The organism is Hominimerdicola aceti, assembly GCF_025567495.1.
Lineage (GTDB): Bacteria > Bacillota > Clostridia > Oscillospirales > Ruminococcaceae > Hominimerdicola > Hominimerdicola aceti.
Genome location: NZ_JAOQJZ010000014.1, coordinates 57,672 through 99,941 on the forward strand (window position 1 = coordinate 57,672; position 42,270 = coordinate 99,941).

At 45.6% G+C, this 42,270-nt stretch carries 49 protein-coding genes (1 of these 49 cut by a window edge); 46 read left to right on the plus strand and 3 right to left on the minus strand.

Going from position 1 to position 42,270, the window contains the following annotated elements; genetic code table 11:
* The 5 genes from OCV57_RS12080 to OCV57_RS12100 form a co-directional block, all read left to right on the plus strand.
* Window positions 1-597, plus strand: the end of a protein-coding gene (locus OCV57_RS12080; protein WP_138338225.1) for a transglutaminase-like domain-containing protein. It extends 600 nt beyond the left edge of the window; the window shows 597 of its 1,197 coding nt (coding positions 601-1,197); the start codon falls outside the window, past its left edge; the stop codon is at window positions 595-597.
* Between the two features lie 220 nt (window positions 598-817).
* Window positions 818-2,368 carry a L,D-transpeptidase family protein gene (locus OCV57_RS12085; RefSeq protein ID WP_267301741.1) on the plus strand — a complete coding sequence of 517 codons (1,551 nt, stop codon included), beginning with the start codon at window positions 818-820 and terminating at the stop codon, window positions 2,366-2,368.
* 53 nt (window positions 2,369-2,421) lie between these two features.
* Window positions 2,422-3,060 carry a M15 family metallopeptidase gene (locus tag OCV57_RS12090; protein ID WP_267301743.1) on the plus strand — a complete coding sequence of 213 codons (639 nt, stop codon included), beginning with the start codon at window positions 2,422-2,424 and terminating at the stop codon, window positions 3,058-3,060.
* A gap of 366 nt (window positions 3,061-3,426) precedes the next feature.
* A complete protein-coding gene (gene gltB, locus OCV57_RS12095; protein ID WP_353805454.1) occupies window positions 3,427-7,968 on the plus strand; it encodes a glutamate synthase large subunit in 4,542 nt (1,513 codons plus the stop codon).
* A gap of 77 nt (window positions 7,969-8,045) precedes the next feature.
* On the plus strand, window positions 8,046-9,530 hold the full coding sequence (locus tag OCV57_RS12100; protein ID WP_267301746.1) for a glutamate synthase subunit beta: 1,485 nt from the start codon (window positions 8,046-8,048) through the stop codon (window positions 9,528-9,530).
* Between the two features lie 369 nt (window positions 9,531-9,899).
* Here OCV57_RS12100 and OCV57_RS12105 read toward each other — a convergent pair whose 3' ends face one another.
* The 3 genes from OCV57_RS12105 to OCV57_RS12115 form a co-directional block, all read right to left on the minus strand.
* A complete protein-coding gene (locus OCV57_RS12105) occupies window positions 9,900-11,114 on the minus strand; it encodes a tyrosine-type recombinase/integrase (RefSeq protein WP_267301747.1) in 1,215 nt (404 codons plus the stop codon).
* A 161-nt stretch (window positions 11,115-11,275) separates the two neighbouring features.
* Window positions 11,276-12,148, minus strand: a complete 873-nt coding sequence (locus OCV57_RS12110; protein WP_267301748.1) for a restriction endonuclease — start codon at window positions 12,146-12,148, stop codon at window positions 11,276-11,278.
* Window positions 12,149-12,203: 55 nt separating this feature from the next.
* Complete coding sequence (locus OCV57_RS12115; protein ID WP_195247522.1) at window positions 12,204-13,181, minus strand: XRE family transcriptional regulator; 978 nt, start codon at window positions 13,179-13,181, stop codon at window positions 12,204-12,206.
* Between the two features lie 236 nt (window positions 13,182-13,417).
* On the opposite strand from OCV57_RS12115, the gene OCV57_RS12120 reads away from it, so the two are divergent.
* From OCV57_RS12120 to OCV57_RS12320, 41 genes are all read left to right on the plus strand, one after another.
* Window positions 13,418-13,654, plus strand: coding sequence for a helix-turn-helix domain-containing protein (locus tag OCV57_RS12120; RefSeq protein ID WP_267301750.1), 237 nt, complete (start codon window positions 13,418-13,420; stop codon window positions 13,652-13,654).
* Window positions 13,647-14,357, plus strand: coding sequence for a phage antirepressor KilAC domain-containing protein (locus OCV57_RS12125; protein ID WP_118059795.1), 711 nt, complete (start codon window positions 13,647-13,649; stop codon window positions 14,355-14,357). Before OCV57_RS12120 ends, OCV57_RS12125 begins: the two co-directional genes overlap by 8 nt.
* Before the next feature lie 116 nt (window positions 14,358-14,473).
* Complete coding sequence (locus OCV57_RS12130) at window positions 14,474-14,638, plus strand: carboxypeptidase (protein ID WP_256320701.1); 165 nt, start codon at window positions 14,474-14,476, stop codon at window positions 14,636-14,638.
* Window positions 14,639-14,664: 26 nt separating this feature from the next.
* Complete coding sequence (locus OCV57_RS12135; RefSeq protein WP_256320702.1) at window positions 14,665-14,811, plus strand: hypothetical protein; 147 nt, start codon at window positions 14,665-14,667, stop codon at window positions 14,809-14,811.
* Window positions 14,812-15,012 carry a hypothetical protein gene (locus tag OCV57_RS12140; RefSeq protein WP_186490161.1) on the plus strand — a complete coding sequence of 67 codons (201 nt, stop codon included), beginning with the start codon at window positions 14,812-14,814 and terminating at the stop codon, window positions 15,010-15,012.
* A gap of 4 nt (window positions 15,013-15,016) precedes the next feature.
* Window positions 15,017-15,217 (plus strand): hypothetical protein, encoded by a 201-nt coding sequence (locus OCV57_RS12145; protein WP_267301752.1) that lies wholly within the window; start codon window positions 15,017-15,019, stop codon window positions 15,215-15,217.
* Window positions 15,217-15,372 (plus strand): hypothetical protein, encoded by a 156-nt coding sequence (locus tag OCV57_RS12150; protein WP_267301753.1) that lies wholly within the window; start codon window positions 15,217-15,219, stop codon window positions 15,370-15,372. The genes OCV57_RS12145 and OCV57_RS12150 overlap by 1 nt, the downstream gene beginning before the upstream one ends.
* Window positions 15,347-15,667: a hypothetical protein gene (locus OCV57_RS12155; RefSeq protein WP_267301755.1), complete on the plus strand. Its 321-nt coding sequence runs from the start codon at window positions 15,347-15,349 to the stop codon at window positions 15,665-15,667. The genes OCV57_RS12150 and OCV57_RS12155 overlap by 26 nt, the downstream gene beginning before the upstream one ends.
* Window positions 15,645-16,031 carry a hypothetical protein gene (locus OCV57_RS12160; RefSeq protein ID WP_267301757.1) on the plus strand — a complete coding sequence of 129 codons (387 nt, stop codon included), beginning with the start codon at window positions 15,645-15,647 and terminating at the stop codon, window positions 16,029-16,031. Before OCV57_RS12155 ends, OCV57_RS12160 begins: the two co-directional genes overlap by 23 nt.
* 1 nt (window position 16,032) lies before the next feature.
* Window positions 16,033-17,313: an ATP-binding protein gene (locus tag OCV57_RS12165; protein ID WP_267301759.1), complete on the plus strand. Its 1,281-nt coding sequence runs from the start codon at window positions 16,033-16,035 to the stop codon at window positions 17,311-17,313.
* A complete protein-coding gene (locus OCV57_RS12170; protein ID WP_267301760.1) occupies window positions 17,313-18,383 on the plus strand; it encodes an ATP-binding protein in 1,071 nt (356 codons plus the stop codon). The genes OCV57_RS12165 and OCV57_RS12170 overlap by 1 nt, the downstream gene beginning before the upstream one ends.
* Before the next feature lie 15 nt (window positions 18,384-18,398).
* Window positions 18,399-18,905: a hypothetical protein gene (locus tag OCV57_RS12175; RefSeq protein ID WP_117863498.1), complete on the plus strand. Its 507-nt coding sequence runs from the start codon at window positions 18,399-18,401 to the stop codon at window positions 18,903-18,905.
* A 2-nt stretch (window positions 18,906-18,907) separates the two neighbouring features.
* Complete coding sequence (locus OCV57_RS12180; protein WP_267301797.1) at window positions 18,908-20,494, plus strand: DEAD/DEAH box helicase; 1,587 nt, start codon at window positions 18,908-18,910, stop codon at window positions 20,492-20,494.
* A gap of 10 nt (window positions 20,495-20,504) precedes the next feature.
* On the plus strand, window positions 20,505-22,709 hold the full coding sequence (locus tag OCV57_RS12185) for an AAA family ATPase (RefSeq protein WP_267301764.1): 2,205 nt from the start codon (window positions 20,505-20,507) through the stop codon (window positions 22,707-22,709).
* A 244-nt stretch (window positions 22,710-22,953) separates the two neighbouring features.
* Complete coding sequence (locus OCV57_RS12190) at window positions 22,954-23,346, plus strand: RusA family crossover junction endodeoxyribonuclease (protein ID WP_267301766.1); 393 nt, start codon at window positions 22,954-22,956, stop codon at window positions 23,344-23,346.
* Window positions 23,343-23,549: a hypothetical protein gene (locus OCV57_RS12195; RefSeq protein ID WP_267301768.1), complete on the plus strand. Its 207-nt coding sequence runs from the start codon at window positions 23,343-23,345 to the stop codon at window positions 23,547-23,549. The genes OCV57_RS12190 and OCV57_RS12195 overlap by 4 nt, the downstream gene beginning before the upstream one ends.
* Complete coding sequence (locus OCV57_RS12200) at window positions 23,536-23,754, plus strand: hypothetical protein (RefSeq protein ID WP_117865679.1); 219 nt, start codon at window positions 23,536-23,538, stop codon at window positions 23,752-23,754. Before OCV57_RS12195 ends, OCV57_RS12200 begins: the two co-directional genes overlap by 14 nt.
* A 2-nt stretch (window positions 23,755-23,756) precedes the next feature.
* Window positions 23,757-24,443: a hypothetical protein gene (locus OCV57_RS12205; protein WP_267301770.1), complete on the plus strand. Its 687-nt coding sequence runs from the start codon at window positions 23,757-23,759 to the stop codon at window positions 24,441-24,443.
* A 15-nt stretch (window positions 24,444-24,458) separates the two neighbouring features.
* Window positions 24,459-24,761, plus strand: a complete 303-nt coding sequence (locus tag OCV57_RS12210; RefSeq protein ID WP_267301772.1) for a hypothetical protein — start codon at window positions 24,459-24,461, stop codon at window positions 24,759-24,761.
* On the plus strand, window positions 24,754-25,137 hold the full coding sequence (locus tag OCV57_RS12215) for a sigma-70 RNA polymerase sigma factor region 4 domain-containing protein (RefSeq protein WP_267301774.1): 384 nt from the start codon (window positions 24,754-24,756) through the stop codon (window positions 25,135-25,137). The genes OCV57_RS12210 and OCV57_RS12215 overlap by 8 nt, the downstream gene beginning before the upstream one ends.
* 741 nt (window positions 25,138-25,878) lie before the next feature.
* Window positions 25,879-26,490 (plus strand): hypothetical protein, encoded by a 612-nt coding sequence (locus OCV57_RS12220; protein ID WP_195247542.1) that lies wholly within the window; start codon window positions 25,879-25,881, stop codon window positions 26,488-26,490.
* 77 nt (window positions 26,491-26,567) lie between these two features.
* Window positions 26,568-26,951 carry a terminase small subunit gene (locus OCV57_RS12225; RefSeq protein WP_267301775.1) on the plus strand — a complete coding sequence of 128 codons (384 nt, stop codon included), beginning with the start codon at window positions 26,568-26,570 and terminating at the stop codon, window positions 26,949-26,951.
* Window positions 26,944-28,284, plus strand: a complete 1,341-nt coding sequence (locus OCV57_RS12230; protein ID WP_267301776.1) for a terminase — start codon at window positions 26,944-26,946, stop codon at window positions 28,282-28,284. Before OCV57_RS12225 ends, OCV57_RS12230 begins: the two co-directional genes overlap by 8 nt.
* Entirely contained in the window at window positions 28,277-29,755 is a 1,479-nt protein-coding gene (locus OCV57_RS12235) for a phage portal protein (RefSeq protein WP_267301777.1), read from the plus strand. Before OCV57_RS12230 ends, OCV57_RS12235 begins: the two co-directional genes overlap by 8 nt.
* Window positions 29,748-31,343: a phage minor capsid protein gene (locus OCV57_RS12240; RefSeq protein WP_267301778.1), complete on the plus strand. Its 1,596-nt coding sequence runs from the start codon at window positions 29,748-29,750 to the stop codon at window positions 31,341-31,343. Before OCV57_RS12235 ends, OCV57_RS12240 begins: the two co-directional genes overlap by 8 nt.
* Window positions 31,327-31,509, plus strand: a complete 183-nt coding sequence (locus OCV57_RS12245) for a hypothetical protein (RefSeq protein ID WP_267301779.1) — start codon at window positions 31,327-31,329, stop codon at window positions 31,507-31,509. Before OCV57_RS12240 ends, OCV57_RS12245 begins: the two co-directional genes overlap by 17 nt.
* 67 nt (window positions 31,510-31,576) lie before the next feature.
* Window positions 31,577-31,831: a DUF2829 domain-containing protein gene (locus OCV57_RS12250; RefSeq protein ID WP_267301780.1), complete on the plus strand. Its 255-nt coding sequence runs from the start codon at window positions 31,577-31,579 to the stop codon at window positions 31,829-31,831.
* A gap of 71 nt (window positions 31,832-31,902) precedes the next feature.
* Window positions 31,903-32,469 (plus strand): hypothetical protein, encoded by a 567-nt coding sequence (locus OCV57_RS12255; protein WP_267301781.1) that lies wholly within the window; start codon window positions 31,903-31,905, stop codon window positions 32,467-32,469.
* Between the two features lie 18 nt (window positions 32,470-32,487).
* The gene (locus OCV57_RS12260) at window positions 32,488-33,561 is read left to right on the plus strand and encodes a phage capsid protein (RefSeq protein ID WP_267301783.1); all 1,074 of its coding nucleotides are present in this window, start codon (window positions 32,488-32,490) and stop codon (window positions 33,559-33,561) included.
* 12 nt (window positions 33,562-33,573) lie between these two features.
* Window positions 33,574-33,945: a head-tail connector protein gene (locus OCV57_RS12265; RefSeq protein WP_117865743.1), complete on the plus strand. Its 372-nt coding sequence runs from the start codon at window positions 33,574-33,576 to the stop codon at window positions 33,943-33,945.
* A complete protein-coding gene (locus OCV57_RS12270) occupies window positions 33,945-34,277 on the plus strand; it encodes a hypothetical protein (RefSeq protein ID WP_117865742.1) in 333 nt (110 codons plus the stop codon). The genes OCV57_RS12265 and OCV57_RS12270 overlap by 1 nt, the downstream gene beginning before the upstream one ends.
* Window positions 34,277-34,639, plus strand: coding sequence for a hypothetical protein (locus OCV57_RS12275; RefSeq protein WP_267301785.1), 363 nt, complete (start codon window positions 34,277-34,279; stop codon window positions 34,637-34,639). Before OCV57_RS12270 ends, OCV57_RS12275 begins: the two co-directional genes overlap by 1 nt.
* Window positions 34,636-35,028 carry a minor capsid protein gene (locus tag OCV57_RS12280; RefSeq protein WP_267301786.1) on the plus strand — a complete coding sequence of 131 codons (393 nt, stop codon included), beginning with the start codon at window positions 34,636-34,638 and terminating at the stop codon, window positions 35,026-35,028. The genes OCV57_RS12275 and OCV57_RS12280 overlap by 4 nt, the downstream gene beginning before the upstream one ends.
* Before the next feature lie 2 nt (window positions 35,029-35,030).
* Window positions 35,031-35,483: a phage tail tube protein gene (locus OCV57_RS12285; RefSeq protein WP_118157332.1), complete on the plus strand. Its 453-nt coding sequence runs from the start codon at window positions 35,031-35,033 to the stop codon at window positions 35,481-35,483.
* Window positions 35,484-35,857: 374 nt separating this feature from the next.
* Window positions 35,858-36,184, plus strand: a complete 327-nt coding sequence (locus OCV57_RS12290) for a hypothetical protein (RefSeq protein WP_267301788.1) — start codon at window positions 35,858-35,860, stop codon at window positions 36,182-36,184.
* Window positions 36,138-36,542, plus strand: coding sequence for a bacteriophage Gp15 family protein (locus tag OCV57_RS12295; RefSeq protein ID WP_267301790.1), 405 nt, complete (start codon window positions 36,138-36,140; stop codon window positions 36,540-36,542). The genes OCV57_RS12290 and OCV57_RS12295 overlap by 47 nt, the downstream gene beginning before the upstream one ends.
* Window positions 36,542-39,364: a hypothetical protein gene (locus tag OCV57_RS12300; protein ID WP_267301792.1), complete on the plus strand. Its 2,823-nt coding sequence runs from the start codon at window positions 36,542-36,544 to the stop codon at window positions 39,362-39,364. Before OCV57_RS12295 ends, OCV57_RS12300 begins: the two co-directional genes overlap by 1 nt.
* On the plus strand, window positions 39,361-39,732 hold the full coding sequence (locus OCV57_RS12305) for a hypothetical protein (RefSeq protein WP_267301794.1): 372 nt from the start codon (window positions 39,361-39,363) through the stop codon (window positions 39,730-39,732). The genes OCV57_RS12300 and OCV57_RS12305 overlap by 4 nt, the downstream gene beginning before the upstream one ends.
* An 8-nt stretch (window positions 39,733-39,740) precedes the next feature.
* On the plus strand, window positions 39,741-40,850 hold the full coding sequence (locus OCV57_RS12310; RefSeq protein WP_267301795.1) for a hypothetical protein: 1,110 nt from the start codon (window positions 39,741-39,743) through the stop codon (window positions 40,848-40,850).
* Between the two features lie 27 nt (window positions 40,851-40,877).
* Complete coding sequence (locus OCV57_RS12315) at window positions 40,878-41,228, plus strand: hypothetical protein (protein ID WP_267301796.1); 351 nt, start codon at window positions 40,878-40,880, stop codon at window positions 41,226-41,228.
* 14 nt (window positions 41,229-41,242) lie between these two features.
* Window positions 41,243-42,270 (plus strand): hypothetical protein (locus OCV57_RS12320; protein ID WP_449555728.1); only part of this gene is annotated, 1,028 nt, incomplete at its 3' end.

Below are 42,270 nucleotides of genomic sequence, written 5' to 3' on the forward strand. Positions count from 1 at the left end.
GTTACGACCACAACGCCTGGGGTGACTACTACCAAGAAAAAGACCACCACCGCTAAGGTGACAACAACTAAAAAGCCTGTTACAACTACAATCACTGCGCCTGTTGTCGACAACGGCAAGACCCCTGCACAGCGACTTAATTCTGCAGTGCTTGATCCAAAGGCGACGCTCAGCGCAAAGGAAGAAAAGATACTTCTGAAATATCTCAATAAGATAATATCAGATGATATGACAAACTACGAAAAGGCTGTGGCTTGCTACGATTATATTATAAAGAACACGGTCTACGATTACGGCGGCTGGGCAAATCCTGTCAAGGCTGTTCTTGAGGACGGTTACGGCACTTGCACAGAATATTCTTACGTTTACGCCGCAATGCTCAACTACATAGGCTTTGACGCAAAGACCGTTGACGGCAAGACCGCTATGGCGGCAGGCGGTTACGGCTATCATATGTGGGTAGAGGTAACGATAAACGGTCAGGTATATGTTATGGACCCTCAGGTGGACGATAACATGAGCTGGGGAGCGTATATCTCCCATGACCGCTTCTGCAAGACCTACAGCGAGGTCAAGAACAAGTATATAAAAGACTGATATTGTATCGGGTGGAGTTATCTGCCCGATATTTTTTTCTGTGTTTGCGTGCAGTTTGTTTGCAGTACGTTTATTTGTACATTAAATAAGAATATCCGGCACTCTTTTTGTGACAAATTTTTCAGCCTATCCTATAGACAAAAGGAAAAAAGCATGATATAATTATTCTTGATACATTGTCGGCAAATGCCGAACGTCATTTTGTACAGGAGGATAATTGATGACGGAAAATTCCACAAAGATAACGAAAAAGCCTGTGACATCAGTGAAGAAAAACAGCTCTGTCAAAGGTTCGTCAAAGAATAAGAAGAGAAAGAAAAAACGCAACAATATCGGCATTATCTGCGGCACTGCGGCAGCGGCTATCGTGATAGTTGTGGGCGGAGGTTATTTCATTGGAAGAGCTTACTATAGCAACAGATTTCTGAGCGGCACAACAGTGAATGGCATTGACGTGGGCGGAAAGACATTTGAACAGGCTTGCGATCTGCTCGGGGTGAATGATATGCCTTATGAGCTTACGGTCAAAACTATCGACGGTACGCCTGTTGTTTTCAAGACGGCTGATTTTGATTACAGGCTAAGCGGCAAGGACGAGCTTCAGAAGATCTATGACAGCGTGAACAGAAAAACATGGTTCTCTGGATTTATACAGAACTCCATCTATAGCTTTAATGAGGACATCACATTTGATGTTGAGAAGCTTCAGAAGCTTGTGGAGAAAGCAAACTGGGGCGATGTTGAAACTGCCGATGCAAAGCTTGGCCTTAACGAGGATAAGACGGCTTATGTTATCACCCCTGAGGTGCAGGGAAACAAGATAACCGATATGAAAAAGCTTGAAGCTTGTGTTACGCAAAGCGTGGCGGCAGGCGAGCTTAGCGTTGAGCTTGACAAGGACACAGGTTGTTATTCTCTTCCAGAGGTGAAGAGCGCAGACCTTGAGGACGATTGCAAGAAACGAAATGATGTTTTCCAGCTTTCTGTCACATACGATTTTGACTACACCACAGAAACTCTCACGGGCGAGGAGCTTATGAAGATGATAAAGCTCAAAGATGACGGAAGCTACACTGTGGATAGAAAGAAAGCCATGGAGTATGTGGAAAAGCTCGCAAAGAAGTATGATACATATAATACTAAGAGAAAATTCCACGCCACTTTGCAGGGCGACATAATCGTGCCGACAAGCTCTGATGCTAAATACGGCTGGTGGATAGATCAGGAAAAGACTTGTGACGATCTTGTGGATATGCTTGAAAAGGGCGAGAGCGTTGACAAGGTAGACCCTATCTATTACAGTACCGGTTATTTTGACTTTACAGGCGTTGAGTCTGCAAGAAGCAAGGACGATGATATAGGCGACACTTATATTGAGATAGACCTTACCGACCAGCACTTGTGGTATTATGAAAAGGGCAAGAAAAAGCTCGATACCTATATAGTTTCAGGTCAGACCACATCTGAGGCGAGAACAACTCTCCCTGGTGTTTATAAGCTGTGGTCAAAGGAAACCAACAAGCGCATGAAAGACACAAATGCCGACGGCGACGAGTGGGATACAAAGTGCAACTTCTGGAACAACGTTTCTCTCTGCGGAATAGGTCTTCACGATTCAACGTGGCGAGGCGGATATTTCGGCGGTGAGATATACAAATACAACGGCTCTCACGGCTGTATAAATATGAGCTATGACGACGCCAAATATGTTTATGACAACGTGCCTTACGGTACGCCTGTTGTTATGTACTACAAGTCTGCGGATAAATAATAAGGACGGTCAAGGTATCATGCCTTGACCGCTTTTTGTAAGGAGTGTTTTTTATGGAAAAGATATTATACAGAGAGGGCTTTACGGCTGAGGAGCTTCCAAACGAGGTGATAGAGCGTATCAAAGGCGTTTCCTATAAGGAAAACCCCTATGTGAAGCTGGGCGACCTTGCCTATCTGCGTGTGAGATATTATGACTTTGAGCATAAGGTGCAGTCGGGGGAGCTTATCGTGTCGAGGAAGCTTGCGCAGGAGGTTCTGGATATTTTCTATGAGCTTTTCGAGGGCAGTTATGAGATAGAAAAAATCAGGCTCGTTGACGAGTACGACGCTGATGATGAAAGGTCAATGGCGGATAACAATTCCTCTGCTTTCAACTATAGGGTGGTGGCTGGTACCAACATTATTTCGGCTCACAGCTACGGCAGGGCGATAGACATAAACCCCCTTATAAATCCTTATATAGTGGGGAATAAGGTCATGCCTGCCAATGCTGCAGAGTATGCAGACCGTGACAAGGCTTTTGATCACAAGATTGACAGAACAGACCTTTGCTATTGCATTTTCAGGCGTCACGGCTGGAAATGGGGTGGTGACTGGAACAATTCTAAGGATTATCAGCATTTTTACAAAGAGTACGATTCTCCGCTGAAAATGGCTGTAAATAAGCTGAAAAGAGCGTTGTTACGTTAGTTTGCGAGGTTTACCTAGGAAAGCGATATGAAATCATAAGTTATATATGTATACTGATTAACTAAAAATTAATAATGAATTTATGCAAGTTTTATCATTCGCTCTTGCATTTTGCTGTAATGTGTGTTATAATGATTAAGCCGTCAAAAAAGACGACAAAAGGCTATTTTCTTGCATTTGTGCGAAAAACCACGCTTTGAGTTTGTTTGCGCTTATGCAGGATTGCAGGATTTTAATTTCTTCCTGCAAATTTTTTGTTAAAAACAGCTAAAAATCGGCTATGAGCCGTGAAATAACATACGTTGCTGAACGATAAGCTATAATTTTTTTACAGTTTGGCAGGAAAGGGTGATAAAAATGGAACGCATGGAGGATATGACTAATGTAAAAAGCCTGTATTCACCGAAATTCGAGCATGATAACTGCGGAATAGGTGCTGTTGTGAACATTAAGGGCAAAAAGAGCCACGATACTGTTGCAAATGCACTGACTATCGTTGAAACGCTTGAGCATCGTGCTGGTAAGGACGCAGAGGGCAAAACAGGTGACGGAGTAGGTATCCTGCTTCAGATCTCACATAAATTTTTTAAGAAGATTGCCGCCGCTGAGCTTGGAATCACACTTGGCGAGGAGAGAGATTATGCCGTTGGTATGTTCTTCTTCCCACAGAACGAGCTTGCGAGAAATCAGGCAAAGAAGATGTTTGAGATAATCGCCGAAAAAGAGGGTCTGGAGATCCTTGGCTGGAGAGTCGTTCCTGCAAAGCCTGAGGTGCTTGGCAAGAGAGCTGCCCAGTGTATGCCTGCCATAATGCAGTGCTTCATCAAGCGTCCAAAGGGCGTTAAAAAGGGTCTTGACTTTGACCGCAAGCTATATGTTGCAAGACGTGTGTTCGAGCAGTCAAATGAGGACACCTACGTTGTATCGCTTTCAAGCAGAACTATAGTATATAAAGGAATGTTCCTTGTGCAGGATCTCAGAAAGTTCTTCCCTGACCTTCAGGATAAGGACTACGAGTCTGCTATCGCTATGGTACATTCAAGATTTTCTACCAACACAAACCCAAGCTGGCAGAGAGCTCATCCTAACAGAATGATCGTTCACAACGGTGAGATAAACACTATCAGAGGCAATGCTGATAAAATGCTTGCTCGTGAGGAAACGATGAAGTCTGAGCATTTGAAGGGCGACCTTGATAAGGTCACACCTGTTGTAAACACAGAAGGCTCTGACTCTGCAATGCTCGACAACACACTTGAGTTTTTGGTCATGAGTGGAATGGATCTGCCGCTGGCTGTCATGATAACGATCCCTGAGCCATGGGATAACAACGGCACGATGAGTCAGGCTAAGAAAGACTTCTATCAGTATTACGCAACTATGATGGAGCCATGGGACGGACCGGCTTCTATCCTTTTCTCTGACGGAGATATCATGGGTGCAGTGCTTGACAGAAACGGTCTGCGTCCGTCAAGATATTATATCACAAAGGACGGCAATCTTATCCTTTCATCTGAGGTTGGCGCACTTCCTATCCCATCAGACAATATCGTTGAAAAGGAACGACTTCGCCCAGGCAAAATGCTTCTTGTTGATACTGTTCAGGGCAGAGTTATCGACGATGACGAGCTTAAGGAATACTATGCTTCAAAGCAGCCTTACGGCGAGTGGCTTGACAGCAACCTTGTCAGACTTAAAGACCTTAAGATACCAAACATCAAGGTAGAGGAACACGGCTACGAGGAAAGACAAAGACTTCAGAAAGCTTTTGGCTATACCTATGAGGACGTTATGACATCTATCCTGCCAATGGCAAAGAACGGCTCTGAGTCTATTGCCGCTATGGGTACAGACAGCCCGCTTGCGGTGCTTTCAAAAGAGCCTCAGCCACTGTTCAACTACTTCAAACAGCTCTTTGCACAGGTAACAAATCCGCCTATAGACGCTATCAGAGAGGAAATAGTTACCTCCACAACTGTCTATATCGGTGAGGACGGCAACATTCTTGAAGAAAAGCCTGAAAATTGCAAGGTAATGAAGATACACGACCCTATCCTTACCTCAACAGATATCCTTAAAATAAAGAATATGCACATTCCTGGCTTTAAGGTAGCTGTTATCCCTATACTTTATTATAAGAACACAAGACTTGAAAAGGCTATAAACAGACTTTATATAGAAGCAGACAAGGCGTTCAGCGAGGGCGCAAATATCCTTATCCTTTCAGACAGGGGAGTTGACGAGAACCACCTTGCTATCCCGTCACTGCTTGCAGTATCAGCGCTTCATCAGCACCTTGTTGTTACAAAGAAGAGAACATCTCTTGCTATTATCCTCGAAAGCGGCGAGCCTAGAGAAGTTCATCACTTTGCAACACTGCTCGGCTATGGCGCTTCCGCTATCAACCCTTATCTTGCTCAGGAAACTATCCACGAGCTTATTGCTGACGACCTTCTTGACAAGGATTACTATGCCGCTGTTGACGATTATAATGCGGCTGTTCTCCATGGTATCGTAAAGATAGCTTCAAAAATGGGTATCTCTACTATACAGTCATATCAAGGCTCACAGATATTCGAGGCTATCGGTATCGGTGAGGACGTTATAAACAAATACTTCACCGGCACGGTCAGCAGGATAGGCGGTATCACTATCTCTGATATCGAAAAGAACGTTGACAGACTTCATACATCAGCCTTTGACCCTCTTGGACTTGGCACAGACACAGAGCTTGAATCAAGAGGAAGCCACAAGTTCAGAAGCGGCAAGGAGGAGCATCTCTACAATCCTCAGTCTATCTATTTGCTCCAGCAGGCTGCAAGGACTGGCGACTATGAAACATACAAGAAGTATTCAAAGCTTATCTCTGAGGAAATGGACCCTGTGAACATCAGAGGTCTTATGGATTTCAACTTTGCTGAAAATCCTGTTCCGCTGGAGGAAGTTGAGAGCGTTGACTCTATTGTAAGAAGATTTAAGACGGGCGCCATGTCCTACGGCTCTATCTCGCAGGAAGCTCACGAAGCACTTGCTATCGCAATGAATAGACTTCACGGCAAGTCAAACTCAGGCGAGGGCGGTGAGAGCCTTGACAGACTTCTCACAAAGGGTACTTCTGAGGACAGATGTTCAGCTATCAAGCAGGTGGCTTCGGGACGTTTCGGTGTAACTTCAAGATACCTCACATCTGCTGATGAGATACAGATAAAAATGGCACAGGGCGCAAAGCCTGGCGAGGGCGGTCATCTCCCTGGCAAAAAGGTTTATCCATGGATAGCTAAAACAAGACACTCCACACCTGGCGTGTCGCTTATCTCGCCTCCGCCACACCACGATATCTACTCTATCGAGGACTTGGCTCAGCTTATCTATGACCTGAAAAACGCAAACAAGAACGCAAGAATTTCTGTAAAGCTCGTTTCTGAGTGCGGTGTTGGTACAGTCGCGGCAGGTGTTGCAAAGGCTGGCGCAGGTGTTATCCTTATCTCAGGCTATGACGGCGGTACAGGTGCGGCTCCGAGAAACTCTATCTACAATGCAGGACTTCCATGGGAGCTTGGACTTGCAGAAGCACATCAGACCCTTATCAAGAACGGTCTTAGAAATAAGGTCGTTATCGAAACAGACGGCAAGCTCATGACAGGTCGTGATGTTGTTATCGCAGCGATCCTTGGCGCAGAGGAGTTCGGCTTTGCAACAGCTCCGCTGATAACACTCGGCTGTGCAATGATGAGAGTATGTAATCTTGATACTTGCCCATTTGGTGTTGCAACACAGAACCCAGAGCTTAGAAAGAAGTTCCCTGGCAAGCCTGAATATGTAATGAACTTTATGATATTCGTGGCTTCCGAGCTTAGAGAATATATGTCAAAGCTTGGCGTAAGAACAGTTGACGAGCTTGTGGGAAGAATTGACCTTATCAAGCCAAAGGCTGGTATCACAGGCACTGCAGCACAAGTTGACCTTTCTAATATCATCAACTCTGATTACGTTTCAGAAAAGGTAGAATACAACAAGAAATCCAAGTATGACTTCAAGCTTGAAAACACTCTTGATGAAAAGGTACTCATGAAGGAGTTCGAGAAAAATCTTAAGAGTGGTGAGAAGAAGTCTATCACAGTAAATGTCAAGAACACAGACCGTTCATTCGGTACTATCTTCGGCTCAGAGATAACAAGAAAGTATTATAACACACTTGCTGACGATACATACAAGATAGTCTGCAACGGCTCAGGCGGACAGAGCTTCGGCGCATTTATCCCAAACGGCTTGACCCTCGAGCTTGTGGGCGACTCTAACGATTATTTCGGCAAGGGACTTTCAGGCGGTAAGCTCGTTGTTTATCCTCCAAAGGATTCCACTTTCAAAGCCGAGGACAATATCATTATCGGTAACGTTGCACTTTACGGCGCAACAAGCGGTAAGGCGTTCATTGACGGTGTTGCAGGCGAGCGTTTCTGCGTAAGAAACTCAGGCGCAGTGGCAGTTGTCGAGGGCGTTGGCGACCACGGCTGTGAGTATATGACAGGCGGCTGTGTGGTAGTTATCGGCAAGACGGGCAAAAACTTTGCGGCAGGTATGTCGGGCGGTGTAGCTTACGTTCTTGACGAGGACAGACACCTTTACACAAGACTCAACAAGGAAATGGTACTTTTCTCTGAGGTCAAGGAGAAGTACGATATCATTCAGCTCAAAGACCTTATCCAGCAGCACGTTGACGCAACAGGCTCTGAAAAGGGCAAGCGTATTCTTGATAACTTTGAGGAATATCTGCCTAAGTTCAAGAAGATAATCCCTCACGATTACAAGAAGATGATGTCTGCTATAGCTTCAATGGAAGAAAAGGGTATGAGTAGCGATCAGGCGCAGATAGAAGCATTCTATCAGATCATCAACGGCAAGCAGTAAGCCTGCGCACATGAGATATTGTACTTTTAAAATCGAAAGGAGGATATACTTGCAGTGAAAGCAAGTATAGTTGAGATATGGGAAAGCCAACTGGTTTTATGGACTATAAGCGTGAGGACGCAGCAGCGTTCTCCGTTGAGGAACGTATAAAGAATTTTAATGAATTTCACACTCCTCTTTCAAAGGAGGAGCAGCAGAAGCAGGGAGCAAGATGTATGGACTGCGGTGTGCCGTTCTGTCAGGCAGGAATGAAGATAGGCAACGCATTTTCAGGCTGTCCGCTTAACAATCTTATCCCTGAATGGAACGACCTTATATACAAGGGCAACTGGGAGCAGGCATATTACAGACTTCATATGACGAACAATTTTCCTGAGTTCACATCAAGAGTTTGTCCTGCACTTTGCGAAAAAGCCTGCACCTGCGGAGCTAATGGCGACGCTGTTACCACAAAGGCTAACGAATACGGCATTATCGAAAATGCCTATGCCTGCGGATACGCTTCAGCAAGAGTGCCAAAGGTAAGAACAGGAAAGACTATCGCTGTTATAGGCTCAGGCCCGTCAGGTCTTGCTGCCGCTGACCAGCTCAATCAGAGAGGTCACAGTGTAACAGTTTTCGAGCGTGAGGACAGAGTGGGCGGTCTGCTTATGTACGGCATACCGAACATGAAGCTTGAAAAGCAGATAATCGAGCGCAAGATAAACATAATGAAAGAAGAGGGCATCGAGTTCCGCACAGGCGTTAATGTGGGCAAGGATATCACAGCGGCTGAGCTTCTCAAGGACTTCGACAGAGTAATACTTTGTTGTGGTGCTTCAAACCCTAGAGATATCAAAGCCGAGGGCAGAGATGCAAATGGTATCTATTTTGCAGTGGATTTTCTGAAATCCACAACTAAGGCGCTGCTGAACGGTGGTCTTACGGATAAAAACCACATTTCCGCAAAGGGCAAGAACGTCATGGTAATAGGTGGCGGAGATACAGGAAATGACTGCGTTGGTACAAGCATAAGACATGGCGCAAAGAGCGTTTTGCAGCTTGAAATGATGCCAAAGCTTCCTGACACGAGAGCCGAGAACAACCCATGGCCGCAGTGGCCAATGGTCTGCAAGACAGATTACGGTCAGGAGGAAGCTATCGGTGTGTTCGGTCATGACCCGAGAGTTTATCAGACAACTGTAAAGGAGTTTCTCAAAGACAAAAAGGGCAATCTTAAGGGCGCAGTGCTTGTAAAGCTCTCCCCGGAGAAAGACCCTAAGTCAGGCAGAACGATAATGAAGCCAGTTGAGGGTAGCGAATACAAGGTAGAGGCCGAACTTGTTCTTATTGCGGCAGGCTTTCTGGGATCTGAAAGCTATCTCACAAAGGCTTTTGGCGTTGAGGTAGACGGCAGAACGAATATCGCAACAGCCGACGGCACACATCAGACCAACGTGAAGAACATCTTTGCCGCAGGCGACGTGCGCAGAGGACAGTCACTTGTAGTATGGGCTATCAGAGAGGGCAGAGATGTTGCCCGTGAGGTGGATAAGAGCCTTATGGAGTATACAAATCTGTAATACGAGATAAAAATATAACACCGTCCGAGGAGTTCGGGCGGTGTTTTTTGTGTGTAGGGTATCGTACCCATGGGAGGCGACAAAAAAATCCGCTACCATAAATGATAGCGGATCTGGGTGCAGGGACACGTCCTGCTTTGTACGATTTATGCGCAAAGTATAGGAGCGGTGTCTTGGTTTGTTATATAAAAAAGCTGTGGTGGGAGATGCTCGTCACGGCGAACATCGTACCTTTCCCAGCGTATCGTACCCATAGGCGGTGACAAAAAAATCCGCTACCATAAATGATAGCGGATTTGGGTGCAGGTGCAAGCACCTGCTGGAGCTGCTAACCGGGCTTGAACCGGTGACCTCGTCCTTATCAACCAATCAAGAAATGCCGTAAAATCGACGCTTATCGGTGAAATGTTCCACTGGCTTTCTTAACTTTGACATTTCTTCCGCTAGTGCTTTTGCGTCCTGCCCTGAGTGATTGTATATATCTGCCGTTGTTTCATACTTGGCATGACCAATGATACGCTGTAGCTTTTCGGGTTGCATACCGCAATCTGCCGATAACGTTGCGAACGTATGACGGCAGCAATGAGGCGTTATCTCCGTGTCATATTTCTTTGTCGTTTTGCCGCTTTTTAGTTCGGTAACTGTCGGCTCGGGTATCACACCACACTCGGCAAGTGCAGGATAAAAATTGCGTTTTCTAAAATTGTTGACATCACCATTCAGCAAAAAATCCGTCTTGCTTTCATTGTACCAATCTTGTACAAACGTCTTTATTTCGGGTATCTGTGACGGAAACGGCACAAGTCTGTCCTTGCCCGCTTCGGTCTTGATGCCGCCGATCATGTAGTTCTCGGCAAGGTGGACATTCTTTTTAAGTATCGTGAACACCTCGCCGATACGAAAGCCTGTGTAGATCATAAACAAAATGACTTGGACAGATCTATCCGAAGAGTGTTCCCACAGTTTTTCAAGTTCTTCCGCTGTAAAAATTCTTTTCTCTTTCTTAACCTCTTTTGGAAGTGTTATGTATTCAGCATAGTTTTTGTCTATGATGTCATTTTGGGCGGCGTATTTGCAGAGCTGTGAGCATAGCTGCTTGATTTTTGCGCATTGCGAACGGCTGAAACGTTTGGCACATTCGGTTATGCACCTCTGATAATCTGCTGTTTTAAGCTCTGACATCTTCCTGCCTGCGATACTATCAAGGTATCTCCATGCGGTCTTGTAGCCCTGCTCACCACTCTTTGTAAGGCTTTCAAAATGCTCGAAGCTCCAATTCTCATACGCTTGTGCAAGTGTTAGGCTGGAGTGATCTATGTGCGTAGAGTTGAAGTAACTATCAAGGGCGGCTTGTGCCTCTGCTGCCGTTTTGAAGCAGCCGATGTACTTTTCACCTGTGCCGGACGTTGTTCGAGGGCTGAAAACCACATATGGGCGGTTTTTGTATTCAGGCTTGTATCTTATCGTGCCTGTTCCTCTTGCTCTGCGACGTGTTTTTCTTTTGGTAGTTTCCTGCTTCTTGCCACAGTAGTTGCAATAAATAGAGCCGTCAGGAATTTCCTTACGGCATTTTTTACATAGCATATATTCCTCCTATTCTTGACACTCCTAAAAAAGTGTGCTACAATAAAAGGGCAGAATAAGCCCTTTCGTGGTTGTTGGGTTTTGTTCATTCTGAGCTGATATTGGTAGTATCTGCTCTGCTCGCCTCTGAGTGTTGGTAGCACTTGGGGGCGTTTTTTTTGTTATGATTTTATTCTGTATTTTCTTGGTGTACAAACAATGATAGTTATCATATCATTCTCGTTTTGCACTATATCAATTACTTTCGCTTTAGTTATTTTGGAAATTGCTTTCTTCTTTGCTTTTACACTCTCGATATCATCTGCAAATTTTAATTTAAGGGTAAACGATAGTGTTTTGGTATCAGTATTTATATCTTCTATTCTTGAATAAATTCCACACTTTTCGAGATAAGCAACTAGCATTGTAGATGAGCTGGTCAAATAAGATCTGAATAAATTAAGCTTATCATCAAATGACTTTTCTGTTTTATCAACCATATGTGAAAGCGTATCTCTGTCCAACAGCTCTATATCATTCACCTGTGCAAGCTGTTTGGCAGGCTCGGTAAAATACTGATTTGTCATAACGGCACCTTTGTCACATTGGTAGTACGCAAGTCCGCCGACAACTTCTTGTATAGGGGTGTTGTCAAGTTTGTGATTGTATCGCTTGCATTGTATTGCATATCTGACCTTGTCTTTTTCTGCAATGATATCAACGCCAAAGTCACCGGAGCTTCTTGTGACCTTAACGTGTTTGTAGCCGTTGGCTTTCAGAATATCAGCACAGGCATATTCAAATTGGTGTCCGTCCATTTCATCAAGTTGTTTCAAAGTATACTTTCTGTGAAGCTTGCGGTAAATGGTGCAGACCATGCTTATGAATATGATAACGCCGATCACGATAGCAACTACCATAAGGTTATGTTTGGCTCGCTCGGATATGTGAGTTCTAATAAGGTCTATGATAAGAGCGATTATGCAGACAAATATCAGATATCCGAATATAGTGGCAATGCAGCCTGGCTCTGATTTGCGTTTCTTTTTACCCATGTACGTTTCTCCTAATTGATATTTGAAGTATCAGCAGGAAGTTATCCTCTTGGACTTAATCTGGAAGTTTTGCTATACCAATAACTCTGCCAATACAAACTATTTCGCCGTTTTCAGGAAGAATGTCTGGATAATCTGGATTATGTGAAATAAGGCGATTACTACCTTTTTCTTTTATGTAACCCGCACCATTCTGACGGAACAATCCAATTTCACCAACAGGAACATCAGAATCGGTGGCTATATATACAATACTGCCGTCACTAATCGTAGGCTCCATGCTGTGTCCATCAACTTCAACTGCAAAATCCGCTTCATGGGCTTCTGGGGTATCTATTACTTCAATTTCTCTCCATACATCTGAATTGCTCAAATCATATCCACAGCCTGCCGAAGCTTTATTCACGTTAAAGCGCTTGAATGTGATTGTTTTAGACTTGTTTCTATTTGTTTCTGTGCAACGTTTATACTCTATATCTAGTATACTTTCCACAGCCTTTTTACCATGTTCGTCAAGAGCATGGTATTTTTTTGCGATTTCTTTTATTACCATGTCTAGTGGCGAAGTAGACATTGACTCCATTCCTAGATTTGCAGGTTTAAACTGAGTACATGATTCATCAGTGTAAACTGCATAAGTATTTCCTTTGTATGAATCAATAATCAGGTAAAAAGTGTGATCGTCTTCACAGTGAAATTCAATAGCTATTCCGTCACTTTTATAAGTGCCAAAGTCCACAGGTTTTATTCCTATAAAATGCGTATAGTCATAACCGCATACAGGACATTCGATAATATATTCATCATCCAACTCATGTGGTATAAAATTAAGTTTCAAGTCTTCACTTTTCAAGTAATATTCTGGAACATTTAGAAAATCTGCAATTTGAGAAATGTATTTCAGATATGATTGATTTTTACCTGATTTCCATTGTGAGAAAGTACTTTTATCTAAGCCTAAGTAATCTGTAAGTTGTTTTTGCGTGATTTTTTTATAGTTCATCAAATCACAAATCTTGTCTATAATTGACATAATATCAACCTCACTTTTGTATAAAATGACAAAGTTGAGAAAATATCAAACAAAACCATTGACAATTGAGAAAATATCAACTATACTAATCTCAGTTGATACAAGCTCAACAATAAAAGGTGACAGCGTTGATAGAGTCGGTGGTTTATAATATTTAAACTTTGTTTTCTATATAGTATCATATTTCATCAACTTTGTCAACCCAATTTTATTATGATTGTAGGAGGTGACAAATTATGTTTGATGATTTTAAGCAAAAAGTCAAAATGATTGCGAAATCAAAGTGCTTAACGTATGCTCAAATAGCTGAGAAATCAGGTGTAAAGGAAAGCACAATTAAAGCGTTTATGTGCGGCGCAACTGACAGCAGGCGTGTTGCTGAAAAAATAGCAGATGTCTTAGAAGTGAAAATTGTTTATTGCAATGGTGATTATAGTATCACCACTGAGAAAGGACAGATGACTAATGAATGAACTAATCAAAATCAGTTATGAAAATGCTGAACGTCCAACAGTATCGGGCAGGGAACTACACGAGGCACTTGAAGTCAAGACCGCTTATAAAGACTGGTTTCCGAGAATGTGTGAATACGGATTTACGGAGGGTGAGGATTTCAACCCGCTCAAAAATGAGCAGGTTCGTACTGAGGGAAACAGGCAGGTAAGTCGTGAACTTACCGACCACCAACTTACAATCCCAATGGCAAAGGAGATCTGTATGTTGCAGAGAAGTGAAAAAGGAAAGCAGTTCCGTCAGTACTTCATAAGAGTTGAAGAAGCGTGGAACAGTCCCGAAATGATTATGAAAAGGGCTTTGGAAATTGCTAACGAAAAGGTGAAAGCTCTGCAAGTAAGTGTTTCACAGCTTACTGTTGATAAACAGATAATGCAACCGAAAGCTGATTACTTTGATGAACTCGTGGACAGAAATCTGCTGACAGGAATCAGAGAAACAGCTAAGGAACTTAAAGTCAAGCAAAATACATTTGTAAATTTCCTGCTTGATAAAAAGTATCTTTACAGAGATAAAAAGGGCAAGCTTATGCCGTATGCAAAGCCTATGGAGAACGGCTTGTTTGAAGTCAAGGAGTTTTCTAATGAGAAAACAGGTTTTTCAAGCACGCAGGTGTTTATTACACCTAAAGGAAAAGAAACGTTCAGGCTGTTATTGCTTTAATGTCACTTGCGGAGATGTTTGACTGTTCGGTTGACTATCTTCTCGGCAAGACAAGAAACCCGACGCCATATCCTAAGGCGTGAGGGGGCAGGTGATTAAAGAGGGGTGAGAGAAACGTGGAAAAGAAAATTACTGCTACTCCAAGAGGGTGTGACAGTGCCAGGATTGAACAGGTGATCGTAACAAGAGCCTTGAAAGGTGCAGGAACAGAAAATGACCCCTGTAGAGAGGTCATTCAGTATTGGACTCTTGACGGAAAATTGCTCTGCGAAAAGGATTAATCAAGCTTTTAAAAGGAGGTACAAGAATGAAACTGTACAAGGTAACGACGATAAGTGACTTTAATGTCAGAGAGGTGTTCACAGTTCATGCAGATAGCAAGCGTGAAGCTATCATGAAGGCATATGACACGAACATGGACGGAAATATCGTTGCAATCGAGGAGGTGGACTAAATGCTCAGAGTGATATCATCGGTAGAAGCGGTGGAACGGCTGAAAGCCGCAGGCTTCAACACCAACGTGAACAGGCTGAACGCAGGACTCAGACAGGGCGTGTATCCTTTTGGGTGCGCCATTAAGCTTAACGAGTATGTGTATGAGATATACTCAACGCTGCTTGACAAGTGGATAGCAGAGAGATCAGAAAGGACATGAGAAAATGATAGCCGTACTAGAGATAATCAGATGTGCCGCAGCGGTAGCGCTCTTGGTGGTGCTTACAATGTATGTAGCATACAGGTGGTATGTAAGCATAAAAGAAACTGCCTACGAGGAAGCAGAGGAGAGCATAAAGCGTGCAGTGAGAGAAGCAGGCAGACCCGTGGTCAAGGTCGAAGTTGAAATGAAAGGAAAGTGGTAATGAGCATTGTAGGAATACTGCTGATAACAATAGCCGTGCTTGCAGGGATAGATGTAGTGATGTATCTTGTGCTGAGCGTGGCGAATAGGCACTGGGAGAAACGTTTTGAGAAAGAGGAGGACGAAAACGATGATAGTGATGAGAGAGGTATTTAAGAGGGACAAGCCCCTTGATAACGGCAGTGGAGCGGTAAGCCTTTGCGTGTTCCATTCAAATGTCAAGCCTGACGAGTGCGGTGCGCTGACAGTAACGCCAACAAAGGACTACTGCCGCAGATGTGCATTCTACAAGACCCGTGAGGATTTCGACAGAGGGCTTGGCGATGCCGCAAGGTCGCTCCGTGAGAAAGGGCTTGAGCCTGTGAAGAAGATGGACTATGACGGCAAGCAGTATATGAGCGTAAGACCCATTGAAAAGGAGAATAAGGATGATAACAAAAGAGAAATTTGAAAAGGCGGTGGAGGTTTGCACTGACGGAAATATGAACTGCACACAATGTCCGCTTGGCCAAAGATTTTATAAATGTGGCGTATATTTTACCCGCTACCTTAAAGAAAATGAGCCTGCACCTGCGGCAACAGGCACAAGCTCGGAGGTATCTGCAAAAGAAGATACCGATAACATACAATTTAATGGTAGCACAAAAGAACAGATTTGTCAAGCATATGATACCGCAGACAAAGCCTGTGCAGATATACTCGATATTTACGAAGGAATGTCGGCATGTGAGCGTAGAGCTTTTGATATCGGAGAAGTGTACGGAAAAATATGCAGCACAAGGGATAAGCTTGAAAATATGAGAGGAGCGAACTAAAATGTCAGTAAAAATAAACTCACTTGAATTTGAGAACGTAAAGAAGATAAAAGCCGTACAGCTTGAGCCTGCAAAGAATGGACTTACTGTTATCGGCGGCAAGAACAGGCAGGGCAAGACCTCTGTCCTTGACGCTATCGCTTGGGCGCTTGGTGGTGACAAGTATAAGCCGTCCTCTCCTCAGCGTGAGGGGTCTGTTGTCGAACCGCACTTGAAGATCACCCTCGACAACGGTATAGTAGTGGAGCGTTCGGGTAAGAACAGCTCCCTCAAAGTCACCGACAGCACAGGCAAAAAAGGCGGTCAACAGCTTTTGAACAGCTTCGTTGAACAGTTCGCACTTGACCTGCCTAAGTTCATAAATCAGTCAAGCAAGGAAAAAGCTTCAACTCTGCTGAAAATAATAGGAGTGGGCGATACGCTCTATCAGTTGGAGCATAAGGAACATTCCCTCTATGATCAGCGTACCGCTATCGGCAGGATAGCTGACCAGAAGTCTAAGTTTGCTAAGGAAATGCCTGTGTACGCAAACGTCCCTGCCGAGCCTGTTTCGGCTTCGGAGCTTATCAGACAGCAGCAGGATATACTTGCACGCAACGGCGAAAATCAGCGTAAGCGTGACCAGAAAGAATACTACGAAAAGCAGTTGGAGATTGCTAAGTCTGCCTATGAACGTGCAAAAGCAAGCTATGAAGCGGCAGCGAACAACTTCAAGCTTGCAAGCCTTGACGCAGAAAACCTCTTGGACGAAAGCACAGCGGAGCTTGAAAAGAACATCTCAGATATTGAGGAGCTGAACAAGAAGATAAGAGCAAACCTTGACAGGGAGAAAGCTGAGATAGACGCTGAGGACTACCGTTCACAGTATACATATCTCACTGAGCAGATAGAGGACGTAAGGCAGGCTAAAACTGACCTGCTGGGCAGTGCCGACCTGCCTCTTGAGGGGCTTTCGGTTGAGGACGGAGAGCTGCTGTATAACGGGCATAAGTGGGACAGTATAAGCGGTGCTGAACAGCTTATCGTCGCTACCTCTATCGTAAGAAAACTCAATCCTGACTGCGGTTTCGTACTTTTGGACAAGCTTGAACAAATGGATACCGACACCCTTGATGACTTCGGCAAGTGGCTTGAAGCACAGGGCTTGCAGGCGATAGCCACAAGAGTTTCTACAGGTGACGAGTGCAGTATCATTATCGAGGACGGCAGGTCAATGGACAATGATAAGAATGATAAGGAAGAAAACACAGAAACGAAAACTTGGAAAGCAGGTGCATTTTAATGTATGAGATAACATCAGGAGTTGTAAGCTCCGCACAGAAAGTCGTGATATATGGTCCTGAGGGCATAGGCAAATCAACATTTGCGGCTCAGTTCCCCGACCCTGTATTTATTGATACTGAAGGCAGTACAAAGAAGCTGAACATTAGACGTTTCCCTAAGCCAACAAGCTGGGAAATGCTCAAAAACGAGGTAAAGGAAGCTATGAACGGCAGGCTCTGCAAGACCCTTGTCATTGATACATTTGATTGGGCTGAACAGCTTTGCATTGAAGCTATCTGCTCGGCTCATCAGAAGAAAGGCATTGAAGATTTCGGCTACGGCAACGGCTATGTTTACGAAAAAGAGGAGATAGGCAAGTTTCTTAATCTCTTGCAGGAGGTAGTTGACAGCGGTATCAACGTTGTGCTTACGGCTCACGCTCAGATGAGAAAGTTTGAACAGCCTGACGAGCTGGGTGCTTATGACCGCTGGGAACTGAAACTCGGCAAGAAAACTTCTTCTCAGATATCGCCTCTTGTGAAAGAATGGGCAGATATGGTGCTGTTTGCAAACTACAAAACATATGCAGTAGCTGTGGATAAGGACGGCAAGAAGTTCAAGGCTCAGGGCGGTGACCGTGTAATGTACACCACACATCACCCTTGCTGGGACGCTAAAAATCGTGACGGACTTTCGCCTGAAATGCCTTTTGAGTATAGTGGCATAGCTCACCTGTTTGCGTATACACAGCCTGCTGAAATGCCTAAGCCTGTGCCTGCACCGACAGTTCAGACAGCACAGCCTGCCACACGAAAATCGGACGAGCCTCTTACTGATCTCAGCGGCTTTGAGGACGTTGCACCACCACCTATCGTTATCCCCGAGGGCATACCGAAAGCACTTGCAGACCTTATGAGAGCCAACAACGTAAGCGAATCGGATATACGTCTTGTGGTATCTCAGAGAAACTATTTCCCTTATGATACTCCTATCACAAACTATCCTGACGACTTCGTGCAGGGCTGTCTGATAGGCGCTTGGGAGCAAATGCTGCCGCTTATCAGAGAAAATCAGAAAGTACCATTTTAAAAGGAGGACAACACTATGGATAATTTTATGGAATACGGCTGGGAAGATGAGATAGTCAACGAGGGTGGGGACTTTGTCCTGCTCCCTGAGGGTGACTATGACTTCACCGTTGCAAAGTACGAACGTGCAAGACACGAGGGGTCGGCAAAAGTGCCGCCCTGCAATATGGCAAAGGTCACATTCACCATTTGGGGTGCAGAGGACAGCGTGGAGATAACAGAGAACTTCTTCCTTTGCAACAAGTTTGAGTGGAAACTCTCAGCACTTTTCTTGGCTCTCGGTCTGAAAAAACACGGTGAACCGCTGAAAATGAACTGGAACGCTATCACAGGCAAAAAGGGCAAGTGTCACGTCTACGTTGACAACTACAAGAACAAGGACGGTGAGGATAGGCAGTCCAACAAGATAAAGAAGCTCTATGCCTATGACGAGAATGTGACTACTGTTCAGCCTGCTCAGACGCAGACACCACAGTATAGTCAGCCTGCTCAGACAGGTGGCTGGAAAGCCGGTGCGTTCTGATGATGAATTTAAGACCATATCAAAACGAGGCTAAGCTTGCTATACTCGAACAATGGTCTGAGGGAATAAATAAGGTCCTTGCAGTTCTGCCCACAGGAACGGGAAAGACAATACTTTTCTCGGCTGTTACGGAAGAATGTGTGCGGCAGGGTAAGCGTGTGCTTATCCTTGCCCACAGGGGCGAGCTGCTCGACCAGGCGGCGGACAAGCTTATGAAGTCAACAGGGCTTGGCTGTGCCACCGAAAAAGCAGAGCAAAGCTGTTTAGGTTCTTGGTATCGTGTGGTAGTAGGCTCAGTTCAGACTCTTATGCGAGAGAAAAGGCTCAAAGGCTTTTCGGAAAATTACTTCAATACCATTATCATTGACGAGGCTCATCACGCTATCTCAGACGGCTATCAGAGAGTGCTTGACCATTTTCCAAAGGCTCAGGTACTTGGTGTGACGGCTACACCTGACAGGGGCGATATGAAGAACTTAGGCTCGGTGTTTGACAGCCTTGCATATGAATACACCCTGCCGCAGGCTATCAAAGAGGGCTATCTTTCACCTATCAAGGCTATCACCATACCGCTGAAACTTGACCTTTCAGGAGTATCAACTCAGGCAGGAGATTTCAAGGCAAGTGATATCGACACGGCACTTGACCCATATCTTTATCAGATAGCTGATGAAATGCTTAAATACTGTAAGGAACGCAAGACAGTTGTATTCCTGCCGCTTGTTAAGACCTCTCAGAAGTTCCGTGATATCCTTATCAGCAAAGGGTTCAACGCCGCTGAGGTCAACGGAGAAAGCACAGACAGAGCGGAGATACTTGAAGCTTTCGACAAAGGCGAATACAACGTGCTGTGTAACTCAATGCTCCTCACAGAGGGCTGGGACTGTCCGTCAGTTGACTGCGTTATCGTGCTAAGACCAACAAAAGTGCGTGGACTTTACTGTCAAATGGTAGGCAGAGGCACAAGGCTCTGCGAGGGAAAGACAGAGCTTTTGCTGCTTGATTTCCTATGGCACACAGAACGCCACGAGCTTTGCAGACCTGCACACCTTATCTGTCAGAATGAAGAGGTCGCTGAGAAAATGACCGAAAACCTTGCCAATGAGGCAGGCTGTGCAGTAGATATCGAAGAGGCAGAAAAACAGGCAAGTGAGGACGTTGTGGCACAGCGTGAAGAGTCTTTGGCAAAGCAGCTCAAAGAAATGAAAACACGCAAGCGAAAGCTCGTTGACCCGTTGCAATATGAAATGTCAATACAGGCTGAGGACTTGTCCTCTTATGTTCCTGCTTTTGGCTGGGAGTGTGCTCCTGCTACCGACAAGCAGAAAGCAAAGCTTGAAAAACTGGGCATTTTCCCTGACGATATAGACAACGCAGGCAAGGCAAAGCTTATCCTTGACCGACTTGAAAAACGCCGCAATGCAGGACTTACCACTCCAAAGCAGATAAGGCTGCTTGAAAGCAAGGGCTTTGAGCACGTTGGCTCTTGGAGCTTTGACAGTGCAAGCAGGATGATAGCTCGTATCTCTGCCAATGGTTGGAGAGTGCCGAGAGATATCGACCCTAAGACTTACACACCTGAGAACTAAGGAGAAGTGAATGGATAACACAAATTTGATTAAAATGCTTGAATACATAGACCCTGCAAGCTGTGATTATCAGGAATGGGTCAATGTGGGAATGGCTCTCAAGCACGAGGGCTATTCCGTGAACGATTGGGACAGTTGGTCGAGGTCAGACAGCCGTTATCACAGAGGTGAGTGTGAACACAAGTGGCAAGGCTTTAACGGCAATGCTCAGCCTGTGACCGCAGGAACTATCGTGCAAATGGCAAAGGAAAGAGGATACAGCCCACATGAGTTTCAGGCATACGATTGGGACGGCGAGATAGTTGCAGAAGAAAGCAGTCCCCTTGTAAACGGCGGTGAGGGCATACCGATCACCGAGCCTGCTCAATGGGATCCTGTCAAGGAGATAGTCACATATCTTGAAACACTCTTTGAAGCAGGAGAGAACGTGGGCTATGTTACGCAAACGTGGGAAACAGAAAAGGACGGCAAGACCAAGTATCTGCCCACAAAGGGGTGCTGTGACAGGACGGCAGGGGAGCTTATCAAGAGGCTTGGCGAATGTAACGGCGACATTGGTGCGGTGTTTGGCGACTACAAGGAAGAAGCCGGAGCGTGGATCCGCTTCAATCCTCTTGACGGCAAGGGCGTAAAGAACGAGAATGTAACAGACTACCGCTATGCTCTTGTTGAAAGCGACAGTATGCCTATAGAACAGCAGAACGCCGTGATGAGAGAGCTTGAACTTCCTATCGCTGTGCTTGTATACAGCGGCGGAAAGAGCGTTCACGCTATCGTCAAGATAGACGCTCCCAACTATGATGAATACCGCAGGCGTGTTGATTTTCTTTACAAGGTCTGCAAGGAAAGCGGTCTTGACATAGATAAACAAAACCGCAATCCATCACGTCTTAGCCGTATGCCAGGCGTTATGAGGAACGGCAAGAAACAGTTCATCATTGACAAGAACATAGGCAAAGAAAGCTTTTCAGAATGGAAAGATTACATAGAGAGTATCAATGATGATCTCCCCGACCCTGAGAGCCTGAGTGCTGAGTGGGATAACCTGCCTGAGCTTGCACCACCACTTATTGACGGCGTTCTCAGACAGGGTCACAAAATGCTCATTGCAGGTCCGTCAAAGGCAGGCAAGTCTTATGCACTTATCGAAATGTGCGTGGCGATAGCTGAGGGGGTCAAGTGGTTTGGCTGGCAATGCACCAAAGGTAAGATACTATACGTCAACCTAGAGCTTGACAGAGCATCTTGTCTGCACCGTTTCAAGGACGTGTACACCGCAATGCACCTAGAGCCTGAAAACCTCAGTAGCATAGACATATGGAACTTGCGAGGTCACAGCGTACCAATGGACAAGCTTGCGCCAAAGCTTATACGCCGAGCAAGCAAGAAGAATTACATTGCTGTGATAATAGACCCTATCTACAAGGTCATAACAGGCGACGAGAACTCAGCAGACCAAATGGCGCACTTCTGCAACCAGTTCGACAAGGTATGCACAGAGCTTGGCTGTGCGGTCATATACTGTCACCACCACTCAAAGGGAGCGCAGGGCGGAAAGCGTTCAATGGACAGAGCCAGCGGTTCAGGAGTATTCGCCCGTGACCCTGATGCACTTCTTGACCTTTCAGAGCTTGACATTTCAGACAGCCTTTACAAGCAGCAGGAGGACGAAACTGTTTGCCGTATCTGTGAGAACTGGATGAGGAGATTTTACAGAAATACTGATGATCTTTGTTCACAGGACGATCTTGTTACGCCGTCAAAAATGCTTGAGATAACGCACAAGTACCTGCACCCGAACTCGTACAAGCTTATGATGGCCGACATAGACAAGGCTAAGCTTGCGGTAAGAAACCGCACGGCATGGCGTATAGAGGGTACTCTGAGAGAGTTCCCGAAATTTGCTCCCCTCAATATGTGGTTTGATTATCCTGTTCACAGAGAGGATACCGTGGGCGTGCTTAAAGACTGCGAGGTAGAGGACATCACACCGAATTGGAAAAAGAATTTCAGCAAGAAGAAGACTAATGAAGACCGCAGCAAGGAGCGCAAGGAGAGCATTGAAACAGCTTTCAGCGGTGTGCAGGAGAACGGCAAGTGCCGCATTTCTGAGCTGGCGGAGTACATAGGAAAGGGTGAAAAGACAGTGCGTTCATACCTCAAAGAGCATGGTGGTTTCTGGATAGATGGCGGCGAATGCGGCTTAAAGAAGTGAGGGAAAGAAAGGAAAAAGTCGAGAAAATTTACTTTGAAACGGAAAAGAAAAAATCGAGTATGCGTAAGGAAAATATCGGTGTTTTCCTTTAGGAAGAAAATATCGACAAAATACCGACTTTTTCCCGAGGGAAGAAAAAGTATATTATTACATAATATATATTTTCGGGCATAAGCCGCCCGAAAATCTATTCTGAAATAATAAGGCGGCTAGCACACCGACCGCATGAGAGGAGCAGACAACAATGACTGAATTTTTTATGGCGATGATACCGCCGACGGCTACGGCGCAGGAGCACAAGGTGGCAGTAAGAAACGGCAAGCCGATATTTTATGACCCACCCGATGTCAAGGCGGCAAAAGAAAAGCTCACGGCAAACCTTGCAAGGCACAGACCGCCTGAAAAATACATCTGTGGGATAAGGCTGATAACAAAGTGGTTATTTCCAAATGACGGCAAGCACAAGGACGGAGAGTACAAGATCAGCAAGCCTGACACAGACAACCTGCAGAAGATGTTCAAGGACTGCATGACACTATGCGGCTTTTGGACTGACGACCAGCTTGTGGCGAGTGAGATATGCGAGAAGTTTTGGGCGGACATACCTGGCATTTATGTGAGGATAGAGGAGCTATGACGATACACGAAGTAAAGAAGAGTCTCGGACGCAGGGTGAGCTACAACGGCTCTGATTGCTACGAATTGACAGGGTGCATTATCCGCAAGAGCAGTAAGACAGGTCAGTTCTTCTATCAGGCAGAGATCGCTGACAAGACTTGTGGCAACACGTTGGTGTATTGTAGGCTGGAAGAGTTGAGGTGTGAGAATGAAACACACTGACCACACCCTCTGTTGGCACTGCCGCCACGCAGTACCGACAAAGGATAAGATAACAGGAGAATACCTCACAGGCTGTGCATGGTCCATAGACCGCAGACCTGTCGAGGGTTGGAGGACGTGTCAGCACAGGATGTATGAAGCTCAAAAGGGCGGAATGATACACTCGTATACTGTGACTGAGTGTCCTGAATTTGAGGAGGGATAAGAGTGACAAAAGCTGAAAAAGCCAAAAACCTGCGCTATAAGAAAGCGATTGTATCGCAGCTAAACTTTGAGGAAATAACATCTCAGCTATACGATATCAGCTCCGTTTGCGAGGAATACCAGTATTACTTCAGCGGCGATGATGATACGCTTCTCAACGCACTTGACGGAGATGAAGAACAGGAACAGGAATTTAAAATGATGTTTTCAGACCTTTCATATGAGTGTGATAGTTTGAGGGACATTGTCAATGATACCTATGTGTCAGAACATTTTGACGATTTTTTTGTCGGAATAATGCTAAACGGAAATAGTCCGTTCAAGTGCTATGGATATGATAGCTTTGAAGAAGATTACTTTGCACTTTCGTCATATGACACGAAATGTGCATCAAATGAGAGCGCAAAGAGACTTAAACGTCTTACGAAGGACGAGCTGCTGTCCGTTTGTGGACAATGCTTTGGGCTTGCAGTGTCTTACCTCAACGTCCAATACAAATACGACTACTTGAAAGCTGCCTTCGACATCTTAAAAGACCAAAACACATCATATTTGCAGATTGTGAAGGACATTGAAGCGGCATATGACAAAGCGGACGCAAAAGGCTGGCATGAATACAGCACCGAAGTGAGAGCGTTTGATAAGCTTGTTGGAAGTTTCGACGAATATAGCAAAATCTGGCTTGAATAATGAGGAGGTATAACAATGTCAAGATATATTGACGCAGACAATCTGATTAACGAACTATCGGCGGCGTGTATGCCGATATATGAAAAAGGCATAACGGGTATTCTGGGTGATAACAGCAGTATCGCTGATATAATCAATGAACAACCTACCGCAGACGTGCAGGAGGTCAAGCGTGGAACATGGGAGAATACAAACACACCTAATCAGCTTAGATGCAATAATTGTGAAATCATTCACTTTATAGCTCAGTATCCACACGGTGAGATAAATTACTGCCCTAATTGTGGCACAAGAATGGACGGTGTTGCTAATGGCTGACCCAATGACCATGCCACGCCTGAAAGCCTACCGCAGGAACGCCTCAGCCATTGAGGACATCAAGGCAGAGCTTTCGGGCAAGTACGTTGCCGACAGTATCAGCGTATGCACGCCGCCGTCCTACACACCACACAGCACACGCATAGACGGCTTCTTGCCAAGCGGTGATACACTTTCATTGCTGTGTGAGCAGGCACGACTTGAAGCCGAGCAGAGGGCTATTGAGGAGTTTATCAAGGGGATAGAGGATAGACAAATGAGGAAGATATTTGTACTCAGGTTTGTAAAAGGCTTTACTTGGATACAGATAGGACACAAGGTCGGAGGTACAGCGGACGGCTGTAGAATGGCGGTCAAAAGATATTTGAAAAAATAATCAAGTGTGTTCGTTTTGTTCGTTTTAGGTGTGCTATAATTTAAACTGAGGATAGTGTAAATACTATCTGACTTTCATAAAGATCCTCCAATAATTTTTACCCACGGAGCGTATGCTCCGTATGTTCCGCAAAGTCAGAGTGGGTGCAATTCCCACACGGAACTCCAAGCCTGTTATACAGTTCGTAGACCGAGAACGTAAAATATCGGTATCGTATAACTTTAAAACCTGCACACTTTGGCTGTGCGTCGTCGGGTGGAATAGCCGAGGTTTCGTTTTTTGATGCCAAGTTTTTCATCTACCATAAGAGGAAAAACAGCGTATGCAGGCTCAGAGGGCTATACTTAAAGCTTGCACCAGAGTCGGCGTGCTTCCGACAGAAAATAAATGCACTCCTTGAATTTTACATTGCCAATGCCTGCTCGTAAGGGTGGGCGTTCGGGCAGGGTCTGAAAGCCGTATCCCCATACTGCGGCTTTCGATTTGCAGGTCGAGAGCGTGCCAGCTCAACATCTGCTCCAACATTTACAAAACTCCTTATAATATTTTCACAAGAGACACTCCGAACGGGGTGTCTTTTGCGTTGTGTCGTAAAAAGTTCATAAATGTCGAATTTTTGATATACTGCATAAAAAATACAAATGCTATTTATGCAGTATATAGAAATTCGGTGCATTTCGTTGATTTTCGCTCTGATTAGTGATATTATTTAAGAAATATTATTATGAGGAGTGATTGTACTTGGTAGTCAAATTTAATGGTAATAAACCGTTTAAAATGGAGGAACATCAAAGCAATAAACTTACTACAAAATGTTTTTTATGTGGACAACAGGCAAAAAGCCGAATATTTTATGATGGATTTGAGAATGGAAATTGCATATGTTGTAATTGCGAAGATCAGCTAAAAGGAATGTTTAAAGATTATTTATTAGCAGAATCAAACTTCAACAAAACAGCACTTGAAGAATTAGTGGAAGGATTACGCAATGAAACTATAACGCAGTTAGATAGTCAAATTCATAAAGAAGGCTATAAATATGCCCAAGAGGTTAGCATTGTAGATGATTTTGATGATACATTAACCCTTCAAGAAGTTCAACAGAATAATATATTTTATTCGATAAAATATCAATTTTGTTATGACAAAATGATAAATTATATGAAGAATAAATATAATGAAGACCCTTATATAGTCAGATTTTTTGAAACTACGGATTACTATGACCCTGAGGGTTTGTATAGAAGAGATACAAATGCTATATGTGGCATTGCAAAAATATATAATAACGGAACCACGGTTATTTTTGGCGATTTAAAAGTTGTTTTGGATAGATCGAAATATAACCAATAAAATTAATAATATTGAGTGTTCAAAGCCCCACTAAATCGGGGCTTTTTTCATACCATAAAGAAAGGACGGTGCCCCTCATGACAGCACGGCAAAAGAAATTTGCAGAATACTATGCTCAGAGCGGCAACACCGTTCAGAGTGCTATAAAGGCAGGATACAGCGAGAAGTATGCGAAAGCTGACGCCTGCAAAATCCTAGATAATCCTAGTGTTGCGGAGTATATCCGTGTGCTGTCCGAAAAAGCTCAGGACGAGCGTATAATGACCGCTAAGGAGCGGCAGGCACTCTTGTCAGATATCGCTAAGGACGGCAAGAATGACCCTGCTGACCGTATCAGAGCCGTCGATACCCTCAATAAAATGACAGGAGAGTATGTTGCTAAGATACAGGCGGAGGTCAAGACCTCTGAAAAGCTTTCAGAGGTTTTCGCTCAGATAGGCGGTGAGGGGCTAAATGAGTGAACTCATTGCGAGTAAGTTTCCCCTGTCGCAGAAGTATATGGACTTCATCAACAGCGTTCGGGGCGTGTCTGCGGATTTTCTTGAGGGGACTACCGCAAGCGGCAAAACAACTGTGGGCGCAGGCATAAAGTTCATGCGTATGGTGTCGGCAAGCCGAAAGAAGCTTCACGTCATTGCCGCTAAGACTACGGGCAAGGCTGAGGAAACTATCATTCAGCAGGATAACGGCATTCTTGACCTGCACACCAATGCTCGGTACTTCGGCAACGGTGATAAGGACTACAAACTGCCGCATATCAAGTTTGAGGGCAAGATAATCTATGTTCTGGGATATGACAACAAGGATAAGTGGGAAATGGTGCTGGGCGCTCAGTTCGGCTGCGTGTATATCGACGAGATAAATACCGCTGATATCGAGTTTGTCCGTGAGATGTCAACCCGTAACGATTACCTTATGGCGACCCTCAACCCTGACGACCCCTCTCTGCCTGTGTATAAAGAGTTTGTAAACCGCTCACGTCCGTATCAGAAATACGCCTGTGACGTGCCTGCGGAGATAATGAAAGAGCTTACAGAAGAACCTGTACCCAATTGGCGGTACTGGTTCTTTACTTTTCGTGATAATCTTTCACTTACTGATGAGGATATCAAGCGGAAAATGGCTGCCGCTCCGAAAGGCACAAAGCTGTATAAGAACAAGATACTCGGTCTGAGAGGACGTGCAACAGGTCTTGTATTTGACCTGCAAAAGCGAAATATTATTACCGCAGAGCAGGCGAAAGCTTTCACCTTTGTGTATTTCTCAGCAGGACTTGATACCGCTTATTCGCAGTCCTCGCCTGATACCATAGCGTTCACCTTTGTGGGCATAACGGCTGACAGGAAGTGCGTTACCCTTGATGAGGAAGTGTATAACAATCGTGACAGACAAGTACCGCTCACGCCCTCCGACATACCGAAAATATTCACGGCGTTCTTGGAGAAAAACCGCAGGACGTGGGGCTTTGCACGAGATGTGTATATCGACAGCGCAGATCAGGCGACCATACTTGAATGTCAGAAGTTCGGGCGGCTCACAGGCAGTATATATAACTTTATCCCGGCATTCAAGAAAACAAAAATAATCGACCGAATACACTTGCAGTCAGCTTGGCTGGCGGCAGGTGATTTTTATATCCTTGAGCATTGCAAGGAGTACGCAGACGAGCTTAACATATACAGTTGGAAAGAGGATAAGGCTGAGCCTGAGGACGGCAACGACCACCTTATCAATTCCTGTCAGTATGCTTGGCTCCCGTATCGTGACAAGATAGGAAGTGTGAAGATTGACTAAATTCAGCATAGGAAGCAAGGTGAAAAATATGATAAGAAACTGGCTTGATATCCAGCCTGCACCCGAATACAGCATAACTATCACAGAGAAAACAGGCTTTATGACAGATGTGATAAGGTCACAGCTTTGGTATCGTGGTGACGCCGCAGAGCTTTCGCAGTTCTTTGGTCAGCTTAATTTAGGCACAAATTCTTTCTGGAGCAGTGTTCCTGAAAATGAAAAGATACGCAAGATACACAGCGGTCTGCCTGCAATAATCGCCGATACGCTTTCATACATTGTCTATTCCGATATGGACGATATCAAGGTCACAGGAGACAAAGCAAAGGCTGACTTTGAGAATATTTCCGAGCATATTGACTTCACAGAGCTGACAGGCAAGGCTATCGTTACCGCACTTGTTGACGGCGACGGAGCTTTCAAAATATCGGTGGATACTGAGCTTTCTGATACGCCAATAGTCGAGTTTATCGGAGCAGACAAAGTGGAGTATAGCTTTGTGCGAGGTCTGCTGAACGAGGTCATTTTTCATTCTGTGCATTATGCAGGCTCAAAGAGATTTCACCTTGAAGAGCATTACGGCAAGGGCTATATTGAGAGCCGTCTGTATGATGATAACGGCCACGAGGTCGGTTTGGACAACGTGCCTTGCCTTGCACAGATACCGCCCCGAACTGAGTTTGAGGGCGACTATATAATGGCTGTACCGCTGAAATTCTTTTCATCACGAAAGTACCCGAACAGGGGCAAGAGCATTTTTGACGGCGGCAAGTCTGATTGCTTTGACGCTTTGGACGAGGTGATCTCACAATGGTGGGACGCTATCAGAGCAGGCAGAGTAAAGCAGTATATCCCCGAAAGCATGATACCGAGAGATCCTGCAAACGGTAAGCTTAAAGCGCCAAATCAGTTTGGCAACAGTTACATAAGCATTGACCCACCGCTTTCGGCAGAGGGTGCGGCGCCTAAGATAGAAGTAGTTCAGCCTGATATCAAGTACGAAGCGTTTGTGGCAAGCTATACGAATTGCCTACTTATGTGTCTGCAAGGGCTTGTATCACCTGCCACGCTGGGCATAGACGTTGGCAAGATGTCGAGTGCTGACGCTCAGCGAGAGAAGAAAGACGTCACAGGCAACACCCGAAACACTATCACAACGGCTCTTGAAAAGGCTCTGCCGCAGCTTGTTTCTGCGGTGCTTATGACCTATGACAATATGCAGGGCAAAGCCCCTGAAACTTATGAAGTGACCGTTGACTTCGGCGAGTATGGCGCACCTGACTTTGACAGCAGAGTTGAAACTGTGGGCAAGGCAAGCACATATGGTATTATGTCGGTCAAAACGCAGGTGGAGGAGCTGTGGGGAAGCTCCAAAGAGGAAGATTGGAAAGCCGCAGAGGTCAAGCGGATAATGCAGGAAAAGGGGCTTACAGAGGGTGAGCCTACTGCGGTAGGTGACGAGTTTGCTTAACTTTAAGGACATTGCAAAGATATTTGAGGAGATAGAGCTAAGGCTCATATCTTCGTTGAAACGCAATCTCAAAAGGCACAAGGCGGAGGAACAGCGTTACGGCTTTGAATGGTCTGCTTGGCAGGCTGAGAAGCTGAAAAATATGGAGAACTTCCGCCGTGAAAACCTCGACATTATGAACGAGTACGTTGACGTTATCGACGATCAGACAAGACAGCTTATAACGGAGCAGTTTCAAGAGGGTCAACAGCAGGCACAAAGGAGCGCCCAGGAGCTTTCTGACGAGCCTATAACACCTATCCCCGACAAGCATTTCTTTGGCGTGAACGAAAAGAAAATGGCAAAGCTTATGGAAGACGTCACCACCCTTGAAAAGACCGCTGAAACAGCCGCTCTGCGAATGACAGACGATATTTACAGGCAGACTTTGAATAGGGTACAGCTTGCAATGGGAACAGGCTCTATGACGCTTAACGAGGCTATCGACCTTGCCACAAGGGATTTTCTCGACAAGGGCATAAACTGTATCGTATACGCTGACGGCAAGCGAGTGAACATTGCCGACTATGTGCGAATGGCTCTGCGGACAACTTCCACAAGGGCGGCATTGCAGGGTGCGGCGAAACGCTTTGCAGAGCTTGGGTATGATACGGTGCTTGTGTCGCAGTATGGCGGCTGTTCAAAGACCTGTGAGCCCTGGCAAGGTCAAGTATACATTGATGATGTGTTCACGGTATGGGATGGGGAAAAGGACGAGTTTCAAGGCAAGTCAAATTACTGCGGTGAGTGGTTTTGGCTGCTGTCGTATGCCGTAAAGAACGGGCTTTTCCACCCAAACTGCCGTCACACAATGACGCAGTATATACACGGCAGAACGCAGATACCTGAGCCGATACCGGCGGAGAAGATAAAAGAGCAGCGAGAGCTTGAGCAAAAACAGCGTGCAATGGAACGGAAAGTCCGCAAGCTAAAACGCTTTGCGGCAGGCACTTGCGACCCTGACACAGCAAAAGCCTACCGCAAGAAAGTAAGGCAGGCACAGCAGGAACTGAAAGCTTTTATTGACGAGCATTATGACGTTCTGCACAGGGATTATTCTAGGGAGAAAGTGTATGGCGGTTCAATAAACAATGCAAAGGATATTGATATTTTCAATGAGAATGAAATGCCTGAAAATGCTGAAATAACAGCTGACAAGATCGTTGAAGAGTTAAAAACAAGCAAGATAGGCTTAGAAACGTTAAAAGATATTGAGAGTTTACCTCAGCGTATCAAGTTGACGTATGAAAGGCGGTCGGACGGAGTTCGAGGTGATGAAAGAAATGGTGAAATAAGAATATTCTTGAGTAACTGCAAGAATGTCAAATGGGCAGCACGTTCCGTTATTCACGAACGCACGCATTGGAAATACGGAATATCACAAAGTCAATGGTCTGAGTGTGTATGCTTGGCTCAAGAATTAAAACACGCAAGAAACAGAGATTACTTGACAATTTCAGAAAAGCGGACTATAATAAAAGCAGTAAAAGACGTTTATCCTGAATTTAACTGGAGAAAAGGGGGCTATGTTCATGGCAGAAGAAAATGATATTCTCACAAAGTTAAAAAAAGGCGAAAAAGTTGAGTGTCCTGTTTGTCATGACGGCTACTATGTTCCTGTGAATACAACAGCAGATAAGGCACATTACTTTGTCTGCACTAACAAAGAGTGCAACGGACATTATCGGTGGGAGCCGATAATCGATATTGAATAATACAAATAACCGCTTGACTAAGGTCGGGCGGTATTTTTATACTCAAAAACAGAAAGGACGGATAAATATGAATTTCGGACAGGCGATTGAAGAAGCAAAGAGAGGTAAGAAAATAGCAAGAAAAGGCTGGAACGGCAAAGGACAGTATGTTGAGCTTGCCACTAATGTTAGTTATAAATCACCTAATGGTACTGTGACAAATGTAGACCATAAGGATATGGGCAATAAAGCACTAGCGTTTGTGGGAACTTCTGGCGTACAACTTGGCTGGCTTGCAAGTCAAGCAGATATGTTGTCGGAAGATTGGCAGACAATAGACTAATCAAATATCGGAACCAAGCACCTTAACGGGTGCTTTTTTCATACACAAATTTAAGAAAGCGAGGTCAGATAATGGACGAGAAAAAGAAACTTCTTGATGATGAGGAGAAGAAAGCTCCCGATACTCACGAGGAGAAAAAGGACGAGCCAAAGGCTGAGGAAAAGCCTGCGGACAAGGCTGATGAGAACTCTGCCGACAAGGAACAGCCTGCGTCGGACGATAGTCAGGCTGACGAGAACGGTGAGGGTGCCGACAAGCCTGCGGAAGATAAGCAGGAACAGCCAAACGAGGATAAGTCCGACAAGCAGGACAATGCCGAGAACGCACCTGACGAAAAAGATCAGGAAATACTCAGACTCAAAACTCAGATAGCCGCTATGCAGCTTGGTATCAAGCCCGACTGTATCGAGGACGCCGTTGCGGTGGCTGAAAGCTATGTGAGAAACGGCAGTCAGCAGGATATCAACGCCGCCCTTTCTGCGGTGGTGAAGAAGTATCCAGACATGAAAGGCGAGGGCAAAAAGTCCGACGGCAAAAAGCAGGGCGGTTTCAAGGTCGGTGCAGGATCTTCGGATACTGATGAAAAGAAGCCTCAGAGCAAACCAACAGCGCTGAAACGCTGGAACAAATTCAAGTAAAAACAGGAGGAATGAATCATGCCAAATCTTAATTACGCAGAAGTATGGAACCCTGAACTCTTGGAGATAAGGATCCAGGAAACACTGTCAAGCCCGTTCATCACACAGAACGTTAGGTGGCTTGACGCAAAGACTTTCCACTTCACACAGATGTCAACATCAGGCTACAAGAGCCACAACAGAAACGGCGGCTGGAACACAGGTAAGTATGTTCAGACGGACGTGCCTTTCACACTCACACACGACCGTGACGTTGAGTTTCTTGTGGATAAGGCTGACGTTGACGAAACGAACTCATCAGCGTCTATCAAGAATATCTCAGAGGTATTCGAGAAAACACAGTCTGCTCCAGAAACGGACGCTCTGTTCTTCTCAAAGACAGCTCAGAGAGCGGCAGAGCTTGAGGGCTATCACTCATCAACAGCCGCTTCATCATACACAAAGGGTAACGTGTTCGACAAGCTCAAAGGCTTTCTTTCAGCAGGCAAGCTGAGAAGATACAAGTCTAACGGCTCGCTCATTATGTATGTGACTTCCACAATTATGGACCTGCTGGAGCAGTCTGACAAGTTCACGCGAAAGATAGAAATGACACAGATCGCAGAGGGAGGACTTGGTCTTAGAACAAGAGTGACCGACATTGACGGTGTGCCTATCATGGAGGTCATTGATGATGAGCGTTTCTATGACCGCTTCAACTTTGACCCTGAGGACGGCGGCTTTGAGCCTTGCGCTGCAAGATATTTAAAGACCGCTGATACCGATATCGTGAGCGGCAAGGAGTATTACACCGAATCAAGCGGCTCTTACACTAAGGTATCAGGCACACCTAGCAAGTCTGCACTTGATACATACTATGAAAAGGTCGCAGGCTCACATAAGATCAACGTGCTTATCGCAACACCTGAGACCACAAAGATAGTACCTAAGATCAACAGCATTTACAGCTTTGCTCCGGGCGGACACACAGAGGGTGACGGCTGGCTCTATCAGAACAGAGCGTTCTCAGATGTTTTCACTTTCCCGAACGGCAAGGACGGAAAGATAGACAGCATTTACGCTGACGTTGACACAGCAGAGTACAGCGAGTAAGGGGTGAGGGATATGTACCTCACCTCTACTGAGTTTTGCAATATCTGTCCTGAGTGTGATATCTCCGAAGAACAGTTCTCGGCTATTCGGCAAAGAGCTGAAAGCGATATCGACACGCTGACTTTCAACCGCATAACAGCAGAGGGCATTGACAGCTTTACAGACTTTCAGAGAGAGCGTATAAAGCGTTCCACAGCCTTGCAGATGAAATTCATCTATGACAATTCGGAACTGTTAGAAAGCCCTCTGAGCGCTTACAGCATAAGCGGAGTTTCAATGTCATTCGATAAGTCAAAGGTGGTATCTCTTGACGGCGTTATCACAACACGTCAGGTCTACAATGTGCTTATGCAGACAGGACTATGTTACAGGGGGCTGATGTGATGAAGTTTCCTCAGCTTGTACCTGAAAGGGTATGCAAAACGCCCTGTAAGGTCTATCGAACGGACGGACTTAATCGTGACGGCTCAAAGAAGCAGACGGTCATATTTGAGGGCAAATGCTTTCACTCTGAGAAGTCAAGGCAGAAATTATCCGCAGAGAAACAGCTTATAACCTTGTCAGGCGAGGCTCTTTTCTGCGGAGATATCGCCCCTGATAACGCTGTTATAGAGGGTTATGCGGTCATAGGCGGCAGGACGTACAAGATATATGGCTCTGAGAAAGCCAAAGACCCTGACGGCAGGGTGAATTACACAAGATTGGAGCTGATATAATGGGCATTGAAATAAAGCTTGATATGCAGGCGATAAAGGCTATCGAAGACGCTGCTGTGAAGTCCGCTGAGGTGGCTATGGAGCAGGTGAGGGCAGACCTTGTGAGTGCTCAGACAATGCCGTTCGATACAGGCGATATGCAGAATAATCAGACCTTTGTCCACGCTGACGAAAGCGGTGCAAGTCTTGTGACAGGCTCTCCGCAGGCAAGACGTTTGTACTATCACCCTGAGTATCATTTTCAGAAAGGCAATAACCCTAACGCAGGTGCGGCTTGGCTTGAACCATATATCACAGGCAGTAAAAAGGACCTTGCCAAGAATGAGTTTGTGGCAGAGTTCAAAAAGAGGACAGGCGTATGACTTTACTTAACATAGCGGATATGCTGAGCGATATCCTTGACTTGCAGGACGTGTATGCAGGCATTATTGACGGCAACCTTGACAAGTGCATAGGCGTGTACAACGCAAAGACCTCAAAGCCGCAGCGTATCTGCATAGGCGGAAAAGCCTGCACAAAAACACTTGAAAAACATATCTCGGTGCTTATTCATTGGACTGATACTCCCACGCAGGCAGAGATAAAGGCACAAAGCGTTCTTGATATCCTATCCGATATACGTCAGCATAAGGCTGACGGATTTATGGTAAAGTACCTCGAATGCAAAGAGCCTGTTTCTGTTGGCAGGGACGAGCGAGGCGTGTGTGAATATGTTATCGAGGCAACAGTATATTATGAAAGGAATGAATGAGTATGGCAAACACAACAGGAGTTTATCCCGTATATGAAAACCAGTTCAAGATAGACAAGACAGGCGGCGACGGCTCGACAGAGGGCAATCTTGTGACTATTGCCGATATGGAGAGCTTTTCAGTATCCATTGACGGCAATATCGAGGAGTGGAAGCCTTTTGATCAGCAGGGGTGGACAAGACGTTTGCTCACTGGTAAGTCTATCACTATCAGTATCTCAGGCAAGAGAAACGTCGGTGACGCAGGCAATGACTACATTGAGAGCCTTGCACTCAAAACAGGTGCTGCGGCGACCACAACCCTTGTGTGGAACTTCCCAAGCGGAGCCAAGCTTGTTATCAAGGGCGTTGTCAGCGTAACAGAATGGGGCGGCGGAGATTCGACAGCAGTTGCGCCGCTTGCGTTCGACTTTGCTTCCGACGGCAAGCCTGAGTTTACAGAGGCGACAGCGTAAACAACAATATTTGACAAGAAAAACTATCTGTGATATAATGACTTTGGGTACTGCAAATAACGGTAGGCGGTTTAAATAATCCTCCAAAAGCCTCATGGCTAAGGAGGTGAGCGACACATGAGCGTTATGGAAGTCTTAACTTTACTTCTACTTATAACAAACATAATTGGGCTTGTGCTCAATGTCTGCAATAAAAAGAAATAACCGCCCTTCTGCCAAAGGACGGTTATAATTTAAATTGACCAACTGGAGGTAAACCGCTTATCGCAGTACCTCTCTTTATGTTCATTATATCACAGCAAAATAACAATGTCAAGCACTTCGTTTATAGCGGAGTGCTTTTCTTATACCTAAAATCAGAAAGGATAATAACTATGGCAAAGATGTATACACTCGACAGCAAGCTTCTTACAGGTACACCTGAGATAAGAGTAGGCGACAAGGTCTACCCTGTGGACGACAGGCAGAAAACTGTCAAGAAGATACTTGACATCTGCGACAAGAACGCTGAAAAGAAAGACCTTGATATGATAGACGAGGTTTTCAAGCTTGCGTTCGCATCAAAGGACTACAAGGAGATAGAGGCAATGAATATGCCTTGGGCGGCACATCAGCAGCTTTTCACTCTTGCTATCTCAGCGGTAACAGGCGAGGATGCAGAAAAGACAGAGGCTCGATTTCCGCAGGAAAACGCAGAGTAAGCTTGAAGAAAGCTGGTACGATCTTGACTATGACCGAGAGCTTATCATACAGTCCATTGCAAAGCAGTACAATATCCTGCCCTCAGAGCAGGAAAATCTGCATTACAGCGATTGGTACAGGCTCGTTGCAGGACTTATGCACGATACACCACTGGGTCAGATCGTTCGTATCAGGAGCGAGGACAACAAGGACATCATAAAGAATTTCGACAGGTATGAAAAGCAGATACGCTCAGAGTGGACGGCATTCAGAAGTCAGAAAGCAAGAGAAACGTTCACAGAGCAAGACAAGCTTGAAACTGCGAGATACTTTGAAAGGCTGTTCAAGGGAATGTTCGGAAAGGCAGGTGATAAGTAATGGCAGACGGAGCAAGCGTTGGTGTTATATCTCTTGACCTTGTGATAAAAAACAAGGTGCAGGAGCAGCTTGACAAGATATCTGCAAGCATACAGAACGGCTTTTCAAAGCCAGTAGAGCAGGCAGAGAAAGCTGTTGAGAACGCTATGGATAAGACCACTAAAGCCATAGACGAGGGCTTTGGCAGTGCGTCGGAGATCGCTCAGAAAAGTATGCAGGAGGCTGTTGAAAAGGCAATGGCTGAGTATGATAAGCTGGGCAAAAAAGCGCAGGAAGCGGCAGGACAGACAGATAATATCAAGCCTAAAACTGTTCAGGTGAACTATGACCCTGAGTATGACACTACAAAGGTCGAAGCTGAGGTCAATGAACTAACGGATAAGATAGTTCTGAAAATGCAGGACAAGACTAAATCAAGTTCTGCGAAGATAAGTCAGACAGCGGCGGAAACGGCAAACAAGTCAGCCGAAAGCGTTTCAGAGCAGACAACAAAAATGGACGATATTATCGCAGGCTTTGCTGAAAGTGCCGTGCAGAAAATAAAGACTGTTGCAGGCAGGATAAAAAGTGGTATCGGCTCAGCCGTAAGCTTTGCAGGCAAGGCGGTGAAGTCAACTCTCGGAGGAGCTTTTAGGACAATGCGTTCGGCAGGCTCGAAGGCTGTTGACGCAGTTAAATCCAAATTCAGCAGGCTTAAAACAACTATCGACAGCACTTCAAAACCGCTGAGCAAGTTTACACATTCGCTCAAATCTGCGGCAAAAAGAGTGTTCTTAATGGCAGGCGTGCTTGTTTTGCTGAAAGGAATACGTTCCGCTGTTGCAAACGCCGTTTCAGGCAACGAAGAATTTGCCAAGTCCTTAAACGAAATAAAAGCAAACCTCACCATAGCTTTCACACCGATAATGAACACAGTTATGCCGTATCTCAATACGCTTATGACTGGCGTAGCGACGGCGACAAAAACTGTGGCGGCGTTTATCTCTGAGCTTTTCGGCACCACCTATCAGAAGTCCTTGCAGGCGACAAAGCAGGCGCAGAAGTCAGCGGAGAAGATAAAGAAAACTCAGGACACTTACCTTGCAGACTTTGACGTTGTAAGAGTTGCACCGGATCAGAGCAAGTCCGATACAGACAGTTCAGAGGGCGGCATTGATTACTCAGCCATAAACGGCGACAACGTTCAGCTTCCTGATTGGGCGGAGCGTATGAAAGACGCCATTAAGTCGGGCGATTGGGCAGGAGTTGGCTCTCTTGTGGCTGAAAAGGTCAACGGAGCTTTCGCATACATCAACTGGGACGGTATTCAGAAAAAGCTGAATGGCTTTGTGGATAAGCTTACAGACGGTCTGAACAGCTTTATAAACGGCGTGGATTGGACAGGTCTTGGGGACAGCTTCGGCGGCGGTATAAACACTATTTTTGGCGCAGGATACCGCTTTATGAAGAAGTTCGATTGGGCAGGCTTCGGCAAGGGTACGGCTAATTTTCTTAACGGCGGTATAAAGAAAACGAATTGGTCGCTTATCAGCAAGACCCTTGCTTCAAAATGGCAAGCTATCATCGACTATCTTTATTCGTTCGTTACCACCTTTGATTGGTCTGGCTTTGGTTCGTCCATAGGCACTTCTGTGAACGGCTGGTTTGATGAGATTGATTGGGGCAAGGCAGGAACGACTATTTCTGAGGGCGTGAAAGGTCTGCTTGATACGGCAATAAATTTCCTGCAAACTGTAAACTGGCAGGGCATAGGTGAAAAGCTGTGGACGTTCATTTCTACAATAGATTGGAGCGGCATTGCCACAAAGCTTTTCAAAGCCATAGGCTCAGCTATAGGCGGTGCGGTATCAGTGCTGTGGGGCTTTATCAAGGACGCTGTTTTCAGTATCCGTGACTACTTTACGGAGAAAATTAAGAACTGTGGCGGTAATATCGTTGAGGGGCTTTTCACAGGTATCGTTGACGCTTTCAAGGGCATAGGCACTTGGCTTTATGACCATGTTCTTACACCATTTATTGAGGGCTTCAAGAACTGTTTTGGTATTCACAGCCCTAGTAAGGTCATGGCTGAAATGGGCGGATATATCATACAAGGTCTGTATAATGCCGTATCTGAGGGTATTGCAAAGATAAAGGAGATCTTCACAAAGCTTCTTAACGCTGTCAAGGGCGTTTTCAAAGGCATAGGCAAGTGGTTCAAAAAGACCTTTTCAGACGCTTTCGGAGGCGTAAAGACCATTCTCAACGGCATTATAATGTTCGTCAAGAGCATTTTCACAGGCAATTGGAAAAAGGCTTGGCAGGGCGTAAAGAAGATCTTCAAAGGCGTGTGGGATACGCTTTACAGCGTTGTGAAAGCACCTATAAACCTAATTATCGGTGCAGTAAACAAAATGACCAGTGCTATTGAAAGTGCGGTCAACTGGATAATCGACGGCATTAACAGCCTGAGTTTTGATGTGCCTGATTGGGTGCCTGGCATAGGCGGAGAAACCTTCGGCTTTGATCTTGATACAATAAGCATACCTGAGATACCAAAGCTTGCAACAGGCGGACTTGCGACAGCACCGACCCTTGCAATGGTGGGCGATAACAGGAACGCAAAGGCAGACCCGGAGGTAATCTCACCTCTGAGCAAACTGCAAGGTATGCTTGATAACGGCAGGCTTGACGAGGTGTTAAGGGTGCTGAACGCTATACTTGATTGGCTGAAAGCTTATGACCCTGTGTTCTTCGGAACAGTTGACAGCAAGGTGCTTTTCAAGTGTATGCAGGACAGCAACAATCAGTATAAACGTAAGACGGGAGTGAATGCATTTTGACAGGAACATTGCTAAAGATAAATGGCGTGTGGGTGACAGACCCTGACCCTGATAGCTGGAGTCCTGTAAACTGTTACGAATGGACGGCAGGTTCAGGACGAGTGAATACAACAGGTCTGTTTGTGGGTGCAAGAAAGTTCTGCAAATACAAACTGCCTTGCAAGTGGACAATGCTTCCTGTCGCAGATTCGGCCGAGATACAATCCCTTATCGAGGACGGACCCGACTTTGCAGAACTGGAGTTTTGGCACAACGGCAAGTATTATTCTATATCTGCCAACGCAAGCGACTATGTACCGCAGGGGCTTGTCAGACTTGACGGGGGTGAGTATTACAAGAACTGTACTGTCACATTCGCAGAACGTTAGGAGGGCATATGTACACCATAGCAAGCAATGAGATAACAAGCAGGATAGAGAGTTACAAAGCCTTGTGGGGTATGTGGATAGAGGACGCTCAGAGTGGAGAACCTGTGGCATATGACGGCATTCAGAACGTTCAGACGGACATTCAAGCAACCTCTCTGAGTGATGATATAGAGCTTGGAGCTGTCTGTTCTCAAAGTGTGACGGCGGAACTGGTTGACGACGGAACTAAGTATCTTGGGAATGAGTATGTTTTCAGTTTGTATACGAAAGACAGCTCGGCATTTACCAAGACAAGCAAGCTTGGAGAGGTGCTTGACGACGAAAAGATACCAATGGGACGTTTCACCTGCGTGAAGTCGAAAAAGTCGGGCGGCAGTGTCCAGCTGACAATGGCGGACAGGCTGTACTTTTCAGACAAGCCATATGTACCACACATACCTATGCCAAACTGGAATAAAGCCGTTGAAGACGACATATGCAGACAGCTTGGTTTGCAGAATGGAAATGATTACACAGAGGTGCGACTACTGCGTGACAAGAACGGCAGAAGGTTGATAGATAAGAACGGCAAGGTGCTGTACTCAAAATACTTTTACTTCAAGGTCAGCTCAGTACCGAAAGACGTGACCATGCGCCAAATGTTGTCCTATCTGGCTTCTGCTCAGGGCGAGTTTGGGTATGTTGACAGGTACGGAAAGTACGTCCGAAAGTGGTATGGCAAGAGTGTGAAAACATTGGACAACAATACGATAGACCTGCCTACTCTTAGCGAACGACAAAACGTTATCGTGGGCATTATCTGCAAAGTCGGTGAAGATGTAACGCTGTCGCTTGGCGTGACAGATACAACACAAGGACGTGTGCTAGAGTTTGAAAATCCGTACATGACAGAGTCTTTGCTACAATCTCTGTGGCGCAGGATAGGAGGTTTTTCGTGGTATACCACTGAGCTGTACCACAGACTTGGTGACCCACGTTTCGACATAGGTGACGTGGTGACCTACACCAACGGCACAGACAGCTATGATATACCAATAACAAATCTTGATTTTAACTTTGACGGAGGACTTTCAGCAGATATCTCGGCAGTGGGTCTGAGCGTTGAAGAACAGCTTTAAGGGGGCGAGATAATGGCTGATGAAAATTTGACATTGGCGCAGGATATCACTGAAAACGATTATCCGATGCAACACGCTGGCGAGGAAATCGATGAGATACTGAGCCGGGCCGGCAAGATACACTATGGCACTGTGGAATACAAGATGACGAAAGCGAATCCACTGATGCAGATACCGCTTGGACTGACCTTTGCACCTAAACAGGTAATAGCAACGCTACGGCAGACAGCCGCACCAACACCATATCAGAACTACTGTACCCACGTTAGTGGTTCGGGAAAGTCGTACTATCTGAACGTCTGCATGGGATCTAATAACGGGTCATTAGTAAATGTTCCAACAGGAACATACTATGTTGATTATATTGCAATAGAGTAAAGAGGGGTGATTAAATGACAATAACACTAAACACAGATTATGACGTAGCCCTAAGCACAGCCCTACTGGGTTATGTCGGTGAAACGAATGCTAGACCTGTGTCTGTTGAGGGCATGGAGATAGACGGCGCAGACCGCTATGTAATGACGATAGACTACGGCGACGGTGTTCAGTACGAGGTCGATATCACAGGCGGACAGTGGACACCTACGGCAGATATACTGCGTTCAGCGCAGACAGTCAGCTGTCAGATATGTGCGAAAAAACTGTCAGGGCAGGAGTACATACTGTTGAAAAAATCACGCATATTCCGCCTGAGAATAGGTGCGGCAATCGGTGACACGGCTATCCCGTCACCTGTCGTTGCTATGGACGCACTAGACCGCATAGACGCCATAGGCAGACAGGCACACGCAGATATGCAGACAGCCGTCACCGCCGCAGAAACGGCGACTACAGCGGCAGAGAACGCAAAAAAATCTGCCACAGCCGCAGGATTGTCAGCAGACACGGCAACGCAGGCGGCTGAACGTGCTGAAACAGCACAGGCATCTGCTGAAACGTCCGCAACACAGGCAGACACTGCAAGGCAGGGTGCAGAGACCGCACGTCAGCAGGCGGTCACTGCACAGAACACCGCCAAGATATCCGCAGCGCAGGCGTCAGTGTCGGCACAGCAGACCGATGCTGATAAGATAGTAACTGCGGGTTATGCTAAAACCGCCAAGACCAATGCTGACAGCACTGCAGCAGACAGGCAGGCGGTGCAGACGTTGGCAACGCAGGTCACAGCCGACAAGGCTAATGTAGCGGAAAACACTGCTAAGGTCGCAGAGGACAGAACAGCCGCTGAAACCGCTGCACAGACGGTGCAGGCGGTGGCTGACAGTCTGCCTGATGATTATGTAACGGCTGTCGGAAAAATCGCTGAAAACACGGCTGAGATTTCTGCGGTAAAGCTGACGGATAAAGAATTGACAAGACGTGTAAATGCACTGTATGACTTGGGCAACGGCATAACACACCAATTTGAAACGGACAG

Coding starts and splice junctions, on each gene's coding strand:
- OCV57_RS12190 (WP_267301766.1), top strand. CDS start 22,954: ATGACTGAATTTTTTATGGCGATGATACCGCCGACGGCTACGGCGCAG.
- OCV57_RS12180 (WP_267301797.1), top strand. CDS start 18,908: ATGAATTTAAGACCATATCAAAACGAGGCTAAGCTTGCTATACTCGAA.
- OCV57_RS12285 (WP_118157332.1), top strand. CDS start 35,031: ATGGCAAACACAACAGGAGTTTATCCCGTATATGAAAACCAGTTCAAG.
- OCV57_RS12175 (WP_117863498.1), top strand. CDS start 18,399: ATGGATAATTTTATGGAATACGGCTGGGAAGATGAGATAGTCAACGAG.
- OCV57_RS12155 (WP_267301755.1), top strand. CDS start 15,347: ATGATAGTGATGAGAGAGGTATTTAAGAGGGACAAGCCCCTTGATAAC.
- OCV57_RS12225 (WP_267301775.1), top strand. CDS start 26,568: ATGACAGCACGGCAAAAGAAATTTGCAGAATACTATGCTCAGAGCGGC.
- OCV57_RS12200 (WP_117865679.1), top strand. CDS start 23,536: ATGAAACACACTGACCACACCCTCTGTTGGCACTGCCGCCACGCAGTA.
- OCV57_RS12105 (WP_267301747.1), bottom strand. CDS start 11,114: ATGCTATGTAAAAAATGCCGTAAGGAAATTCCTGACGGCTCTATTTAT.
- OCV57_RS12120 (WP_267301750.1), top strand. CDS start 13,418: ATGTTTGATGATTTTAAGCAAAAAGTCAAAATGATTGCGAAATCAAAG.
- OCV57_RS12210 (WP_267301772.1), top strand. CDS start 24,459: ATGTCAAGATATATTGACGCAGACAATCTGATTAACGAACTATCGGCG.
- OCV57_RS12160 (WP_267301757.1), top strand. CDS start 15,645: ATGATAACAAAAGAGAAATTTGAAAAGGCGGTGGAGGTTTGCACTGAC.
- OCV57_RS12145 (WP_267301752.1), top strand. CDS start 15,017: ATGATAGCCGTACTAGAGATAATCAGATGTGCCGCAGCGGTAGCGCTC.
- OCV57_RS12090 (WP_267301743.1), top strand. CDS start 2,422: ATGGAAAAGATATTATACAGAGAGGGCTTTACGGCTGAGGAGCTTCCA.
- OCV57_RS12290 (WP_267301788.1), top strand. CDS start 35,858: ATGGCAAAGATGTATACACTCGACAGCAAGCTTCTTACAGGTACACCT.
- OCV57_RS12265 (WP_117865743.1), top strand. CDS start 33,574: ATGTACCTCACCTCTACTGAGTTTTGCAATATCTGTCCTGAGTGTGAT.
- OCV57_RS12270 (WP_117865742.1), top strand. CDS start 33,945: ATGAAGTTTCCTCAGCTTGTACCTGAAAGGGTATGCAAAACGCCCTGT.
- OCV57_RS12195 (WP_267301768.1), top strand. CDS start 23,343: ATGACGATACACGAAGTAAAGAAGAGTCTCGGACGCAGGGTGAGCTAC.
- OCV57_RS12140 (WP_186490161.1), top strand. CDS start 14,812: ATGCTCAGAGTGATATCATCGGTAGAAGCGGTGGAACGGCTGAAAGCC.
- OCV57_RS12165 (WP_267301759.1), top strand. CDS start 16,033: ATGTCAGTAAAAATAAACTCACTTGAATTTGAGAACGTAAAGAAGATA.
- OCV57_RS12250 (WP_267301780.1), top strand. CDS start 31,577: ATGAATTTCGGACAGGCGATTGAAGAAGCAAAGAGAGGTAAGAAAATA.
- OCV57_RS12150 (WP_267301753.1), top strand. CDS start 15,217: ATGAGCATTGTAGGAATACTGCTGATAACAATAGCCGTGCTTGCAGGG.
- OCV57_RS12110 (WP_267301748.1), bottom strand. CDS start 12,148: ATGGGTAAAAAGAAACGCAAATCAGAGCCAGGCTGCATTGCCACTATA.
- OCV57_RS12295 (WP_267301790.1), top strand. CDS start 36,138: ATGCAGAAAAGACAGAGGCTCGATTTCCGCAGGAAAACGCAGAGTAAG.
- OCV57_RS12125 (WP_118059795.1), top strand. CDS start 13,647: ATGAATGAACTAATCAAAATCAGTTATGAAAATGCTGAACGTCCAACA.
- OCV57_RS12300 (WP_267301792.1), top strand. CDS start 36,542: ATGGCAGACGGAGCAAGCGTTGGTGTTATATCTCTTGACCTTGTGATA.
- OCV57_RS12230 (WP_267301776.1), top strand. CDS start 26,944: ATGAGTGAACTCATTGCGAGTAAGTTTCCCCTGTCGCAGAAGTATATG.
- OCV57_RS12135 (WP_256320702.1), top strand. CDS start 14,665: ATGAAACTGTACAAGGTAACGACGATAAGTGACTTTAATGTCAGAGAG.
- OCV57_RS12100 (WP_267301746.1), top strand. CDS start 8,046: ATGGGAAAGCCAACTGGTTTTATGGACTATAAGCGTGAGGACGCAGCA.
- OCV57_RS12310 (WP_267301795.1), top strand. CDS start 39,741: ATGTACACCATAGCAAGCAATGAGATAACAAGCAGGATAGAGAGTTAC.
- gltB (WP_353805454.1), top strand. CDS start 3,427: ATGGAGGATATGACTAATGTAAAAAGCCTGTATTCACCGAAATTCGAG.
- OCV57_RS12215 (WP_267301774.1), top strand. CDS start 24,754: ATGGCTGACCCAATGACCATGCCACGCCTGAAAGCCTACCGCAGGAAC.
- OCV57_RS12245 (WP_267301779.1), top strand. CDS start 31,327: ATGGCAGAAGAAAATGATATTCTCACAAAGTTAAAAAAAGGCGAAAAA.
- OCV57_RS12280 (WP_267301786.1), top strand. CDS start 34,636: ATGACTTTACTTAACATAGCGGATATGCTGAGCGATATCCTTGACTTG.
- OCV57_RS12275 (WP_267301785.1), top strand. CDS start 34,277: ATGGGCATTGAAATAAAGCTTGATATGCAGGCGATAAAGGCTATCGAA.
- OCV57_RS12085 (WP_267301741.1), top strand. CDS start 818: ATGACGGAAAATTCCACAAAGATAACGAAAAAGCCTGTGACATCAGTG.
- OCV57_RS12255 (WP_267301781.1), top strand. CDS start 31,903: ATGGACGAGAAAAAGAAACTTCTTGATGATGAGGAGAAGAAAGCTCCC.
- OCV57_RS12185 (WP_267301764.1), top strand. CDS start 20,505: ATGGATAACACAAATTTGATTAAAATGCTTGAATACATAGACCCTGCA.
- OCV57_RS12115 (WP_195247522.1), bottom strand. CDS start 13,181: ATGTCAATTATAGACAAGATTTGTGATTTGATGAACTATAAAAAAATC.
- OCV57_RS12170 (WP_267301760.1), top strand. CDS start 17,313: ATGTATGAGATAACATCAGGAGTTGTAAGCTCCGCACAGAAAGTCGTG.
- OCV57_RS12260 (WP_267301783.1), top strand. CDS start 32,488: ATGCCAAATCTTAATTACGCAGAAGTATGGAACCCTGAACTCTTGGAG.